Origin of the sequence: Lysinibacillus sp. KCTC 33748 (assembly GCF_002237755.1) — a bacterium.
Classification (GTDB): domain Bacteria; phylum Bacillota; class Bacilli; order Bacillales_A; family Planococcaceae; genus Lysinibacillus.
In genome coordinates this window covers 1-46,090 of sequence record NZ_MWSJ01000033.1, presented here as the reverse complement: position 1 = coordinate 46,090, position 46,090 = coordinate 1, and the positions used below count along the sequence as shown (strand labels likewise).

At 37.1% G+C, this 46,090-nt stretch carries 39 protein-coding genes; 25 read left to right on the top strand and 14 right to left on the bottom strand.

From position 1 onward, the window contains the following. The first annotated feature begins 285 nt into the window (after positions 1 to 285). The 4 genes from B1B04_RS23890 to B1B04_RS23875 all read left to right on the top strand — a co-directional run bounded on the left by B1B04_RS23890 (position 286) and on the right by B1B04_RS23875 (position 5,076). The gene (locus B1B04_RS23890; RefSeq protein WP_079563886.1) at positions 286 to 699 is read left to right on the top strand and encodes a cytidine deaminase; all 414 of its coding nucleotides are present in this window, start codon (positions 286 to 288) and stop codon (positions 697 to 699) included. Continuing rightward, positions 686 to 1,603 (top strand): GTPase Era, encoded by a 918-nt coding sequence (era, locus tag B1B04_RS23885; protein WP_079563883.1) that lies wholly within the window; start codon positions 686 to 688, stop codon positions 1,601 to 1,603. The genes B1B04_RS23890 and era overlap by 14 nt, the downstream gene beginning before the upstream one ends. Before the next feature lie 134 nt (positions 1,604 to 1,737). Then, positions 1,738 to 2,532, top strand: a complete 795-nt coding sequence (gene recO, locus B1B04_RS23880; RefSeq protein ID WP_079563881.1) for a DNA repair protein RecO — start codon at positions 1,738 to 1,740, stop codon at positions 2,530 to 2,532. Positions 2,533 to 3,357: 825 nt separating this feature from the next. Beyond that, complete coding sequence (locus tag B1B04_RS23875; RefSeq protein ID WP_079563890.1) at positions 3,358 to 5,076, top strand: HD-GYP domain-containing protein; 1,719 nt, start codon at positions 3,358 to 3,360, stop codon at positions 5,074 to 5,076. Positions 5,077 to 5,295: 219 nt separating this feature from the next. Here the strand turns inward: B1B04_RS23875 and B1B04_RS23870 are convergent, their stop codons facing one another. Continuing rightward, on the bottom strand, positions 5,296 to 6,681 hold the full coding sequence (locus B1B04_RS23870) for a glycine--tRNA ligase (RefSeq protein WP_079563879.1): 1,386 nt from the start codon (positions 6,679 to 6,681) through the stop codon (positions 5,296 to 5,298). Between the two features lie 456 nt (positions 6,682 to 7,137). Here B1B04_RS23870 and ccpN point away from each other — a divergent pair, with 456 nt between their 5' ends. The 11 genes from ccpN (at position 7,138) to B1B04_RS23815 (ending at position 17,669) form a co-directional block, all read left to right on the top strand. After that, a complete protein-coding gene (gene ccpN, locus B1B04_RS23865) occupies positions 7,138 to 7,770 on the top strand; it encodes a transcriptional regulator CcpN (RefSeq protein ID WP_079563877.1) in 633 nt (210 codons plus the stop codon). 19 nt (positions 7,771 to 7,789) lie between these two features. Further along, positions 7,790 to 8,602: a pyruvate, water dikinase regulatory protein gene (locus B1B04_RS23860; protein WP_079563874.1), complete on the top strand. Its 813-nt coding sequence runs from the start codon at positions 7,790 to 7,792 to the stop codon at positions 8,600 to 8,602. Between the two features lie 207 nt (positions 8,603 to 8,809). Then, positions 8,810 to 10,642 carry a DNA primase gene (gene dnaG / locus B1B04_RS23855; protein ID WP_079563888.1) on the top strand — a complete coding sequence of 611 codons (1,833 nt, stop codon included), beginning with the start codon at positions 8,810 to 8,812 and terminating at the stop codon, positions 10,640 to 10,642. 32 nt (positions 10,643 to 10,674) lie between these two features. Next, positions 10,675 to 11,802: an RNA polymerase sigma factor RpoD gene (gene rpoD, locus B1B04_RS23850; RefSeq protein WP_079563872.1), complete on the top strand. Its 1,128-nt coding sequence runs from the start codon at positions 10,675 to 10,677 to the stop codon at positions 11,800 to 11,802. 250 nt (positions 11,803 to 12,052) lie between these two features. Continuing rightward, entirely contained in the window at positions 12,053 to 12,616 is a 564-nt protein-coding gene (locus B1B04_RS23845) for a hypothetical protein (RefSeq protein ID WP_079563870.1), read from the top strand. 976 nt (positions 12,617 to 13,592) lie between these two features. Further along, on the top strand, positions 13,593 to 13,943 hold the full coding sequence (locus B1B04_RS23840) for a c-type cytochrome (RefSeq protein WP_079563868.1): 351 nt from the start codon (positions 13,593 to 13,595) through the stop codon (positions 13,941 to 13,943). 341 nt (positions 13,944 to 14,284) lie between these two features. Next, on the top strand, positions 14,285 to 14,977 hold the full coding sequence (locus B1B04_RS23835; protein WP_079563866.1) for a tRNA (adenine(22)-N(1))-methyltransferase: 693 nt from the start codon (positions 14,285 to 14,287) through the stop codon (positions 14,975 to 14,977). Position 14,978: 1 nt separating this feature from the next. Then, the gene (locus B1B04_RS23830) at positions 14,979 to 16,100 is read left to right on the top strand and encodes a Nif3-like dinuclear metal center hexameric protein (RefSeq protein ID WP_079563864.1); all 1,122 of its coding nucleotides are present in this window, start codon (positions 14,979 to 14,981) and stop codon (positions 16,098 to 16,100) included. 15 nt (positions 16,101 to 16,115) lie between these two features. Continuing rightward, entirely contained in the window at positions 16,116 to 16,340 is a 225-nt protein-coding gene (locus B1B04_RS23825) for a hypothetical protein (protein ID WP_079563862.1), read from the top strand. A gap of 330 nt (positions 16,341 to 16,670) precedes the next feature. Further along, positions 16,671 to 16,919 carry a DUF2164 domain-containing protein gene (locus tag B1B04_RS23820; RefSeq protein ID WP_079563859.1) on the top strand — a complete coding sequence of 83 codons (249 nt, stop codon included), beginning with the start codon at positions 16,671 to 16,673 and terminating at the stop codon, positions 16,917 to 16,919. 213 nt (positions 16,920 to 17,132) lie between these two features. Then, positions 17,133 to 17,669 carry an NADPH-dependent FMN reductase gene (locus tag B1B04_RS23815; RefSeq protein WP_079563857.1) on the top strand — a complete coding sequence of 179 codons (537 nt, stop codon included), beginning with the start codon at positions 17,133 to 17,135 and terminating at the stop codon, positions 17,667 to 17,669. 144 nt (positions 17,670 to 17,813) lie between these two features. On the opposite strand, the gene B1B04_RS23810 is transcribed toward B1B04_RS23815, so the two are convergent. Beyond that, the gene (locus B1B04_RS23810) at positions 17,814 to 18,005 is read right to left on the bottom strand and encodes a hypothetical protein (RefSeq protein WP_240518381.1); all 192 of its coding nucleotides are present in this window, start codon (positions 18,003 to 18,005) and stop codon (positions 17,814 to 17,816) included. Between the two features lie 144 nt (positions 18,006 to 18,149). Here B1B04_RS23810 and lepB point away from each other — a divergent pair, with 144 nt between their 5' ends. Continuing rightward, a complete protein-coding gene (gene lepB, locus B1B04_RS23805) occupies positions 18,150 to 18,716 on the top strand; it encodes a signal peptidase I (RefSeq protein WP_079563855.1) in 567 nt (188 codons plus the stop codon). A gap of 39 nt (positions 18,717 to 18,755) precedes the next feature. Continuing rightward, positions 18,756 to 19,649 carry a PhzF family phenazine biosynthesis isomerase gene (locus B1B04_RS23800; RefSeq protein WP_079563852.1) on the top strand — a complete coding sequence of 298 codons (894 nt, stop codon included), beginning with the start codon at positions 18,756 to 18,758 and terminating at the stop codon, positions 19,647 to 19,649. A 66-nt stretch (positions 19,650 to 19,715) separates the two neighbouring features. Here B1B04_RS23800 and B1B04_RS23795 read toward each other — a convergent pair whose 3' ends face one another. The 4 genes from B1B04_RS23795 to B1B04_RS23780 all read right to left on the bottom strand — a co-directional run bounded on the left by B1B04_RS23795 (position 19,716) and on the right by B1B04_RS23780 (position 23,649). Continuing rightward, on the bottom strand, positions 19,716 to 19,895 hold the full coding sequence (locus tag B1B04_RS23795; protein ID WP_079563850.1) for a hypothetical protein: 180 nt from the start codon (positions 19,893 to 19,895) through the stop codon (positions 19,716 to 19,718). A 382-nt stretch (positions 19,896 to 20,277) separates the two neighbouring features. Further along, positions 20,278 to 20,817, bottom strand: a complete 540-nt coding sequence (locus tag B1B04_RS23790; protein WP_079563848.1) for a tubby C-terminal domain-like protein — start codon at positions 20,815 to 20,817, stop codon at positions 20,278 to 20,280. A gap of 203 nt (positions 20,818 to 21,020) precedes the next feature. Further along, positions 21,021 to 22,283 carry a dicarboxylate/amino acid:cation symporter gene (locus B1B04_RS23785; protein ID WP_079563845.1) on the bottom strand — a complete coding sequence of 421 codons (1,263 nt, stop codon included), beginning with the start codon at positions 22,281 to 22,283 and terminating at the stop codon, positions 21,021 to 21,023. Between the two features lie 316 nt (positions 22,284 to 22,599). Then, entirely contained in the window at positions 22,600 to 23,649 is a 1,050-nt protein-coding gene (locus tag B1B04_RS23780; protein WP_079563843.1) for a TRAP transporter substrate-binding protein, read from the bottom strand. Positions 23,650 to 23,760: 111 nt separating this feature from the next. Here B1B04_RS23780 and B1B04_RS23775 point away from each other — a divergent pair, with 111 nt between their 5' ends. After that, positions 23,761 to 25,341, top strand: a complete 1,581-nt coding sequence (locus B1B04_RS23775) for an ATP-binding protein (protein WP_427483614.1) — start codon at positions 23,761 to 23,763, stop codon at positions 25,339 to 25,341. 129 nt (positions 25,342 to 25,470) lie between these two features. Further along, positions 25,471 to 26,172: a response regulator gene (locus B1B04_RS23770; protein WP_079563838.1), complete on the top strand. Its 702-nt coding sequence runs from the start codon at positions 25,471 to 25,473 to the stop codon at positions 26,170 to 26,172. A gap of 43 nt (positions 26,173 to 26,215) precedes the next feature. On the opposite strand, the gene B1B04_RS23765 is transcribed toward B1B04_RS23770, so the two are convergent. Beyond that, positions 26,216 to 27,184, bottom strand: a complete 969-nt coding sequence (locus B1B04_RS23765) for a 4-hydroxy-3-methylbut-2-enyl diphosphate reductase (RefSeq protein WP_079563836.1) — start codon at positions 27,182 to 27,184, stop codon at positions 26,216 to 26,218. Between the two features lie 73 nt (positions 27,185 to 27,257). Further along, positions 27,258 to 27,788: a VrrA/YqfQ family protein gene (vrrA, locus tag B1B04_RS23760; protein ID WP_079563834.1), complete on the bottom strand. Its 531-nt coding sequence runs from the start codon at positions 27,786 to 27,788 to the stop codon at positions 27,258 to 27,260. Positions 27,789 to 28,097: 309 nt separating this feature from the next. Between vrrA and B1B04_RS23755 the strand changes: the two genes are divergently transcribed. After that, positions 28,098 to 29,786 (top strand): methyl-accepting chemotaxis protein, encoded by a 1,689-nt coding sequence (locus B1B04_RS23755; RefSeq protein ID WP_079563832.1) that lies wholly within the window; start codon positions 28,098 to 28,100, stop codon positions 29,784 to 29,786. Positions 29,787 to 30,074: 288 nt separating this feature from the next. Here B1B04_RS23755 and B1B04_RS23750 read toward each other — a convergent pair whose 3' ends face one another. The 5 genes from B1B04_RS23750 to B1B04_RS23730 all read right to left on the bottom strand — a co-directional run bounded on the left by B1B04_RS23750 (position 30,075) and on the right by B1B04_RS23730 (position 36,141). Beyond that, positions 30,075 to 30,254, bottom strand: coding sequence for a FeoB-associated Cys-rich membrane protein (locus B1B04_RS23750; RefSeq protein WP_079563830.1), 180 nt, complete (start codon positions 30,252 to 30,254; stop codon positions 30,075 to 30,077). 10 nt (positions 30,255 to 30,264) lie between these two features. After that, positions 30,265 to 32,244, bottom strand: coding sequence for a ferrous iron transport protein B (gene feoB, locus B1B04_RS23745; RefSeq protein ID WP_079563827.1), 1,980 nt, complete (start codon positions 32,242 to 32,244; stop codon positions 30,265 to 30,267). Continuing rightward, the gene (locus B1B04_RS23740) at positions 32,241 to 32,468 is read right to left on the bottom strand and encodes a FeoA family protein (protein ID WP_079563825.1); all 228 of its coding nucleotides are present in this window, start codon (positions 32,466 to 32,468) and stop codon (positions 32,241 to 32,243) included. The genes feoB and B1B04_RS23740 overlap by 4 nt, the downstream gene beginning before the upstream one ends. A gap of 121 nt (positions 32,469 to 32,589) precedes the next feature. Continuing rightward, entirely contained in the window at positions 32,590 to 33,291 is a 702-nt protein-coding gene (locus tag B1B04_RS23735) for a response regulator transcription factor (protein WP_079563822.1), read from the bottom strand. A 132-nt stretch (positions 33,292 to 33,423) separates the two neighbouring features. Next, the gene (locus B1B04_RS23730; protein ID WP_079563819.1) at positions 33,424 to 36,141 is read right to left on the bottom strand and encodes a sensor histidine kinase; all 2,718 of its coding nucleotides are present in this window, start codon (positions 36,139 to 36,141) and stop codon (positions 33,424 to 33,426) included. A gap of 643 nt (positions 36,142 to 36,784) precedes the next feature. Here B1B04_RS23730 and kdpA point away from each other — a divergent pair. The 3 genes from kdpA (at position 36,785) to kdpC (ending at position 41,367) form a co-directional block, all read left to right on the top strand. Next, positions 36,785 to 38,488, top strand: a complete 1,704-nt coding sequence (gene kdpA / locus B1B04_RS23720) for a potassium-transporting ATPase subunit KdpA (protein WP_079563815.1) — start codon at positions 36,785 to 36,787, stop codon at positions 38,486 to 38,488. Positions 38,489 to 38,641: 153 nt separating this feature from the next. Next, positions 38,642 to 40,705, top strand: a complete 2,064-nt coding sequence (gene kdpB / locus B1B04_RS23715; RefSeq protein WP_079563813.1) for a potassium-transporting ATPase subunit KdpB — start codon at positions 38,642 to 38,644, stop codon at positions 40,703 to 40,705. An 11-nt stretch (positions 40,706 to 40,716) separates the two neighbouring features. Further along, positions 40,717 to 41,367, top strand: a complete 651-nt coding sequence (gene kdpC / locus B1B04_RS23710; protein WP_079563811.1) for a K(+)-transporting ATPase subunit C — start codon at positions 40,717 to 40,719, stop codon at positions 41,365 to 41,367. A 251-nt stretch (positions 41,368 to 41,618) separates the two neighbouring features. Here the strand turns inward: kdpC and B1B04_RS23705 are convergent, their stop codons facing one another. Continuing rightward, positions 41,619 to 42,674, bottom strand: coding sequence for a 2,3-butanediol dehydrogenase (locus B1B04_RS23705; RefSeq protein WP_079563809.1), 1,056 nt, complete (start codon positions 42,672 to 42,674; stop codon positions 41,619 to 41,621). A 1,053-nt stretch (positions 42,675 to 43,727) separates the two neighbouring features. Here B1B04_RS23705 and B1B04_RS23700 point away from each other — a divergent pair. Both B1B04_RS23700 and B1B04_RS23695 read left to right on the top strand, forming a co-directional pair. Next, the gene (locus tag B1B04_RS23700; protein WP_079563807.1) at positions 43,728 to 45,029 is read left to right on the top strand and encodes a DEAD/DEAH box helicase; all 1,302 of its coding nucleotides are present in this window, start codon (positions 43,728 to 43,730) and stop codon (positions 45,027 to 45,029) included. Between the two features lie 12 nt (positions 45,030 to 45,041). Further along, positions 45,042 to 45,935 (top strand): deoxyribonuclease IV, encoded by an 894-nt coding sequence (locus B1B04_RS23695; protein ID WP_079563806.1) that lies wholly within the window; start codon positions 45,042 to 45,044, stop codon positions 45,933 to 45,935. Positions 45,936 to 46,090 lie beyond the last annotated feature (155 nt).

Here is a 46,090-nt window from a genome sequence, read left to right as displayed (position 1 = left end):
ACTGTGCGAAAGCGAAGCGACAGCAACAAATGTTTTAACTGTGCGAAAGCGAAGCGACAGCAACAAATGTTTTAACTGTGCGAAAGCGAAGCGACAGCAACAAATGTTTTAACTGTGCGAAAGCGAAGCGACGGCAACAAATGTTTTAACTGTGCGAAAGCGAAGCGACAGCAACAAATATTTTAACTGTGCGAAAGCGTAGCGACAGCAACAAAGCGCCCAGCCGGAACGGAAATCAGCCCACGTTATGGTGATGAGCTATTTTTTATGTAGAGGTGAACATTGATGACAATTGATATGCAAGCATTACTAGAAGAATCAAAAAAAGCGCGTGAAAAGGCTTATGTACCTTACTCAAAATTTAAAGTTGGCGCGGCGATTTTAACGAAAGATGGAGAGGTCATTCACGGCTGCAATATTGAAAATGCGGGTTATAGTATGACAAATTGCGCTGAGCGTACAGCATTTTTCAAAGCTGTGTCAGAAGGTATTTATGATTTTGAGGCGATTGCTATTGTAGCTGATACAGATGGACCATGTGCGCCATGCGGAGCTTGTCGTCAAGTGATGATGGAGTTTTGCAAGCCATCTATGCCTGTATATTTAACAAATTTAAAAGGTGATGTCACGGTAACGTCTGTAGGCGAATTACTACCGTTTGCATTTACAACGGAGGATTTAGAGAATGCTGGAAAATAATAATGGCTATAAGTCAGGTTTTATCTCCATAATCGGTCGACCGAATGTTGGGAAATCAACATTTTTAAACCGTGTTATTGGTCAAAAAATTGCGATTATGAGTGATAAGCCACAAACAACACGAAATAAAGTACAAGGTGTACTGACATCAAATGATAGCCAAATGATTTTTATAGATACACCAGGAATCCACAAGCCGAAACATAAGCTAGGGGATTTTATGCTAAAAGTTTCTAAAAATACATTGCGTGAAGTGGATGTTATTATGTTCATGGTTAATGCAGAGCAGAAACTTGGAAAGGGTGACGAATTCATCCTTGAAATGCTTGCGGGTAATCCAACGCCTGTCTTCCTGGTAATCAATAAAATCGATCAAATTCATCCAGATGAATTAATAGGGATAATTGAAAGCTACAAAGAGCGTTATGACTTTGCGGAAATTGTACCGATTTCAGCATTACAAGGGAATAATGTAGAAGATTTATTAACGACATTAACGAAATATTTACCAGAGGGTCCGCAATATTATCCAGCAGATCAAGTAACGGATCATCCTGAACGTTTCATTATTTCGGAGTTAATTCGTGAAAAAGTGTTGCATTTAACGCGCGAAGAAATACCTCATTCCATCGCTGTTGTGATTGATAAAATTCGCCGTGATGAAGAAAATGAAGATAAAATTCGTGTGGCAGCAACGATTATCGTGGAAAGAGATTCGCAAAAAGGGATCGTCATTGGTAAACGTGGTGCGCTATTAAAAGAAGTAGGGATACGTGCAAGAAAAGATATTGAGATGCTTCTTGGTTCAAAAGTGTATTTAGAGCTTTGGGTAAAGGTTCAAAAGGATTGGCGGAATAAATCAACGCATTTACGTGACTTCGGTTTCCGTGATGATGAATATTAATAGGATCAGTTATTGAGTTAAGGAGCAACTTTACAACATTCTTATTTGTCGCTGTAGTTTTAAATGGAGCTGTCCAATTAATTTATTGGAGAGCTCTATTTTCATGCGAAACAGTGTAGAAAGGAGGGGGATCGATGCTTCATAAATGGGAAGGGATTGTCCTAAAGGTGCGTGCCTATGGAGAATCAAATAAAATTGTAACATTACTAACAAGAGAAGCGGGTAAGGTTGCGACGATGGCTCGAGGAGCGAAGAAGCCTTCTAGTAGACTAGCATCTGTGACACAGCCATTTACGTATGGCATGTTTATGGTGCAGCATCATACTGGTATGGGAACATTGCAGCAAGGTGAGCATCTTAATTCAATGCGCCATATTCGTGAAGATATTATGGCAACAGCATATGCAAGTTTTATAATGGAACTTGTCGAGCGAGTAGTAGAAGAGGGGAAGCCTGAGCCATATGCATTTGATGTTCTCCTACAAGCATTACAAGCCATTGAGGAAGGTTATGACCCGGAGGCCATTACATTGTTCGTAGAATGGAAAATGCTACCCTATACAGGCGTACAGCCTATTTTACATGCTTGTGCTGCTTGTGGTGCCGTAGACGGTGAATTTGCATTTTCTTTTACACAGGGTGGTTTTTTGTGTCATCGCTGTTATCACCATGATCCTTATATCATTCGATTAACACCGACCCAGCTTAAGCTTATTCGGATGTTCTATACTGTACCAATTGACCAGATTGGGAAACTAGACTTGAAAAAGGAAACAAAATATTTTATTAAAAAAATAATTACAACCATTTACGAGGAACAAACAGGAATTCGTTTTAAGACTAAAAAATTTATTGAACAGCTAGAGCGAACGCCTGAATTTCAGTTAAGAACAAGTACAGAACAAGAAAAAACGCCAGAAGACCATTAACATTGATCTTCTGGCATTTTTACGTTTTTAACAAATGTCATCCGGTACTTTTGGTGAAACATAGGAAAAGGTGGTTTTCTAAAGTTCCTCATTCGCATGCTTGATAGTTATTTTGCTAAAATGATATTTATTTTGTAGTTGCATTGATTTTTGTAAATGGCATTAGGACAAAATGATTAATCCTTTATCAATTGTAGAAATATAATTTATGAGAGAAATTCAACTATAACTTATAAATAAAAACTTATACTGTTTAATGTATAGGTCTTTTTGTACCTTTTATTTCAAATTAACAAATAATATAAAATGATTCGTTAGGTATAAAATATTAATTTTAGTAGAGTTTTTAATATAAACATAGTAGAAACTATCCATTCAAATGTCATATACTAGTTGAAAAGACATTTTAATCTATGATATTGTAATTGATATAGATGATGATATTTAACTTCTTACAGTAAATATTCTCTGTAGCGAAAGTTACACATGTGAAAGAAGTTAAAGCCTCCCGCAGGTGTCATGGAATCGGTAAGGAGTTAGCATTGGATGTTAGCCTAAAATTATCTCATCCATGTGATAACAGCTAATGGACCTGCATCGGTAAAAAAGCTATGCTATGGCATTATCGAAATGACCGACATCGTATTGTCCTCATATTGCTGCTGTCGCCTTGCTTTATCACAAAAAAACATTTGCAGGCCTAAATAAAAAGCCAATTCCGGACCAATTATGCTGAGGCGTAATTGACGAACAACGAACAACGCAGTCTTACGGGAGAAGGAGGGAGTCACATATTGCTTAAGCATTGTGTATGTGGCAGAAATTATGCTAAGAAAAGTGACGTTAAGTATTGATGAAGTTGAAGCGAATGATATTTTAGCTGAAGATATTTTTTCGGATTATCGTTTATTAGCTAAAAAAGATCTTGTTTTGACGGAACGAATTATTGCATTACTTAAACTTAGAAAAGTTGACGAATTATCTGTTTATTTACCGACTGATTCAGTCCGAATTGTTCATGATTTGAGTGTTCAGCGTTCAAAGGATTACGAGGATGTATTTGCACCGCTAATGGATAAAAATGATGATGTAGATGAGTATAAAGAAACAGTAAGTCAGCTTTTTATGACTACATTAGAGAATGTTGTGCATGAATTACGCTATGGCCAAATTTTAAAAAGCATCCAAGACACTGCATATGTACGAGGTGTTTTTGAAAAAATTTTAGAAAAGAAACAACGCTATGAATTACTCATGCGATTAAAAGAATGGGATGAATATTCTTTTGTTCATTCATTTGATGTTTTCGTTTTAGGTACAATTTTTGCCCGTAATTTAGGTTTAATGGATATTGAAACGCTAGCAAGAGGCTATTTGTTCCACGATATTGGAAAGGTATGTATTCCGCAAAAAATATTAAATTTAAAACGAAAATTATCGGAAGATGAGTTTGATATAGTCAAAACTCATACGACTAAAGGTTATAAGCTACTCATCGAAAATGGGGAAGAGGATATTGCCTATTTAGCACGTGATCATCATGAACGTTTTGCTGGTAAAGGTTATCCGAATCAGCTTTGTGAGGATGATATGTGTGAGGGAGTTCAAATACTGCAGATTATTGATGTTTATTCAGCGATGACATCAAAGCGAGTATATCATTCGGGATATGCTGCAACAGATGCATTGGCTGTTTTATATCGTGATCGACATTTATATAACGAGAAATTTATGCATAAATTTGTAGAGTGTTTAGGAATTTATCCTGTCAATTCAGTCGTTCAATTATCAGATAATCGAAGTGCTCAAGTAGAACTTGTCTATGATTTATTCCCGACATTGCCTAAAGTTAAGCTATTAGATGAGCAAAAATCTATGATTTTACCTTTGAATTATAGTGTGAAAATTTCGAAAATGATAGATTATCGTACTAACAGCTTTGAAGAAATTTTTAACTTATTTGTAGAACAATTAATTCGCTGTGACGAAAATAGCTTAAGAGTTTACTATAAAAAATTATTAGATCATTTGCATCCTAAAGAAATTGTTTTAAAAATATTTTTACCTGCTTTTCGAATTCTACGTTTATTAACAAGAGAAATCCAAACGGATATGACAAAGTATAGAAATTCTATTGATATTCTAAAAAAGTTATTAGAAGAGCAAATAAATATATTGTATATGGATTACCAGCATGAAAAAACAACTGTAGTAGTTGTGGAAACTGCACTTCGTGAAAATTTCTTTATAAAACTAGTGCAAAGTATTTTATATATTGACAAAATTGTTCCGTTTTTTATTAATCCAGATGATGATCAACGTATTTCGCAATTGATGGAACATTGTAACGTAAATGTAGCTTACTTTATTGAGGATAAACTAACAATCGATAAGAGGGTTCGCCCAATGCGAGAAGGAACATTCCTTTATTATACGCTTGTAGATATCGAGGAAATTCTAATAAGCTTAGTAGGTATGAGTATGAAAAGGTTTTCATTTGAGGAGAAGATGCAAGAGCGCTTGTTTTCATCAATTAAGACCTGATAAAAAATTGAAATGTGATCTATAAACAAATGTAGATTTTCACTCCGAGTAGGCACTTTCTGCAGGCTTGGCCTCTACTTTCCAGAAGGCTTTCAGTGCAAGTTATCTTGCTGGAGTCCGAGGGAAATCACCGGTTCTTCATCAATTGTACGAGTAGTCATTTTTTCGCAGAAAAAGGGAGTCGCTTAAAATGCGACTCCCTTTTTACATCTTACGAATTTAGAATTGAAGATGTTTTTCAATATATGCTTTAACATCTGTAATTGGCATACGAACTTGAGACATTGAGTCGCGGTGACGTACTGTAACTTGACCATCCTCTTTTGAGTCAAAGTCGTAAGTGATACAGAATGGTGTACCAATTTCATCTTGACGACGGTAACGTTTACCGATTGATTGTGACTCGTCAAAGTCAACTGGGAATGATTTACGAAGCTCTGCCCAAACATCAGTAGCCTCATCCGAAAGCTTTTTAGAAAGTGGTAGGACCGCAGCTTTAAATGGCGCTAGAGCAGGGTGGAAGCGTAAAACTGTACGTTTATCGTCGCCTTCAAGCTCTTCCTCGTCATAAGCATCGCAAAGGAATGCTAATGTCACACGGTCTGCACCTAAAGATGGCTCGATGCAATATGGTACATAACGTTCGTTTGATACTGGATCGATGTAAGTGAAATCTTCACCAGAATGCTCCATATGCTGTTTTAAATCGTAATCTGTACGATCCGCTACGCCCCAAAGCTCGCCCCAGCCGAATGGGAATTTGAATTCGATATCAGTTGTTGCATTTGAGTAGTGAGATAATTCGTCTTCTTCATGATCGCGAAGGCGCATAGACTCTTCCTTCATGCCTAAATTTAATAACCAGTTTTTACAAAACTCTTTCCAGTATGCGTGCCATTCAAGATCTTCGCCTGGCTTACAGAAAAATTCAAGCTCCATTTGTTCAAATTCACGTGTACGGAAAGTGAAGTTACCTGGCGTAATTTCGTTACGGAAAGACTTACCGATTTGTGCAATACCGAATGGTGTACGTTTACGCATAGAACGTTGTACATTTTTAAAGTTCACGAAAATACCTTGTGCTGTTTCTGGGCGTAAATAAATTTCGTTAGTAGAAGATTCTGTTACACCTTGGAATGTTTTAAACATTAAATTAAATTGACGAATATCTGTAAAATCAGCTTTACCGCAATCTGGGCAAACTACGTCATATTTAACCATCGTTTCTTTCATTTGATCAAATGTCATACCATCGACAATGATTTCATCGCCTTTAGCTAGCGCAGCATCCTCGATGATTTTGTCAGCACGATGACGAGCTTTACATGCCTTACAATCGATCATTGGATCATTAAAGTTACCAACGTGACCAGAAGCAACCCAAGCTTTTGGATTCATTAAAATTGCAGCATCGATCCCAACGTTGTGCTCTGATTCTTGGACAAATTTTTGCCACCATGCTTTTTTTACATTGTTTTTTAATTCAACACCTAGTGGACCGTAATCCCAAGTGTTTGCTAAGCCTCCGTAGATTTCAGAACCTGGGAAGACAAAGCCGCGATGCTTCGCTAATGATACAATTGTTTCCATTGATTTGTTAGCCATAAAAATAGCCTCCTTTATAGTTTTCAAAGAGTGAACTTTGATTTTGTTTTAGCGTATTTATATAATTAATAAATTCGCTAAATATTTTTAATTTAGATAGGACTAAATTAAAAATAGCACCCGTCTCCGGGCACAATAAATGCCCAGGGACGAGTGCTAAAACCCGCGGTTCCACCCTGATTGTTTTAAACGAATTGTTTAAAACCTCTTTTCAAAAAGTTAGCTCAAGGAGTGCCTTTTCTCTGTTACTGTGTAGACTTTCACCATCTTCTACTCGCTTTAAAATGGAACAGATACTTTTTTCCCGTCATCGCCTATATAACGCAAATCACTCGAAAATACATCGAGAGCAAGCGTATGTGTCAATATTGTAGCATGTAGTTCTTTTCTTCGCAATAATTATTAAAATAGTATATAATAATTGAGCATAAGTATAACACTATTAGATTTGAGGCGGTGAGTCCAATCGAACTCAATAAACGTCAGGAAGACATTTTACAAATTGTGAAAGAAAACGGCCCTATCACAGGCGAACATATTGCAGAACGTCTCAATCTGACAAGAGCAACTTTAAGACCAGATTTAGCAATACTCACAATGGCGGGCTTTTTAGATGCTAGACCTCGTGTTGGCTATTTCTATTCAGGTAAAAAAACATCCGTTACATTGACGGATAGTATTAACAATTTAAAGGTGAAAGATTTTCATTCAGGACCTGTTGTTGTACCAGAAACAATGACTGTTTATGATGCGATTTGCTTCATGTTTTCTGAGGATGTTGGTACACTATTTGTCGTAGATAAGAATGAATTTTTGACAGGGGTACTTTCTCGTAAGGATTTACTACGTACAAGTATTGGCACGCAGGATTTAAACAAAATTCCTGTACATATAATTATGACACGCATGCCAAATATATCGTACTGTGAAAGATCAGATTCTTTAGTCGTCGCAGCGAATAAACTAATTGATCGAGAAGTTGATTCGCTACCAGTAGTTGAGCCACAAGAAGGTGGATTGACGATCGTTGGACGACTAACAAAAACGACGATTACACGAGCTTTCTTATCACTTGCACAAAATGACTAAATAGTTGAAGGAGAGCAGTATGAAAAGACTACGGGTTTTTGTTGTATCTGATTCAGTCGGTGAAACTGGTGACCAAGTAGCGAAAGCGGTTATTAGTCAGTTTCGACCTGGTTTGGAAAACACGATAATTCGTCGTTTTCCTCATATACAATCAGAGGAGCTCATTCGTAAAATTGTATGCCTCGCAGCGAAACAGAAGGCATTTATTGTATATACACTTGTTCGACAGGAGATGCGATCGTTATTATGTGAACTGTGTGAGCAAGAAAATGTATATGCCGTCGATATTTTAGGGCCTGCTTTAAAAACAATGGCAACCTTTGTGGAAGAATTCCCATTAGAGGCTCCAGGAATTGTTCACCAGCTAGATGATGATTATTTTAAAAAAATAGAGGCTATTGAATTTGCAGTAAAATATGATGATGGTAGAGATCCACGTGGTCTTTTACAGGCTGATATCGTGCTAGTTGGTGTTTCCCGTACCTCTAAAACACCGCTATCACAATATTTAGCACATAAACGCTATAAGGTGGCGAACGTACCCTTAGTACCAGAAGTGGAGCCACCTGAAGAACTTTTAAAAATTGATCCGAAAAAATGTTTTGGTTTAATTATTTCTCCTGATAAATTAAACTTCATTCGAAAAGAGAGATTGATGTCTCTAGGATTGAATGATGATGCTATCTATGCGCAGCATAATCGAATATTAGATGAAATCCAGCATTTTGAAAAAATTGTCTCTAAAATTGGTTGTAAAGTTATTGATGTGACAAACAAAGCTGTTGAAGAAACAGCAAACGTTATTATTGAGCATATTTTAAACTGTAAATAAGAAACGAATGATGATAAACCACCTCGGTTATAAGAGGCGGTTTTTTTGAGTCGGGTTTGAAAATAGTATAGATAAAAACTAATTTATGTTTTATAATAATAAAATTGTGGTAAAAATATTTATTAAGAGAAAAATCCTATTTTTTTGTCGAGAAATAAAGGATTTTTAAATCGGATAGCGAATTGTGTTTTAGAACGTAATTTAAAGATGGTGATGGATTTGGCAGGGAAGATTCCTGAAGAAGTGATTGAACAGATTCGCACACAATCGGATATTATTGATGTCATTAGCGAATACATGCAGCTTACAAAGCGTGGGCGCAATTGGTTTGGACTCTGTCCATTTCATGGAGAACAAACGCCATCTTTTTCTGTGTCATCAGACAAACAAATTTTTCATTGCTTCGGTTGTGGTGCGGGTGGTAATGCTGTTACTTTTGTCATGGATATAGAAGGTATTTCTTTTCCTGACGCTGTAGTGAAACTTGGTGAACGTATTGGCATACATTTAGATGTTGGGCCAAGTTTACCAGAAGTAACGAAAAAGGTATCTAAAGCAGAAGAAAGGATGAAAGAAGCACACGCTTTTGCAGCAGATTTTTTTCATCATTTACTGTTAAATACGGAAGATGGTGAAGAACCTTTAAATTATTTGCTAGAAAGAGGATTTACAAGGGAACTTATAGAATCTAATAGCATTGGATGGTCTCTTCCGAGCTTTGATGCATTAACGATATTGCTTGAAAGAAAAGGTTATAACTTACAAGAAATCGCGGAAAGTGGTTTAGTGATTAAGCGTGAAGGGGAAGAACGCTATTTTGATCGTTTTAGAGGGCGTATTATGTTTCCCATCCGTGATGAGAACGGTAAGATTATAGCATTCTCAGGACGAATTCTTACATCGACTGGTGAAGAGGCAAAATATTTAAATAGTCCAGAATCACCGATTTTTCAAAAGAGTGAAGTGCTATATAACCTAGATAAAGCACGAACCTCCATTAGAAAAAATCGTCAAGTAGTATTGATGGAAGGGTTTATGGATGTTTTAGCAGCAACTTCTGTTGGTGTAACGAATGCTGTAGCAACAATGGGTACTTCGCTTACGAATCAGCATATCACAAAGCTAAAACGCTTAGTAGAGCAGGTTACGGTTTGCTATGACGGTGATAATGCAGGTTTTGATGCGGCAAAAAGAGCGGCACAGTTACTTCAAGTGGAACGTATGAAAGTTAATATTGCGGTGTTACCAGATAAGCTAGATCCCGATGAATACATTCGTAGTTTAGGCGGACAGGCATTTAAAGAACAAATTTTGGAAAACCCTCATGCGTATATTGCTTTTATGATGATGCATGCTAGACGAAATAAGAACTTTCAGTTTGAAAATGATACGCTTCAATATATTCAAGAAGTTCTTGAGCAACTGGTAGGTAGATCGTCACCAGTCGAACGAGATTTGTATATAAGACAGCTATCGAATGAGACAAATATCTCGGAAGAAGCGATTTATGCTCAATTCCGAAAGCTAGAGGCAAATCAGGTGCGTTCTACAAAAGTAGAAATGCCAGTTCAGGCGCCTTCGATGCCGGTCACTCAGCAACATAAGCCTATGGACGCAGCGGAACGTGCAGAACGTTTATTACTGGCTCATATGCTTCATAATATAGATGTAGTGGACAGGGTATTACGTAGTGAGCAAAAAGAACCGTTTGTACGAGATGCCTATTTGGCTGTTTTTGTTCGCTTAGTAGGATTTTATGAGGAATTTGGTCATCCTGATTATCAGCGTTTTGTTGAAATATTAGATGACTCTGAATTACGCAAGATAGTAATGGAAGCGGCTTTAACGGAACGGGATCCCGACCATGCAGAGGCAGAGGTCACAGACTCAATACGTCAGCTGCAAAAATATAGAATTGAGCAAGAAATTCAACAAAAGATGCATGAGTCAAAGGAAGCGGAGAAGATGCACGAGTATGCGCGTGCACTTGAAATCGCCCAACAGATTATTCATTTAAGAAAATCGTTATCGGCGATTTAACCCGATTCGGTTGTTTAGAAGGAGGAAGGTTTATGGCGGACAAGTCAGAACGTTCAAAAGAGGTAGAAGTAGAAATTACATTAGATGAAGCAAAAAAGCTACTACAAGAAAAAGCAAAAACAGAAGGTGAAATTTCAATGAAAGAAATTTCAGAGAAACTTGCGCCTTATGAATTGGAGAACGAAGAGATTTTCCACTTTGCTGAGGATCTTGAAAAGGCAAAAGACATTCAAATCATTGGAAAAGAAGAGTTTGAAGAAGAAAGCTTAATGAAAGAAGAAGCAAACGAAGAGACTTTCGATTTAAATGATTTGAGTGTACCACCGGGTGTTAAAATAAATGACCCTGTACGTATGTATTTAAAAGAAATTGGTCGAGTTGATTTACTTTCTGCCGAGCAAGAAATCGCTCTAGCTGAGCGTATTGAGCAAGGTGATGAAGAAGCACGTAAACGTCTAGCGGAAGCAAACTTACGTCTTGTTGTATCGATTGCAAAACGATATGTTGGCCGTGGAATGCTATTCCTTGATTTAATTCAAGAGGGGAATATGGGGCTTATCAAGGCTGTTGAGAAGTTTGACTACCGTAAAGGCTTTAAATTCTCTACTTATGCAACATGGTGGATCCGTCAAGCAATTACACGTGCTATTGCGGACCAAGCACGTACAATTCGTATTCCAGTGCATATGGTCGAAACAATTAATAAATTAATTCGAGTACAACGCCAATTACTACAAGACTTAGGTCGCGAACCATCTCCAGAAGAAATTGGGGAAGAAATGGATTTAACACCTGAAAAAGTACGTGAAATTTTAAAAATTGCGCAAGAACCAGTATCTCTTGAAACACCAATTGGAGAAGAAGATGATTCACATTTAGGAGACTTTATTGAGGATTCTGAAGCCCAATCTCCATCTGACCATGCAGCTTATGAATTGTTAAAAGAGCAATTAGAGGATGTGTTAGATACATTAACTGACCGTGAAGAAAATGTACTTCGCTTACGTTTCGGTCTAGATGATGGTCGCACACGTACGTTAGAAGAGGTAGGAAAAGTATTTGGTGTAACACGTGAACGTATTCGCCAAATTGAGGCTAAGGCACTTAGAAAGCTACGCCACCCTTCTCGTAGCAAACGTTTAAAAGATTTCTTAGAATAAGGTTATACAGACTGGGGCTATCTAATTAGTGACGACTAATTAGATAGCCCTTTTTGTGCTACTATTGAATCAGAAAAATACTCGTATAAACAAAGTCTATCAAAAGAAAATATTGTTTCGAAAATGTTTATATCATGTACTAGAATGTGACAAACTTAATATTTTTGCTACTTTATATAGATGTGTTCGGCAATGTTTTGAGATAAAATTGGAATAACAACCATATAAAGCAATGTTTGGAGCAAAAATTATGACAAATCCTCGAAAAAAAATAATCTTGAATGAGATTTTGTTTTGGAAGCAAAATAAGCTATTACCAGAACATTACTGTGACTTTTTAGCCGCTCTTTATGCAGAGGGGGAAAATTTAGAGGAGTTAGAACCAGTACATCATAAACAAGCTATTTTGCCTTCTGAAAAGAGAAAGCTGCTACTTGTAATTGCAGGTATATGTATTGCGATGATTACTCTGCTAACTTTTTATTTTACAATACCATCTTTCATGATCATTTTAACGATAGTCGTTGGAATAGCTGCTATAGTATTATTTCTGACGGCATTTCGAATGGCACGAAAAAATGATTTATTAGCGCCTGTTTTCCATTTGCTAGCCGCTGTTTTATTGTTCAGTATGTCTATTCGAATTTACACTACATATTTTAACGGAAATAATACCGCGTTGTTTTGCTTGATTGCAGCGAACTGTGGAGTTTGGCTTTGGTCAGGTTTAAAAATGAAGCTACTTTATTTCACGGTCTCAGGTGTCCTAGGGTTACTAGCACTGATCAGCTATTATATCATAAACTTATTATAAGAACCCTTTTTGTAAATTAGTTCGCCAACAAATGACAAGGATCTGTATGCTTTTATATAGCTTACAGATTCTTTTGGTATCAATATGTAATCTCGAAATTTATCCATGTAAATTACTGAAGACTAAAAACAATAGTCTGAGTAACTGATATCAGTAGGTATAGAATATTAATGGTTAATTACCGGAAGTTGTGGCTGATTTTTGTATAAGTTGATTGGAGTGGAGGCTGGGCGACTCCTCGGGGATCAGCAATAGAGGAACGGAGGCTAAAAAAATCACATCCTGTATAACGCCTCCGTGACCAACATCCTGCTGCAGCCGCTACGTTGCACTCACTCTTTCGCGCAAAAGACATCTGTTGGCCCGAGACCCTGCAGCGAGCAGTGCGAGTGAAGCGGCTCATCGGACGCCCCCAGGAAGCTTTGCTCTGTGCGAAAGCGAAGCGTCAGCAAATGTTTTATCTGTGCGAAAGCGAAGCGACAGCAACAAATGTTTTATCTGTGCGAAAGCGTAGCGACAGCAACAAATGTTTTATCTGTGTGAAAGCAAAGCGACAGCAACAACAAAGCGCCCAGCCGGAACGGAAATCAACCATACGTTATGGTGATGAGCCATGATAATAGAACTTATTACTATGGCGTATTCTATTAGCAAATATCAATAAGATATTTTAATTTTCTTGGTATATGAATGCGTAAATAGAGGAAAGATAACAACGTGTAATGAATCTTAGATAAACTTCTTCAAGCCGATTTTGGAAAGGCATAATTGATTGCTAAAAAGATAATAGATAGTCCAAATATTGGCGATTTCAAGACATATTTTATCCAATAGATACAGAAATGTCGAATTTGTTACAAACAAAGGAAAACTTAGCGAATGGTCTTTTCGTTTCATGGTTAATGAAGTACAATATTAGATGTTGACTGATTCTATATTATAATAGAAGTAGATTTACAATGAGGAGGGGAAACATATGAAAAACAATCCAGTCGTTCCTTACATCTTAATTCTTGCATTTGGTGTTGGTCTTATTTTCTTCATGTCTTTAACAGGTGCAGATAACAAAAAAGAAATTGCTACTGAAAAAGAGGGCGGTGGCGAAAAGACAGAAGCTACTGATGACGGTTCAGCTTTAGTACAATCTTGTATTGGCTGTCACGCTGCTGACTTAACTGGTTCTGTAGGTCCAAACTTACATGGATTAGATGAGGCTCATATCGTAGACGTTTTAACTAACGGTATCGAAGGCACACCAATGACACCTGGAATGAAAACTGAAGCGGAAGCAAAAGAAATCGCTAAGTACATTTCAACTCTAAAATAGTTTAACTTCTTTCAGAAGTTAAAGCCTCTGGCAGATGTCACGGAATCGGAAAGGAGTGCTTAGGGGATGTTAGCCTAAATTCATCGCATCCATGCGATAACGGCTAACTGACCTGCATCGTGCAGGCCTAAGCACAAAGCCAATTCCGGACGCAATTCTGCCGAGGCATAATTGATAAAAGTAGCTGCACCGAAAGCGTTTAATCGTAATTGGTGCAGCTACAATTTATTTATCTTCAGTAAAATGGAGTTGCTCAAAATTTTTGAGGCAACTCCATTTGTTTTTTTTCTCGACATCATACATACTAAGAATGGACACTATTGAAGACAGGCGGTAAAAAAATGAATGCACAAAAATTATCAAAACGATTAGAAACAGTAGCAAGCTTTGTTCCCTCAGGCGCAGTTGTAGCTGATATTGGGAGCGATCATGCATATTTACCATGCTACTTAATTCATAAAGGTATTGCTTCTTATGCAGTTGCAGGAGAAGTTGTGAAAGGGCCATTTGAATCAGCAGTAGGACAAGTGCAAAAAGAAGGCTTAACAGAAAAAATTACAGTACGACTTGCGAGTGGTTTAGCGGCAGTGGAAGAAACGGACCATGTTGATACTGTTACTATTGCTGGAATGGGCGGTCCTTTGATTGTCTCCATTTTAGAGAAGCATCCTGAAAAATTAAATGGAGTAACAAGGCTTATTTTGCAGCCAAATATTCATGCTAAAGTGATTCGTGAATGGGCATTAGCACATAATTGGGCAATCCAGGACGAAGAGATTTTAGAGGAAGACGAAAAAATTTATGAAATTCTTGTATTGCAAAGAAGCACAATGACGTTAATGGAACCGGAAATTATATTTGGTCCGAGATTAATGCAACGAAAATCACCAGCATTTATAAAAAAATGGGCTCGTGAAAAAGAAAATTGGCAGCGTGTATTACAGTCTATTGAAGGGGCAGATCAAACACCTGAAATTGAAGAAAAACGTGCAGAGTTAGTGGCTCTACTCAATTTAGTGGAAGGGGTTCTGTGAGATGAAGACAGTAAACGGTCAGGAAATTATTCAATTGTTTGAATCATGGTCGCCTAAAAAGCTAGCCTGTATGGAAAATGACCCTATTGGTCTTGCGATTGGCACTTTAAACAAACCTGTAAGAAAAGTATTAGTCACGTTAGATGTAAATGAAGAAGTAGCCGATGAGGCTATTGCTCAAGGATGCGAACTAATCATTGCACATCATCCACCGATTTTTAGACGACTTTCGAATATTCGTACTGACAATCCAGCTGGGCGTTTATATGAAAAGCTTATTAAAAATGATATTGCTGTTTATGCAGCACATACGAATCTAGATGTGGCTGAAGATGGTGTTAACGATTTACTAGCAGATGCTCTCCAGCTTGAAAACCGTTTTATTCTCGAAGAAACATATGCGGAAAATATGTTGAAGCTGGCTGTTTTTATACCGACTGCAAATGCCACTGATTTACGCGAGGCATTAGCAAAGGCAGGAGCAGGTCGTATTGGCGATTATGAAGCGTGTAGTTATACTACAATGGGGGAAGGGCGCTTCCGTCCACTAGAAGGTGCAAATCCACATGTAGGTGCTATCGGTGAATTACATGTTGAAGAAGAAGTAAAGATAGAAGTAGTATTTCCGGAATCCGTAAAAAATCGTGTGTTAAAGGCAATGTTAAATGCACATCCATATGAAGAACCTGCCTATGATCTCATTCGTCTAGACCAGCAAACAAATGTAATGGGCTTAGGGCGAGTTGGTTTTTTACCACAGGAAATGACTCTTCACGAATTCACACAATTTGTCAAGAAGCAGTTAGACGTACCTGCTGTCCGAGTTGTTGGCGATTTACAGTCGAAAGTGAAAAAAGTTGCGCTTGTCGGAGGCGACGGCAATAAATATATCTATTCTGCGAAACGTGCAGGGGCAGATGTATTTTTAACAGGTGATATGTATTTCCATACTGCCCAGGACGCTCAAGCAATTGGTCTGCAAATCGTAGATCCAGGTCATCATGTGGAGAAGGTGATGATTGCCGGAGTAGCTAAAAAGATGACAAGAATGTGTGAGGATAAAAAATATTCTGTTGAATTTGTACAATCTACTATTCATACAGAACCGTTTTTATTCGTGTAAGAGAGGGGAATATCTGTGGCGAATGAAAGACCTGCTGGCAATAAAGGCGGCAAGTTATGGATCATGATTGGTTTGCTAATTGCTGTGTTTGGGGTAGGCATGACAGTTATGACAAATACGATGAATGCCAAAAAAATTGATGCGATGACCGAGCAATGTGAAAAAGATGGCGGCGAAGCCATCGTCTCAAAAGAAAAGAAGTTTCTATCAACAAACTATTCATTTAAATGTAACCAGTAATATTAAAAAGGCTGAATTATAGTATGTAATATAATTCAGCCTTTTTGTGTTGTTGAAAAACTATTGTGTTAAAGAAATTTAGGTGTCCTATTAAATAAAGTATGATCTTCTACAAAACTAGGGGCTGATTTCCGTTCCGGCTGGGCGCTTTGTTGTGCGAGTAGCCTGGAACGGAAATCACCCTCACTGGAAGTGCCATAACATTCACCAAATTTTTTTGCGTATTTTGTTTTCATCACTATAAAATAAAATTCAGTCTTTTTATGCATGGATTAATTTTAGAGTGTTATGATAGGTGAGTATTCATTGCAATGAGAGGAGCGTTTTGGATTGTTTATTCGATTAACAAAAGAACAACAAGAAACAATAATAGCTGATATTCAACGATTTTTCTACAATAATCGAGATGAGGATATTTCTGAATTTGAAGCAGAAAGAGTATTTGATTTTATAAAGGAAAATATTGCTCCGCATATTTATAATGCAGCTATATCGGATACCAAATATGTTGTAGAAAGACAATATGCTTCAATTGAGGATGAACTTGCAGCATTAGAAAGACCTACTAAATTAAAATAATTTAATTTGAATGAAATAATTGGTATTTTTTATAAATATATGATATTTTTATCTTGGATTAAAGATAATTTAATTCAAAGTAAAAATGGTTTAATTAACTATATGTATATTGAATAAAGAAATGGATTCCTGTACAACATGGCTAAGAGAACCGTTTTTAATGTAAGTGAATGATTCGGTCACAATTTAAGGGATGAATGAAGGAGGAGTCATATGTTGAAAATTGGGGTTATTTTAGGGAGTACTCGTGAAGGGCGTTTAAGCCCACAAGTTGGTGAATGGGTAAAGGCAGTAGCAGAAAAGCGTCGTGATGCGGAATATGAAATAATTGATATCGCTAACTTTAAATTACCATTGCTAGGTGAGCCAGGAGGAGATACTTCTGGAGTAGCTGAGTGGTCGCAAAGTGTTGCTGCATGTGATGGGTTTGTTTTTATCGTTGGGGAATATAATCATTCCATTACCGGTGCACTAAAAAATGCATTAGACTACTTACGCGTGGAATGGAATAATAAGGCCGCAGGTATTGTTTCTTATGGTTCTGTCGGTGGTGCAAGAGCGGCTGAACATTTACGTGGAATTCTTGGTGAATTATTAGTAGCAGATGTTCGCGTGCATCCTGCTCTATCCTTATTTACTGACTTCGAAAACGGCTCGGTCTTTAAACCGAAGGATGTGCAAGCAGATTCAGTAAATCAAATGTTAGATCAGCTTGTTCCTTGGGCAACAGCATTAAAAACGATTCGATAGGGATCTTTAGCAATATGTACAATAAAAAGTACATATTGCTTTTTTATTTGACTCTGTTTAACTTGATTGTTGTTTTTCCAAAATTAAAAGCGTATTCGAGAATTTTCGAATACGCTGGTTTTCGAGTGGCAAATACAAAAAAAATTATAACGTTTCAATCTTTTGAAAAATCTCTTTGTATAGGACATCTAACTCTTTTTCATCTTTTAAATAGAAATACCAAGCATCTTCTCGATTTGCATCGATATCGGATATATAAATTGTCGTATGAGAATCATTATTTAATGCTTCCCAATGAGCTGTTTCATAGGTAAGCCCTTCGTTTGTAAATGGCAAATTACGTTTTCTTGAATCAAAAAAATAATAGGCATTTTAGAATTCAATGATTTTTAGAATTATGGAACTTTTCTGAATGGAATTCGTCTCCATTAATAATGTAATCGGATTGGATTTGAAGGAAAAAGGATTGGAGTGTAAAGTGTGACACAAAAACAAACTAAGAATGAATTTTGGTCATGGTTTAAAGTGATTGGAATGGCAATCATTTTTACAATGAGTGTACGTTATTTTATTCTATCGCCTGTAGTTGTAAAAGGTGCCTCAATGGAGCCGACTTTTGAAACTGGAGATAAAGTTATTGTTAATAAAGTGGGACCACGAATTACCGATTATGACCGCTTCGATGTTATTGTCTTTGAAACAAAGCAAGATAAGCATTATATTAAAAGAATTATCGGTTTACCAGGAGATCGTGTAGCCTACAAAGATGACGTTTTATTTATAAACGGGGAGGCTTTTGATGAGCCCTATTTAACAGAATATAAAGAAGGATTACTTGATAAAGGTGATTTTACATATGATTTCACTCTAGAGGAACAATTAGGGGAAATGACTGTACCAGAGGGTCATTTTTTCGTACTTGGGGATAATCGTCGACAAAGCATAGATAGTCGGAATTTGGATATCGGATTCGTTTCGCAAGATAAAATTTTAGGAACTGCAGGCTTTGTATTGTGGCCGTTTGAAAGGCTTGGTAGTAAACAGTAGTTTGTGCGTAGCTAAGCTTAAATAAAGGAGGAAAAGTATATGAAAATGGTTACCGTAGATCATTATGATGCGTTTAGTGCGATCCCTAATATGGGGAATCCAGCAGGTGTCGTCATTGAGGGAAATCAGTATAGTGAAATGGAAATGCAGGCTATTGCTAAGCAAGTAGGCTTTAACGAAACAGCCTTTGCGCTAAAATCGGATAAAGCAGATTTACGTATACGTTATTTTACACCAGAGCATGAGGTAAATTTATGTGGGCATGCAACGATGGCTACGATATATGCATTAAAAACACAAGGTTTACTAGAAGATAAGTCAAAACTAACTATTGAGACGAAAGCAGGAATTCTTCCAATTGAGATAAAAGAGCAACAAGCAGGACAAATTTATATTACTATGCAACATGTAACACCTCAGTTTGAAGCCTTTAATGGTTCAAAATCTAAACTTGCACAATCAATTGGACTAACAGAGGAAGCGATACATCCTGAATTACCGATAGTCTATGGAAGTACAGGAATTTGGACATTGCTAATACCAATTAAAAATTTAACATACTTTGAAAGAATGACACCGCAATCTGCAGATTTTCCAACTATCCTTGAAGAAATGCCAAAAGCATCCTTGCATCCTTTTTGCTTAGAGGCATTTGATAAGAATGCAAATATGCACGCAAGGCACTTTTCATCACCTTATTCTGGAACAATTGAAGATATAACTACAGGCACTGCTTCTGGTGTAATGGGAGCATATTATGCAAATTATATCGATCAGAAAGCTCAATTGCCAAAAACACTTATTGTAGAACAGGGTCAGGAACTTGGGAAGGATGGGCGTGTGCATGTACATGTAAAAAACGATGAGGGGAAACTGAATATTACGATAACAGGGACTGCGGTATATGTGAAGGAACTAAAAGTGCATATTTAAAAAAGGACCGCTTACAGTATTTTTATTGCTTAAGAAGCGGCCCTTTTTGATATGCCATCCATTCCATTAATGTTTTATTTCTTCAATGACTTTCTCTTTTAAATCTGCATCCATAGAGGAAAGTTTAACGTTATTAGTGAGACGTTCTTTTAATTCTCTATCTGTCATAATACCGCGTTCCTCTAGGATTTGAATAAGTAGATCTAGCGTCATTAAATTTTTGATATCTGCTGCTTTTGTATTCATTGTAAATGCCTCCGAAAGTATAGTATTTCTACTTCTTTAGTGTACTCCTCTTTTTGAGGGATGGCATAAAAAGGTCAAAACAAAGCGAATTTATTTCGTGTCCCGGAATATATTGAATGATTCTAGCAGTAGTGGAAGCCATAAACTGGCTTTTATGAGAAATCAACGACAAGTAGTTGTAAATGCATAGAAGATATTTAATATAATTACTACCATCAAAAAAACTCCTAGCAATAGGAGTTTTATCGTTCATATCTATTTAAACCGAATTTTTATGTATATAAAATGGTGCGAGGCTGGTCGACTCCTAGGAATTTGCGACTGAAACCCCTAGGAAAGTGTCCAATTGGAATGGTAACGAATCACCGTTTTGGTGAGGAGCCTACTTATTACTCATTGAGAATAAAGCCTGATACAGAGTTGCTAGCAAAGCAACAAAGAGCGTATCGTCAGAGTTAAAAAGTTTAAAAGATATCCCAATACGCAAAAGCTCAGTTTCTATAGTACTAGCACTTGCGATTTTTTCATCATTACAATATAAATAGGCGGTTGAAGTAAAATCCTTTTCAAAGCGAAAAGCGAGTCCATCCATTGTAAAGGAGTAGGAGGATTCAAGTAATTGAACCGTCTTCCGTTGTATCGGTAAAATGGATCCATCTGGCATAATAAGCTGATGGCTAACACCCTTTGTTAATGGTGTAAATTGCACTTGAAAAAGCGGTGCTCCTAAAGTAGTACGAGCTTCATAGCGATGTGGCAATGTCTGCTGTGCAGCAACTAACATTACAGCGTTGATTACTTTTCCAACGGATGAACGTTCAACCTTTTGTAGCAAACAAACCGTCTCATTTTGTTCATTCACAATAGGTATATTTGCAAAGCTTTCGAAAGCTTTTGGATAGGTAAGGGTAAATGTAGTCATAAAAAAGCCTCCAATCTACTTATTATACGGGGAAGCTTAACTCCAGGTTTCACCTTCAACAAAAATTTTGATAGACAGTTAGAGAGAGGGATCATAAATGAATGATAAAATGCGTAAGTTTTTTTTTAGATAAAAAAAGTTTAACAATAAAAAAGGCTGACCGATCATGTGAGATTTTCACGTTCGGACAGCCTTTGTTTTTATTATTGAGTTGTGACTTCTCCTGCAAGGGCACGTTTTTCTTGTTCTGAATCGAATTCTTTTTCCATTTTTGACACGACAACAGTTGCTACACCATTACCAATTAAGTTTGTCACGGCGCGAGCCTCAGACATAAAGCGGTCGACCCCGATTAAAAGTGCAATCCCTTCCACTGGAATCATTGGGAATGCTGCTAATGTTGCTGCGAGCGTAATAAAGCCTGAGCCTGTTACACCAGCCGCACCTTTAGATGTTAGCATTAAAATAGCAAGCAATGTAATTTGATGCCAAACATCTAAATCAACTCCATAAGCTTGTGCTATAAAAATAGCCGCCATGGATAAGTAAATGGACGTGCCATCAAGGTTAAAGGAGTACCCTGTTGGAATGACAAGACCAACAACCTGTTTTGAGCAACCATAGTTTTCTAATTTGCGCATCATCGAAGGCAGTGCAGATTCTGATGATGATGTCCCAATAACGATAAAAATTTCATCTTTAATATATTTAATGAACTTAAAAATACTAAACCCGAAGTAACGTGAAATAAGACCAATGATCACGACGATAAAGATAAACATTGTAATATACACGGATAACATTAAAAATCCTAAGTTTCCAAGTGATTTAAGACCAAAATTTCCGATTGTGTAGCTCATTGCACCAAATGCACCAATCGGGGAAACCTTCATGACCATATTAACAATTTTAAAGAATATATCTGCTACTCGTTCGAAAAATGTAATAACCGGTTTAGCTGGTTCACCAATAGCAGCAGCTGCTACGCCAAATAAAACAGCTGAGAATAAAACAGGTAATAACTCTCCATTTGCGAGTGCTCCTACAACATTATCAGGTATAATTTGCATAATGAATGCACCAATACCATGTTCTGTAGCGGCTGCTGCCTCTGTATATTGAGAAACATCTGCACCGTTAGCAGCTGCTGTATTAAATCCTTTACCAGGTTGTACAATATTGACAACGATTAAGCCGATCGCTAGTGCGAAAGTAGAGACAATTTCAAAATAAATTAATGCCTTCCCGCCAATTTTACCAACTTTTTTTACATCGCCCATACTACCAATTCCGATAACGACTGTTAAGAAAATGATAGGAGCTATTAACATCTTAATTAATTTAATAAAAATATCTGCTAATATTTTTAACTTCGCTCCGAACTCTGGAAACGTAGCACCTACAATAATACCTAGCACAATGGCAATCAGTACTTGTACAGTTAAGTTTTTAAAATTTATACGCATAAAGTTCTCCCCTTACACTACTTATGAATATTATGTGAACGCTTTCATGTGGTTATCATAGCTGAAATTTTCCGACAATAGTTTTTATGTCCGTAATGTTTCTATTGTTCATTTTGTTCATTTTTAGTCGGAGGATCAATAAAACTAGTCATAGTAAGAGTTTGGGGCTGTTTTATAGTAGATTTGCAATTTTGGAATCTATTATAATACAAAAGAAAAAATCCCCACGAAGGTGAGAATTTTATCATTAATGAACAAAATTATTAATTTCATAATAACGGGCAGTGAAGAAACCTCACTGTTTAAAAGTTTCACTTTAAGGAGATACAATTTTTTCTATTTCGGATAAAACATCGTTGTTTTGTACATTGTTTCTATAAAAATCATAGACAGGTGCTAGTTTTTCTTTAAAACGTTGTCGTTCCTCATTGCTCATCGTATAAATCTCAAAGTTATCTTGCTGCTCAAGCTTTTGTAAATCTTCTTTGTTCATTTCTACAGCTTGTTCAAATTGCCAGTCTGTTGTTTCCTTCATAGCCTCCATAATCTGCTTTTGGATTTTAGGAGGTAAGGATTTCCAAAACTTATCGTTTATTAAAACAGCGTATCCTAAAATGCCATGCTTAGTTAATGTCATATGCTTTTGCACCTTATAGAAACCTTTAGAATAAATGTTTGACGCTGTGTTTTCCTGAGCATCAATAGTATTCGATTCTAAATCAGTAAAAACCTCGCTAAAGGAAATTGGAGTTGGGGTAGCCCCAACAGCCTCGAATTGCTTTTCAAGCGTTTTACTTGGCATTGTACGGACTCGTAGGCCTTTTAAGTCTTCAAATCTATGAATAGGGTGATTGACAGTAGTTAAATGTTTAAAGCCATTATGCCAAAAACCTAGTCCTTTTATATGAAAAGGTTCAAGCTCATTTAACAATTCTTCACCAATCGAACCTGTAAGAACTTCGTGGACTTCATCATCCGTATTAAAAAGATAAGGTAAATCAAGAACCTGCAAATTTGGTATATAGGATGTCATCTTTGAAAAAGTAGGGATAATCATTTCTACTTCTCCATTTTCTAAAGCCTGAAACTCATTTTCATCATTAAACAAAGAAGAGTTTGGGTAGACGTGTACCTTCACCTCACCATTTGTTTTTTCCTGAACAAGCTCGGCGAATTTACTTGCCGCTTGTCCTTTTGGTGTATTCTCAGCTACTACATGACTTAAATGAATCGTTATTTGTGTATCCAAGCCTTTTTGCTCATGGTCATAGGGAAGAGGCTTGGCGAATAGTAAGCCTTGTTGAACACCAATCGCTATCGTTAATAATAAAACGGTTACTATTGTTCCAATAATAAATTTTTTCATCAATTACACCCAATTTATTCGTATTTTCTGATGTTTTTGTTATTCTAACATATGGAGTAAGCTAAAATATAGTAAGAGGAGGCGTACATCTTGAAATTTCAAAAATTATCGATGAAGAGAAAAATTATGTCTCTGACTTTTTTTATTCTCATGCTCTCCTTTAGTATAGGTGGTACATTTTTGCTAGGGTATGTCATGAATGAACAAAAGGATAAGCTTGGAAATCAGGCTCTGCTTGTCGCAAAAACAGTATCACAGCTTCCTGAGCTAAAAACGTACATTGCAAATAATAATTTTAATGAGGCTACGGAACACATTAATCCTGTAGTGGAAGAAATACGTGATATAAATGGAGCGCAGTATATTGTTGTCCTTGATATGCAAAGGCGCAAGTATTCACATCCAAAAACAGAAGAGATCGGTCGTGTTTCGCAATCAGGTGATCTAAATGCAGCGTTTTCTGAGCATTATTATACATCTATTGCACATGGTGAACATGGAGATATGGTACGAGCATTCGTCCCGATAATGAGTAAAGAAGGAAGACAAATAGGTGTAGTAGTAGTAGGTTATAGTGTTTTAACTATTGCGGAGTTACTACAATCGATTCAAACAGAATTAATCATTACAATCTTATTGTCTCTTTTCTTTAGTGCATGGGGGGCTCATACGTTAGGCCTTCATATGAAAAAGCAAATGTTTGGGTTAGAACCTCATGAAATTGCTAAAATGTATGTAGAAAGAACAGAAACCTTTAACGCAATGCATGAAGGGATTATTGCTATAGATAATGAATTGACAATCACAATATTTAATGAAAAAGCGTGTGAAATATTAGGTGTACATAAACAACCATCAACATTAATAGGGAAGAAAATTTTTGATATATTACCGGATACACGATTACCGGAAATTTTGGAGCTAGATCAACCTATTTTCAATCGTGAGCTCTATATAAATGATCACAGTATTATGAGTAATCGTATTCCTATACAAGTTAATGGAAAAACAGTTGGCGCTGTGGCCATGTTTAAGGATCGTACAGAAGTGAAAAAACTTGCAGAGGAATTAACGGGTGTTAAGGCATTCGTACAAGCATTACGCGTACAAACGCATGAGCATAAAAATAAATTGCACACAATTGCTGGTCTTTTGCAGCTTGGACATCATGAACAAGCACTCACTTACTTAACGCAAGTAAAAGAAGAACACGATGAAATTACAAATTTTTTAAATGAACGGATTAAAAATGAAAATATTTCAGGGCTTCTCCTTAGTAAAATTTCTTATGCGAAAGAGCAGGGAATTCTACTGGAGATTGACAGAGAAAGCCGTTTGACAACATTTCCTAACAATTTAGACCACCATGATTTCGTTATTTTATTTGGTAACTTAATTGAAAATGCTTTTGATGCATTAAAGGATGTACAAATTGAAGAAAAAATGATCCATGTTTCTGTTGATGAGGATGAGGATGTGCTTGCAATTCTAGTAACAGATAATGGTATAGGCATGACAAATGAAATAAAATCACATATTTTTGATAATGGTTATTCGACAAAAGAGAAAAAAGGTCGGGGCATTGGACTTTATTTAATAAAAGAAATTGTACAAAAAGGAAAGGGAGAAATAGAAGTCATAAGTGAGCCGAATAAGGGAACAAGCTTTTTAATAACTTTTTACCATACTTAATAGGCATATTACCAAAGGCTGAGAGTAACAATTGTTTTTTGATTAGAGTAAAGACTGGACGACTACTTATGGTTCATTTGAGAAAATTTACACATATAGAGATAGAACAGAGTGTATGGAGGGCTAACAGTGACACAAACAAAGGTTTTATTAATAGAGGACGATCCGATGGTGCGAGAAGTTAATCGCCAATTTATTGAAAAGATAGCTGGATTTGAAGTAATTGGACAAGCCTCAAATGGAGTAGAGGGGATTGCTCAAATTCGAAAACTTAAACCAGAATTAGTATTTATGGATATTTTCATGCCAGAGCAGGATGGAGTGACAAGCTTACGAAAAATTCGTGAACTTGAATTACCAGTAGATGTAATTACGGTAACCGCTGCTAATGATATGGAAACGGTCAAACAGGTCCTGCATCTTGGCGTCTTTGATTATATTATGAAACCTTTTTCATTTGAACGAGTGCAAGGCACGCTTGAAAATTATTTGCGCTTCAAAAAGCAAATACAAACAGGGCGTGAGCTAACACAGGGGGAGCTCGATCAATTATTCCATTACCATGATGGGCATAATGAGGTGCAGCAAACAAATGTCGTACGCCCGGAAAAAAGTTTACCTAAAGGGTTTAATCGTGCAACACTAGAGAAAGTTGTGCACTATTTGCAATCTGTAGAAGGAGCATCGGCCGAAGAAGTTGCCAGTGGTATAGGTATTGCACGCGTAACAGCAAGACGATACTTAGATTATTTAGAGAAGCAAAAGGAAATTACGATGGATGTACATTATGGTGGCATTGGTCGTCCGGTCAACTATTACTTTAGTAAATAATGAAAAATCCTGATTGTCTGTTTCAACAATCAGGATTCTTCAATTAGTCCGGCATAATTTTATCAACAGGCTTTGGCGTTTTAATTTTAGGTAAAATTTTATCTAATGTAACTGTACGCTTAATGCTATGTGTTGATTCATCATTTTCATCGAATTGATCAAGGAATGAAATAACCTCTTTTACAATTGGTGTTGGCGTTGACGCCCCTGCAGTGACAGCGACGGAATTAATGCCTTTTAACCATTCAATTTTTAGCTCAGAAACGTCTGCAATTCGATAAGATGGCGTACCTGCTATTTCAACAGATACTTGTGTTAAACGATTTGAGTTATTGGATTTTGGATCACCAACAACAATAAGTAATTCTGCTTCCCCGGCTTGCTGAGCAACTGCCTCTTGACGTACCTGGGTTGCTAAACAAATCTCTTTATGCACTTCAATATGTGGGAATTTCTCTTTTAAACTATCCATTAAATGAGCGACATCCCATTGACTCATCGTCGTTTGATTCGTTACTAGTAATTTATCATTCGTTAAATTTAATGCATCAATATCAGTGGATGATTGTACTAAATGCACGTGATCTGGTGCAACGCCAATTGCTCCTTCTGGCTCAGGATGGCCTTTTTTACCGATATAAATAATATCATAGCCATTTGATGATTTTTCACGAATTAAATCGTGTGTAACTGTTACGTCAGGACATGTAGCATCAATGGATACTAAGCCTTTTCGCTTCGCAATTTCACGAATTTCAGGTGAAACACCGTGCGCTGTGAAAATAACAGTGCCAGTTTCAACTTGTTCAATAATTTCTAAACGATTCTCGCCATCTAATGTGATGATGCCATCTTCTTCAAATGCATCCGTGACATGTTTATTATGCACAATCATACCTAAAATGTAGATAGGTCTTGGTAATGTTTTATCTAATGCGGCGTTTCGAGCGATGACCATCGCATCAACAACACCGTAGCAATAGCCACGTGGATTAATTTTTAATACTTGCATGGTTGTGACTCCTTTCAAGCTTACCTATCTACATTATAACGGACAAGAACGGCGAATACAAAGAAACCTTCATCTACATAGGCGGCTGGAAAATACGAGGCTTAGACGGAAGTGGGTTAGCTGGTGTATAGGATGTATTTTCTCGAGACGCTTTTCGACTTTTGCTAGAACCTCCTCCTCCGCTAGCTGCTGCTTCAGCTGCTACTGCTCCAGCCCCTGCGGCAGCTCCAGCAGCAGGAAGACCTTGAAACCCTTTATACAATTTTAAAAGTGATGGAATATTTTTCACCATTGGCATTGCTTGCTGAATGTAAGGCGTATATGTTTTCGCTGAGTTAAATAAGCTATTCGCCTGCTGCAAAAATGAACCTATTTTTGATGGCTCCTGCATAGATGGCATTGGCATTTGTCCTCCAAATGATCCTATTCCACTAGACATTGGAAAGCCACCCGGCATTCGTGCTTGATTTGGAAAGCCTCCGGGCGGGAAAAAGGACTGTGGTGACATCTGTGGAGGCATTTGCATCGGCATTTGCATGGGCATTCTTGGCATTCCCATGCCACCAGGATACATTGGGAACTGATAAGGTGGTCTAAATACCATAACGATCTCCTTTCAATAGTGATTTATCATTGATGACATACCTGATTATAAATATGATATGCAGAAGGGTAAGTTAGCGTTCGACACCCACAAATAAATAACTAAGGCGATTGTAAAAGTATCTCACTATAGCCTGTCAGGATTACTTATTTCATATGTAGTCAATAAGTGGTAAAAAATTCTTGAAAACTACACATTTTTTCACTCTTTCGGTCGATAAGAAAGGTATAATGTATCATTAAGTTTACAAAAAGATGATTTTGAAGTTACTAGATTAAAATAGCAGAGGGTAAAAATAGGGGGTATTCTGTGACAATTAAAGTGAGAAGTATAGTGTCGTTTGGTCTTATCGTCGTATTAGTTTTAGTGATGGGGATTTTTCAGCAACAAAATGCCAAATCCCAACTAGAGCAAGTTCATTTGATAAAAGAAAAAACACTTCAAACGACGTTATTAGCAGATGAAATGAAACTAGCAGTCGTACAGGTTCAGCAGTATTTGACGGATATTAGTGCCACAAGAGCACTTAATAATTTAGATGATGGATTTGAGCAAGCAGATAAATATAGCAAAATTTTTCATGAAAATTTGGAACAAGTGAAAAAAATGCATCCGGAAGAGCAGGAAAAATTAGATGCGATTAAAGTAGCGTTTGATGAGTATTATAGTTCAGGTCAGAAAATGGCCCATAGTTATATTCAAGGAGGGCCTGAGCTAGGGAATAAAATAATGCTGAAATTCGATACGACTTCAATTGAGATTAATGACAAAGTAGATTTGTTGCAACAAAAAAACATTACAGACACGCAAAGTTCATTAGCGCATGTTGAAAAGCTTATTGATAATAATAAGCAGTGGTTCTTATGGATGTTCTGTATTATTGCAATGATTTGTGTAGTAGTTGGGTTACTATTTGTACGTTCCATAATTGTTCCTGTCAATAAGTTAACTTCTGCAGCAAAGGTAATTGCTGAAGGAGACTTATGCCAAAAGGATATCGAAGTTAGAACGAAGGATGAAATTAAAGATTTGGCAGATTCTTTTAATTTGATGAAGTCTAATTTACATTCATTAATACATAGCATGACTGCAAATGTTGAGCATACAACATCAGCAGCTGAAGAGTTAGCAGTAAGTACAGATGAAATTTCAAATTCCTCTCATGATATTGCAAATCTTGTGGAGAAAATGGCAATTAGTGATAACCAAGCAGCTATTACTAGTCGTGAAAGTACGATAACAATGGATGAAACTGCCCAAGGTGTTCAACGTATTGCAGAGGCAACTCAAATGCTTCATTCTAAAGCAGTCGACACGCAATCTATTGCAAATAATGGTGAAAAAACGTTGCATGTCGCAGAAGACCAAATGTCGATTATCCAACAATCTTCTAATACAACAAATGAACGTATTAAGAAGCTAAGCACACAATCAGCTGAAATCGTTAATATTACAAAAGTAATTACTGAGATTACGGAACAAACAAATCTTCTAGCACTAAATGCTGCGATTGAGGCGGCTCGTGCAGGAGAGCATGGTAAAGGCTTCGCTGTAGTGGCAGATGAAGTACGTAAATTAGCAGAGGAATCCAAAGCATCTGCCAATCAAATAGTCGATGTAATAGCGCTTATTCAGCAAGAAACGAGAGAAGTAGAAAAGGCTGTAAGTGTAACTGTATTGAATGTGGATGAGGGTGTCACATTTATTCAGAATGCCCAAAATGCCTTTGAAGGAATTTTAAAATCGATTAGTGATATGACATCTCAGATTGAGGATGTGTCTGCTTCTACACAACAAATTTCTGCAAGTGTTGAAGAAATAGCAGCATCGGTCAATGATATGTCTACTACTTCCAGTAATACTGCACTACAATCTGAAACAATAGCATCGACAATAGAAGAGCAAGCAGCGACTATTCAAGAAATTAACGCTGTTGCAAAGGCATTAAGCGAAGAAGCGGTGTCCGTGAAGGAAGAAATCAATAAATTTAAAGTTTAAGGCTCATTACCAAAACGTGAGTTGTTTTTCGTTCCGCTATGGCTGATCCTCCAAGGAGTCGCCCAGCCGAAACGGAAATCAACTTATATATAGAATATACACTATAAAAATGTCATCACTAACTTTTGATGATGAAACATTTAAAATCGTTGGCTGTAAAGTAATCTTTCTCTAATACGTTTCTTAATACTTAAGCTTTAGAACAAAGAAAGTCCTCTATGTCTAAAAGTGCACAAAAAAGCGAGGTAATCTCCAACGAAATAACAGTTTGGAAATACCTCGCTCTATTTATTTAGTAGTAAAATCTTTCAGTTGAGAAGGAGGGGCACAAACGTTAGAGGAACAACTTTTCTGTAATGAGCATGATGCGCACTTGCCCTTCTTCTGCTTCTTAATGCTCTTATATAAGGTAATACCAGCATAGCCAAATATAATGCTACCGAGTAAGATATTAATTAATAAAGACATTCTATACACCTCACATCAATAAATTCCCAATACCATAAATCATAAGTGCAATTAGATATGCTACAACAAATGGATAGATAGTTGCGAATAATGTCCATTTCACAGACTGTGTTTCTCTTTTTATTGCACCTACTGTGGCTAAACAAGGCATGTACAGTAAAACAAAGGCCAAGAATGTATAAGCACTTAAAGCTGTAAAATGAGTTGTCATTGTAGATGATAAGACACCTTCACTTACGCCATAAATAATCGCCATCGTCGAAACAATCACTTCTTTTGCCAGGAATCCAGCAATTAGGGATGCACCGGCTTGCCATGTTCCAAAGCCAAGTGGGATAAACAACACACCGAAAGCGCCTCCAATAATTGCTAAAAAGCTATCATCCATATTGACATTAGCGCCATGTGGTCCTAAATAAGAAAGAAGCCAAATAATCACGGAACCGGCAAAGATTATAGTACCAGCTTTACGGAAAAATCCTTTTCCTTTTTCCCAGGTAGAACGCCAAAGTGTTTTTAGCTGTGGTACATGATAGGCTGGTAATTCAACAATAAAAACTGAAGTTTCATTTTTTAAGATCGTCATCGATAATAATTTTGTTACAATAAGCGCTACCACTATACCCATTACATATAGGGAGAATACTACTAAGGATTGATGTGCAGTAAAAAATGCTGCACCGAACAAAGCATATACAGGTAACCTTGCTGAACAGCTCATAAACGGAGCAACAAGAATAGTTAATAGTCGTTCTCTTGGCTGTTCAATTGTTCTCGCAGCCATTACACCCGGAACATTACATCCAAAGCTAACAATCATCGGAATAAAGGCCTTGCCGTTTAAGCCGAAAAATTCCATAAGGCGATCCATAACAACAGCAATTCTCGCCATATACCCGGAATCTTCTAATAGTGAAATAAAGAAAAATAGTACAAAGATTTGTGGAATGAACACTAAGACGCCACCAACCCCTGCAATGATCCCATCACATATTAAATTAATAATAAAAGGGGATGCACCAATAGCTTCTAAGCCTTGCGTAACAGTATCTGTTAGCGGGCCGCCTACAAATCCATCCAGATAATCAGATATCGGGGTACCAATCCATGCAAACGTTGCCTGAAACATTAAAAACATAAGTGCTAAGAAAATTGGAATACCTAAAATCGGGTGTGTTAGAATTTTATCAATTTTCTCTGTCCATTGTGTTTCACTTTTCTCTTGTATGATTACCTCGCTGTAAATGTTAGCAATATATAAATCACGCTTTTTAGCAATAGCTTTATTTAATGGTTCACCTATTTGCTTCTCTAAAGCATCACGTACTGCAGCTAGCTGTTCAAAATATTCATTATCTTTCAAATAAGCATCAACAGCTTCATTCCCTAATAAAAATTGAATAGTACACCATCTTTTTTGTTCCTCAGGTATATGCTGTAATAATGCTTCAATTTTTGCGATACCTTCTTCAAGTAGGTCATCATAGGTTAATGTAAAATGTTGTTGGGTACGATCTGAGTCTTGAATCGCGGCATAAATACCTTCAACACCTTTCCCAGTACGAGCACTTATTGGAATAACAGGTACTCCCAAAGAACGCTGTAATTTCTCGACATCAATTGAAATGCCTTTCTTTTTTGCAACGTCTATCATATTTAAACAAACGAAAACAGGTTTTCTAAGTTCTAGTATATCTACAGTTAATTGCATATTTCGTTCGAAATTAGAGGCATCAATAATATTTAAAATTCCATCTACCTGATCTTCAAGTAAAAATGAAGTCACAACACTTTCATCTCTTGAAATCGGGTTAAGCGTATAGACACCAGGTAAATCAATAATTTCCTTTTGTAGTTTTTTTACTTGTCCTACTTTTTTTTCAACGGTTACGCCACTCCAATTGCCAACGTATTCATATGAATTTGTTAACGTATTGAACAGTGATGTTTTACCGATATTGGGGTTTCCTATTAAAGCTAATCTACTCATAATTGTTCGACCTTTATATCCATTAAATCTTTTTTTCTAAGCCCGATTTTCTGTCCTTGACATTCTAAAATACAAGCGCCAGAAAACCATCCTTTTTGGACCATACAAACTTGACAGCCTTCCTTTATACCGAAAGCATTTAATCGTTTACATAAAAGAGTGTCAATTTGCTGAAGATCTTTCACTTTAACTTTTTCACCCAATTGAACCGCATGAAGGTTCATGAGATCTACCTACTTTCTTGTAGTGATAATCATTATCGGAAAAATCTTATCACTTTTTGGCGGGTCTATCAATAATAAGTTTACTATATAAAACAATACTATTTAGCAAAGTTAAAGACTTTTATTCTTCATGACAACGCAGCATTCTGTACCCAACGCGGACATGTGTCTGGATTAACTTCGGGTTAGCTGGATTGTCCTCTATTTTCTTTCGAAGAGTAGCCATAAAAACTCTTAGACTGGGAACGTCCGATTGAAGTGCATTGTGCCAAATTTCCTTTAAAATAAAATTATGTGTTAATACTTTGCCGACATGCTTTGATAAAACAACCAAGAGCTTATACTCAATAGGGGTCAAATGCACTTCTTTACCATTTACAAACACAGTATTTGCCGCGTAGTTTATTTGTAAATGACCATTTACAAAGACAGAGGGTTCGTTTTCTAGCTGATGCTCGAACGACATTCTTCTCAAAGCTACTCGAATTCGGGCTAAAAGCTCTTCAACGCTGAAAGGCTTTGTAACATAATCGTCTGCTCCAGCATCTAAAGCATTGATTTTATCGTGCTCTTCGCCACGTGCACTAACTACGATAATAGGTGTTTGAGTCCAGCTTCTAATTTTCGTTATGAGCTCTACACCGTCTATGTCCGGTAGTCCTAAATCCAATATAAATACGTCTGGGTTCATGGCAAGAGCCTTTTGTAGAGCACTATTACCATCTCGTGCAATGTCGAATTCATACTGCTGAGTAGCTAATGTCATTTTAATTAAATTGCCAATGGCTATATCGTCTTCTACTACTAGAATTCGTTTATTCATCGAATTTCATTACTCCTTTTTCGGCTCTTTCCCATAACATGGATGGGAGTTATTTCTGTTCCTAATGGGCGATTACAAAGGAGGGCTGATCAGAATCCCGCCTATGACGTTGATCCCAAGAAGTCGCCCAATTTAATAAATGTCATCCTTAACTTTTGGTAAAGAGCTTTTTTTCAGTGAAAAATTAAAAATCGTTCCGTTTGGTTTATTATCTGAAACTGTTATTTCGCTCCCATGTAATTTTAAAATAGTTTGACATAGAGCCAAGCCTAAACCCAGGCCTCTTCGACTATCACTACGCTGTACTTTTCCAGTTGTAAATGGCTCAAAAAGGCTTCCTTTTATAGCATCATCAATGCCAGGTCCATCATCAGAAATGCTGAAGTGTACTAAATGTTCAGATTCTTTTACCCGTATAGTAATAACACTACCTGATGGTGTATAGGTCAATGCATTATCAATAATATTAATGAGAACTTGAATAATAAGTCGCGCATCCATTAAAGCAAATACAAATTCAGGTTCAATTTGATAGGTTATTTCATGGGTATTATTTAGACGAACGACATGTGTTAGTGCCTCTTGAATAATTTCTTCTACTAGTTCCATTTGTAACTCTAAAGCAAATTGTCCATCTTCTAACTTAGACACAGCAAGTAAGTTTTCAACCATTTGTACAAGCCATTTGGAATTTTTATAAATATCCTCATATATTCTGCTTTTTTCATCCTCTCGAATTTGGGATGCATTTGATAGTAATATATCTGCATTACCAGAAATAGCAGTTAGCGGTGTTCTTAAATCATGAGAAACTGCACGCAAAAGGTTTGCTCGTATTTGTTCCATCTCAGCTTCTCTAGCTACTTCTTCATTGAGTTTTTGTAAATACCATTTATCAAGTGCGAATGAAAAATCATTGATAATGGCATGCAAAATATTTCGTTCAAATGCAGGTAACGGTGATTGCTTTGACAGTGCAATACCAATCACGCCCTTAACACGCCCGTTTGAAATAACCGGTACGTAGTAGGCATTCACTTCGGGAAATATATCAGTGGACACACCTGCTACATGCTTATTATTGATAACCCAGCTTACTACACCATGTTCATTCGGATTCTCAAAGAAGGAAGCTATTTTATTATTTTCAATACTAGATATGCTCTCAGCTCGGAAAAAAAATGAGTTCTCAATTAAATTATTTTCTATTTCAAAAAATTGTACGGGTCTTTCTACTAACTTAACGATTTGTGACATGCCTTCCGTAATAATTTCTTCTATCGATTTAGCATGTTGAAGCCTGCGATTCGTATCAAGGAGCACTTCCATTCGATAAGATTTACGAACAGCTACAATGGTTTGCTCCTTTATTTTTTTTGTTAAGCTACTTGTAATCACTCCTGAAAGGAACATGATAACAAAGGTCATCGGATAGTCGCGATGATAGGCGTTAAATGAAAAACGTGGTTCTGTAAAAAAGTAATTAAAAAGCAGTACGGCTATGATGGAGCTAATAATGCTCATCATCCATCCTGATGACCAAATGGCAAGAATTAAGACACCTAAAATGTAGATAGTGATGATGTTCGAGTCGCTTACACCAATTCTGTAAAAATATAGCCCAACAACTGAGACGATGCCAAATACTATAGCCATTTTTAATAAGTCAAGCCATTCAAATGACAACTTATTTTTTACAGTAGGGAAGTAGAATTGTTCGTTTTCCTGATCAGGCACTATGTGAATTGCTAAATTCGGTACAAATTCGTTGAGCCGATCACTAATTTTTGTACTTGGTCGCCACCATTTTTTTCTCATACTAGTTCTACCGATGACTAATTTGGTGACACCACTAATTTGTGCATAGTTGGCAAGGGCAGCAGCTACATCATCTTCTTGAACTATTACGACATGGCCGCCAAGCTGTTCAACAAGTTTCAGATGTTGCTGAAGTCGTTCTGAATTTGCGTTATTTTTATTATGCTCCTGTACGTTTTGTACATAAAGAGCGGTGAATTTTCCATGTAATGCCTGTGCAAGTCGAGCGGCAGTTCGAATAACCTTAGCATTAGTGGGAGAGCTACTAATACCAACAAGTAAATGCTCTTCGATTTGTACAGGATTTTTCATAGATTCACTGCTGTTTACCTGCTTATAGTTAATCGTATCTGCAGCTCTTCGTAGTGCAATTTCTCGAAGTGATACTAAATTCTGTTTGCGAAAAAAAGATTGCACTGCTTTTTCAGCTTGTTGTTTTACATAAATTTTACCTTCTTGTAGGCGCTGAATTAACTCATCTGGTTCAATATCGACAATTTTTATTTGTGCAGCTTGATCAATTAAATAATCTGGAATACGCTCCCGTACTTTTATTCCGGTTATTTCCTCTACAATATCGTGTAGACTTTCAATATGTTGAATGTTTACTGTTGTATAGACATGAATGCCCTTTGCAAGTAATTCCTCTACATCTCCAAAACGTTTCTTGTGACGCATCGTTGGAACATTAGTGTGTGCCAATTCATCAATAAGGACAATTTCCGGTTTACGCTTCAGTACTTCATCAATATCTAATTCCTGAAAAGGTTTACCCTTATAAATTATTTTTTTCGTAGGGATTTGTTCAAGTCCCTCAAGTAAAGCTAACGTATCTGGACGAGGATGTGGTTCTACATAGCCAACTACCACATCTTTACCAAGTTTTTGTGCTTGATGTGCTGCATCTAGCATTGCATAAGTTTTACCTACTCCAGCAGCATAACCAAGAAAAATCTTTAACTTCCCTACAAATTGTTCTTCCTGTTGAAGCCTCGCTAAAAACGTCTCTGGAGTTGGACGTGTATTTTCCATCCTCTTTCACCTCATTTGTATTATAGCGCTATCTTCCATTAAGAAAGTATTAAGATTTTCTCTCTTTATAGTTTCTTAATAGAAAAAACGATTTCCTAACACTACATTAATTTGAAAGTCAGTATGATGAGAGCATCCAAAAGAGAGAAGGGGTGTTTTGAATTGATGGACTTTTATATGACTGGCGTACTCATCATAAGCTTTGCGTGTCTTTATGCGTTAACCGCATGGTGCTTTAAGCTAGTCGAAGAGAAGTAAGGGGGAATAACAGGCGTATTGATTAAGAAAATGTAGGTTTAATTATTGGCTGATAAAAGAATGTTATTGTTGATATTTTGCTCATGTAAACCCATTTTAACTGATTGTAGCGTAGGGCTACTCGACTCCCGCGGGAAAGCGAGACCCTGCACGGAGCGAATGTTTTCTGTGCGAAAGCGAAGCGTCAGCGACAAAAAGAGTAGCCCGTAGCGGAAATCAGAGCCTTCTAAATAAGTAGAGTGGGTAAAAATGGTTAATCAACACATTAGGGGGAATAAAAATGTGGATTATTATGGGGATTGTACTTGTGTTCCTTTTCGGTTATCTAGGGTATGCATTACTTTATCCTGAAAACTATTAATAGGCTAGTAGGAGGTATTGCGGTATGTGGCAAATTGCCATCGTATTAATTATTTATTTACCGATCGTTATTTTAACTGGGCACTATCTATTTCGGGTGACAATGCAACAAAAAACATGGCTTGATCCAATAATGGATAGATTTGATGCCGTTATTTATAAATTAAGTGGCATTAAGCAAGTGGATATGACTGGTAAACAGTATGTACTTTCATTAATTTTGTCGAATGCTTTTATGGTTTTTATTGGATATATTCTATTGCGCATTCAAGCTATGCTGTTTTTAAATCCAAATAATATTGACAATATGGAAGCAACACTTTCGTTTAATACCATTATTTCATTTATGACGAATACGAATCTTCAACATTATAGTGGCGAATCAGGACTTAGCTATTTATCACAAATGTTAATCATTATCTTTATGATGTTTACATCTGCAGCTACTGGATATGCCGCTTGTATGGCGTTCTGCCGCCGCCTTGTTGCTAAAACTGATACTATAGGGAATTTCTTTATAGATTTTGTTCGTGTTATTACACGTGTGTTAATGCCTTTATCTATTGTTGTTGCCATTATTTTAGTATCTCAAGGTTCTCCGCAAACCTTAAGTGCGAATCAAACTGTTCAAACAATAGAAGGTAAAGTTCAAGATATTGCACTTGGGCCTGTAGCTTCTCTTGAATCCATTAAGCATATAGGCACTAATGGTGGTGGTTTTAATGGAGCGAATTCAACGACGCCTTTTGAAAATCCAACGGTCATTTCTAATATTGTGGAAATGCTATCTATGATGTTATTACCTGGTGCTTGTGTAGTTGCATTTAGTTTAATGGTCGCACATAGAAAAGAGAAAACGATATTCGGCAAACAAGGTCTATCCATTTTTGTGGCGATGAGTGTGCTGTTTCTAGTCGGATTGGTGACTGTGTATGTGGCTGAGAGAGCGGGTAATCCAATCATTAGTGAGCTCGGAATTTCGCAGGAGCTTGGAAGTATGGAAGGAAAAGAGATGCGCTTTGGGGTAGCTCAATCAGCGTTGTTTACAACAGTGACTACTGCTTTTACAACGGGATCTGTTAACAATATGCATGATACATTAACACCGCTTGGTGGTCTTATCCCAATGTTTAATATGATGCTGAATGTTGTGTTCGGAGGCAAAGGAGTCGGCCTGATGAACATGATGATGTATGTGCTACTGACGATTTTCATCGCCTGTTTAATGATTGGTCGAACACCTCAGTTTTTAGGCAAGAAAATTGAGGAAAAGGAAATGAAATTAATTGCTCTTTGTATCTTAATCCACCCTGCTATTATCCTACTATTTTCAGCACTTGCAGTTACAACAACAGCAGGGGTAGCGGGTATAACGAATCCAGGTGCACATGGTTTATCCCAAGTTTTATATGAATTTGCATCGGCCTCTGCGAACAACGGCTCAGGTTTTGAAGGACTAGCTGACAACTCAACATTTTGGAATGTGACGACAGGACTTGCCATGTTCTTTGGACGGTATTTGACGATCATTATTCAACTAGCCATAGCGTCTTTACTTGCTAAAAAAATGTTTCATAGTGATTCGGTGGGCACATTGAAAACAGATAATACAATTTTTACATTTTTACTTGTTGCTATCGTTTTAATGATTGGTGCTCTTACGTTTTTACCAGCATTAGCACTTGGGCCAATTACAGAGCACTTACAACTTTATCTTCATTCAGCTTAAGACTCCTACCTTTAATGTGGTGAGATGAATTTGAAAGGAATAAATGTGCGTGCACAATTCAAAATCCGGACGCATTGTTTATCTGCAGCGAAAGCAAAGCGTCAGCTACAATTACGCCAAGGCGAAATTGATTTTTAATAAGGAGAGACACTTATGGAAACAGCAAGAAAAAGTTTTATTACGGGCACTATGTTTAAAAGCTCTATGATAGACGCTTTAAAGAAGTTTAGCCCAGCATATATGGTGAAAAATCCTGTTATGTTTGTAGTAGAAATAGGGTTTATGTTCGTACTGTTATTAACACTTTTTCCGAATATATTTGGTAACGAGGTTGGAGAACATGACCGATTGTATAATGCGATTGTCGCTGTCATTCTTTTTGTTACCATTCTATTTGCTAATTTTGCCGAGTCGATTGCAGAAGGACGGGGGAAGGCACAGGTTCAAACTTTAAAAAAGACGAAAACAGTGACACAGGCTCGTGTTTTGCTTAGTGATGGTTCTGAAATACTTAAACAGGCACATGAGTTAAAAAAGGGCGATATCGTTTTAGTTCAAGCAGGAGAGGTTATTCCAAATGACGGGGAAGTCAGAGATGGGATTGCAACAGTAGATGAATCGGCAATAACGGGTGAATCTGCTCCTGTTGTAAAGGAGCGAGGTGGTGATTTTTCATCAGTGACAGGTGGCACGACGGTTACGAGTGATTGGCTGATGATCGAAATTACTTCGATGCCAGGGGAATCGTTTTTAGATAAAATGATTACGCTCATCGAGGGAGCCAGTCGTAAAAAAACGCCAAATGAGGTAGCGCTCAACACACTTTTAGTAAGCTTAACAATTATTTTCTTATTAGTTGTTGTGACACTCTATCCAATGACAACTTATTTAAATGTTCCGATTTCTATCGCAACATTAATAGCCCTGACAGTTTGTTTAATTCCTACAACAATAGGAGGATTATTGTCGGCAATCGGTATTGCAGGAATGGATAGGGTTACACAGTTTAACGTTATTGCGATGTCTGGAAGAGCCGTAGAGGCGTGTGGAGACGTGGATACTTTAATATTAGATAAAACTGGAACGATTACTTATGGCAATCGCATGGCAGCTGAATTTCTCCCAGTAAAAGGGGTGGAAAGTAAAGATTTGATTCAAGTTGCATGGCTTAGTTCTTTAACAGATGATACACCTGAAGGAAAATCAATTTTGTCACTTGCTTGTGAATTAGGAGTGAATACTGACGACGAAGAAAACATTATCAAGTCAAGCGAACATATTCCATTTACCGCACAGACACGCATGAGCGGATTGGATATGAAGGATGGTACAAAAATTCGAAAAGGAGCCTACGATACAATAAAAAAAGAAAGTATGAATGCAGGTCATGGCATTCCTACAAATATGGAACAGCTGATTCAGCAAGTATCTTCTGTTGGTGGAACACCGCTTGTAGTAGCGTTAAACGATAAAATTTTAGGTGTTATTTATTTAAAGGATGTCGTAAAGGCTGGACTCAAGGACCGCTTTGATCAGCTTCGAGCAATGGGTATTAAAACAATCATGTGTACAGGAGATAATCCGCTAACTGCAGCAGCTATCGCAAAGGAAGCTGGAGTAGATAGCTTTATTGCAGAAAGTAAGCCAGAAGATAAAATTCAAGTTATTAAAGATGAGCAAGCACAAGGTAAAGTTGTAGCTATGACTGGTGACGGCACGAATGATGCGCCAGCACTGGCACAGGCGAATGTAGGGCTTGCCATGAATTCAGGAACGAATGCAGCGAAGGAAGCTGCTAATATGGTCGACTTAGATTCAAATCCAACTAAAATTATTGAAGTTGTAGAAATTGGGAAGCAATTGCTGATGACTCGAGGTGCCTTAACAACATTTAGTATTGCAAACGATATCGCAAAATACTTTGCCATTATCCCAGCTATGTTAATGGTTGCTGTACCTGAGATGAGTGCATTAAACATTATGAATCTCAATTCACCTACAAGTGCGATCATTTCTGCTTTAATTTTTAATGCGGTCATTATTCCATTGTTAATACCAATTGCAATGAAAGGCGTCAAGTATAAGCCGATGAGTGCTGCAAAATTATTAAATAAAAATTTACTTGTTTATGGCGTAGGCGGTATTATTGCTCCCTTTATTGGTATTAAGTTGATTGATCTATTAGTTGGGCCACTATTCCATACGTTTGGGTTATAGGAGGAAGCTACATGCGAAAATTTTTTGAGAACTCAAAGCAAGCAATACTCATCACACTAACTATGTTTGTTTTATGTGGTTTTATATACCCATTTGCAGTGACTGCATTAGCCCAAGGGTTATTTCATCATAAAGCAAATGGTAGTTTAATAGAGACGGATGGTGAAGCTGTCGGCTCAGAATTAATCGGTCAAGCTTTTACGGCACCAGAATATTTCTGGGGGCGTGTCTCATCTGTTAACTATAATGTTTATATGAAAGAGGATACGATACCAGACGAAAAGGGGCGGGTGAATTATAGTGGTGTAAGCTCTGGAACGTTTAACTATGCACCATCTAATCCAGAATTGAAAAAACGGATAGAAGCAGATATCGAGAAGTTTTTACTAGCAAACCCATCCGTAAAACGACAAGATATACCTGCTGATTTAATGACCGCTTCAGGTTCAGGATTGGATCCACATATCAGTGTGAAGGCTGCAGAAATACAAGTCGAACGTATTGCCCAAGCAAGTGGGCTTTCGAAGGATGAGATTGAAAAAATTATAGAAGCAAATACAGAAAAACGTTCGTTGGGGATTTTTGGAGAAAGTAAGGTGAACTTCCTTATGGCTAATTTGGATATGATGAAAAAAATGGAGGGAAAAGAGGCTCATCAATAAAAGTTGGGATGGGACTTATGCTAAAACGTATGCCATGAAAAATTGATCTTCATTACGACTGGGCGACTCCTCGGAAGCCCCCAGGAAGCTTTGCTCTGTGCGAAAGCGTAGTGTTAACGTAGCAGCAACAAAGCGCCTAGTCGGAACGGAAATCAACCCTACGTTATGAGAATGAACAATATAGGGGAAACAAATTTTAACAAATCAAAAACAGGTAGAGAAACTATTTTCTCTACCTGTTTCACTATATATTAAGCTTGTGAATTTACAAGAATTTTAATATGGTTTCGCTCTTTCATTAGTACTTCAAAGCCTTCTGTTACGACTTCCTCAAGATCAATTCGTTTTGTCACAAGTTTTTCAGCAGGGAAGTAGCCTTGTTTCATTAATTCCATAACTGCTGGGAAAATATCGCGATAAGCAATAATACCTTTTACAGAACGCTCTGATAGTACGATATTATTAGGTAGAATAGAAGCGTCTGTTTCCCAAATAGAAACGATAATTGTTTCACCTTCAAATGTTGTTGAATCAATCGCTTGCTGCAATACAACAGGAACACCTGTAACTTCAAATGCAACATCTACGCCACCATTTGTTAATTCATGTAGACGAGCTACTGCATCCTCATCTTTAGGGTTAATAACAGCTGTAGCGCCAAGCTCTAATGCTTTAGCAGCACGCTCTGCTGAAAGTTCTACCGCATAAATTTCCGCTGCTCCAGCTGCTCGCAATGCCTCGATAACTAGAAGACCGATTGGCCCAGTACCAAAGACAGCTGCTGTATCACCAGCTTTTAGTTTACTTTGACGAACTGCATGTAATGCTACTGCCGCTGGTTCAACAAGTGCACCTTGTTCATAGGAAAGACCCTCGGGCATTTTGTGTACCATTTTTTCATCTACCATTGTATATTCAGAGAAACCTCCGCCACCGCCAGAAAGACCGTGGAATCCTAAATGCTTACAAATATTATATTTTCCTTTTTTACAAGCGGCACATTCGCCACATGCAAGAATAGGTTCTACAACGACAGGATCTCCAACTTGTACCTTTGAAACACCTTCGCCAATTTCTACTACTTCACCAGAAAACTCATGGCCCATAACAATTGGCGCAATATCTTTACTTACATAGTGAGGTTGTTCCACTGGAATGAATATTGGGCCAGCTGCATATTCATGTAAATCACTACCACAAATCCCTGTCCAATGTACTTTAATTTTTACTTTTCCAGGTGCGATTACTGGTTCTTCAATGTTTTCTACACGGATGTCTTTTGCTTTATACCATCTTGCTGCTTTCATGATAAGTCAACCTCCTCTAGTATCTTACATCTTTATCGTAACATATGGTAATTCTGTAAGGCATTAGTTAACAATGAATTGACATAAAAAATACTTATTCATAGCTCCTTCTAACAGCATTAGGTGGGTTCAGCTTGTCGACAAAATAATAAATATAAAATAAGTGTCTTATGTGTTGATTAACCATTTTTATACATTTGAATTAATTCGAGTAACCCTACGCTACAATCAGTTAAAATTGGGAATATATTAGCGAAATAGAAACAAAAAACCCTTTTATCGGAACAATTTTAAGATTTATCGGAACCTTTTCGAGATATATCGGAACAATTCTAAGATTTGTCGCCCTAATTTTCAAACTTATCGCCCAACTTTAATTCACCTCAAAAATACACCTATTTTTAAAAAGCACACCTGATAAAGTGTCTCAAAAAACAAAGGTTAATTTTTACTCCAAGTGGCTGATTTCCGTAAGAGTCGCCGCCCTCAGCGAAAAATCAACGGTTCTTCATCATTAGTACGAGTACCAAACTGAATCAAAATAGTATTAAAATTAACATACTAAAAATATCTAGACTAAATTATTATGGTAGCTCACCATAGAGAAAATCTCCTCAAAAAATAGGAATATCAAGGTCTTACAATTAAATTACCTTACAGCTTTATGCAATTAGGAGTAGCGTTTGTTTACAGGTCTGAGTGCAATTTTTATTGCATATTCACAGTATTTCGAGTAACTTTGATAAGGGCTTTGCTACAGCCATGATAAAAATTAAAAATTATGTTCATGCTTTAGATAATAGGACGTTAATATACCTCATGCGTGTTGATTAGGAAAATATAGATTTATTATTGACTGATAAAATTTTTTTTGTTGATATTTTGCTTATGTAGTCCATTGTAGTTGGGCTACTCGACTCAGTGGGAAGACAAGTAGCCCAGCGGTTATCAGAGCCTTTCAATTAGGGTGGATAAAACGCTTAATTAACACACCTGAATATACCTAAAAGTTGAATCATGATACAATGTGAAAGATGTTAGGAGGAACGAATTATGTCAAAATATACTGATTATAATTTTCAGCCATTTTTGCAGGACGCAATTGCAGAACTTGGCTTTACAGAACCAACGCCGATTCAAAAGGAAATCATTCCGCTATTATTAAAAGGAAAAAGTGCAATCGGACAAGCGCATACAGGAACAGGAAAAACACATAGTTTTTTAATTCCAATAGTGCAACGAATTAATGCTGATAAGCAGGAAGTACAAGCTGTTATTACGTCACCTACACGTGAGCTTGCACAACAAATTTTTGATGCGTTAAATCAATTAATAGAAGGAACAACAATTCAAGCGAAATTATTTATTGGAGGTACGGACAAACAACGCTCCATTGATAAGTTAAAAACACAACCACAAATTGTTGTCGGAACGCCAGGACGTATTCGTGATCTCGTTTCAGCGCAAGCGTTATTTGTGCATACGGCGCCAATTTTAGTTGTCGATGAGGCAGATTTAGCCTTCGATATGGGCTTTATAGAGGAAATCGATGGTTTTGCTTCCCAAATGCCAGAAAACCTTGAAATGTTTGTATTCTCAGCAACAATTCCAGAAAAGCTTCAGCCTTTCTTAAAAAAATATATGGAAGCACCTGTTCATATCCATATGAACGATAAACGTCCGGTCGCAGAAGGAATTGACTTTGTGCTTGTACCAGTGCGTTCGAAATCACGTAACAAACGTTTGTTGGAAGTTATTGAAGGGATCAATCCATTTTTAGCTGTCATTTTCACTAACACACGTAAAACTGCAGAGCATGTTGCAGGCTACTTAAATGAAAACGGGATTCGCTGTGGTCAAATACATGGTGATTTAAGTCCGCGTGATCGTAAGAAGATGATGAAGCAAATTCGAGATTTGGATTATCAATATATCGTTGCAACAGATCTTGCAGCGCGTGGTATCGATATTCAAGGGATTTCACATGTCATTAACTACGAAATTCCAGAGGACTTAGAATTCTTTGTTCATCGTGTGGGACGTACAGCCCGTGCAGGTAATAAAGGAACTGCTATCACATTATTTGAGCCATCAGATGAAGATGCAGTAGTACGTGTTGAGAAAATGGGTATTCCATTTGTTCAAAAAGACGTGAAAAATGGCGAATGGTCTGAATTAAAAGAGCGTCATGCACGTAAAAATCGTGTGAAGCATGAAAATGAAATCGATGCAAAAGCTAAATCATTAGTACGTAAGCCGAAAAAAGTAAAACCAGGCTATAAACGTAATATGAAATGGGAAATGGACAAAATTAAAAAGCGTGAACGTCGCTTAAAAGCTCGCGGTAAAAAATAAGGAGGCTTTCAAATGCTACTTGGATCACATGTTTCAATGAGTGGAAAAGAAATGCTGCTCGGGTCAAGTAAAGAGGCTCTTTCGTATGGGGCAAATACCTTTATGATTTATACAGGAGCACCTCAAAACACTCGTCGTAAGCCAATTGCTGACCTTAATATTATGAACGGTTTACTACACATGAAAGAGCATGGCATGACAAATATTGTTGTTCATGCTCCATACATTATTAATATTGCAAACACAGAAAAACCTGAAACTTTCCGTCTAGGTGTAGATTTTTTACAAACTGAAATCGAACGAACAGCGGCGTTGGAAGCAACACAAATTGTGTTGCATCCGGGTGCCCATGTTGGCGCGGGAGCAGACGCAGGGATTGCCAAAATTATTGAAGGTTTAAATGAAGTACTGTCACAGGATTACCCGGTACAAATCGCATTAGAAACAATGGCGGGAAAAGGAACTGAATGTGGTCGTTCTTTCGAAGAGCTTGCGAAAATTATAGATGGTGTAACACATAATGAACGTCTTTCAGTATGCTTTGATACGTGCCATACGCATGATGCTGGTTATAATATTGTAGAAGATTTTGATGGCGTCTTAAATGAGTTTGATAAATTAATAGGTGTTGACCGTATCAAAGTCCTGCATATCAACGATTCTAAAAATGTTCGCGGTGCAGGAAAAGACCGTCACGAAAATATTGGCTTCGGTCATATTGGCTTTGATGCATTAAAGTATGTTGTCCATCATCCGCAATTAATGGAGGTTCCTAAAATCCTAGAAACACCATTTGTCGCATTAAATAGTGATGCCAAATCAAAATCGGCTCCTTATAAACATGAAATTGAAATGCTTCGTAATGGAGAGTATAAACCAGAGTTAATCGACGCTCTAAGAGGATAGAATAAATAAGCCCGAAATCAGCTGCATGAATACTGATTTCAGGCTTATTTTATTTTTATTGGTTCTATAATATTTTTTGGGGTATTCGCACAATTCCACGCATAAAAAAAGCACAGATTCACCGATTTATATATACTTGAATTGTCGAGAAACAA

Excerpts from the sequence above, each read along its gene's own strand:
- B1B04_RS23705 (WP_079563809.1), bottom strand. The coding sequence starts at position 42,674 with ATGAAAGCAGCAAGATGGTATAAAGCAAAAGACATCCGTGTAGAAAAC.
- B1B04_RS23870 (WP_079563879.1), bottom strand. The coding sequence starts at position 6,681 with ATGGCTAACAAATCAATGGAAACAATTGTATCATTAGCGAAGCATCGC.
- recO (WP_079563881.1), top strand. The coding sequence starts at position 1,738 with ATGCTTCATAAATGGGAAGGGATTGTCCTAAAGGTGCGTGCCTATGGA.
- vrrA (WP_079563834.1), bottom strand. The coding sequence starts at position 27,788 with ATGGTATTTAGACCACCTTATCAGTTCCCAATGTATCCTGGTGGCATG.
- rpoD (WP_079563872.1), top strand. The coding sequence starts at position 10,675 with ATGGCGGACAAGTCAGAACGTTCAAAAGAGGTAGAAGTAGAAATTACA.
- B1B04_RS23800 (WP_079563852.1), top strand. The coding sequence starts at position 18,756 with ATGAAAATGGTTACCGTAGATCATTATGATGCGTTTAGTGCGATCCCT.
- B1B04_RS23795 (WP_079563850.1), bottom strand. The coding sequence starts at position 19,895 with ATGAATACAAAAGCAGCAGATATCAAAAATTTAATGACGCTAGATCTA.
- B1B04_RS23840 (WP_079563868.1), top strand. The coding sequence starts at position 13,593 with ATGAAAAACAATCCAGTCGTTCCTTACATCTTAATTCTTGCATTTGGT.
- B1B04_RS23735 (WP_079563822.1), bottom strand. The coding sequence starts at position 33,291 with ATGAATAAACGAATTCTAGTAGTAGAAGACGATATAGCCATTGGCAAT.
- era (WP_079563883.1), top strand. The coding sequence starts at position 686 with ATGCTGGAAAATAATAATGGCTATAAGTCAGGTTTTATCTCCATAATC.
- B1B04_RS23740 (WP_079563825.1), bottom strand. The coding sequence starts at position 32,468 with ATGAACCTTCATGCGGTTCAATTGGGTGAAAAAGTTAAAGTGAAAGAT.
- B1B04_RS23845 (WP_079563870.1), top strand. The coding sequence starts at position 12,053 with ATGACAAATCCTCGAAAAAAAATAATCTTGAATGAGATTTTGTTTTGG.
- B1B04_RS23860 (WP_079563874.1), top strand. The coding sequence starts at position 7,790 with ATGAAAAGACTACGGGTTTTTGTTGTATCTGATTCAGTCGGTGAAACT.
- B1B04_RS23890 (WP_079563886.1), top strand. The coding sequence starts at position 286 with ATGACAATTGATATGCAAGCATTACTAGAAGAATCAAAAAAAGCGCGT.
- B1B04_RS23785 (WP_079563845.1), bottom strand. The coding sequence starts at position 22,283 with ATGCGTATAAATTTTAAAAACTTAACTGTACAAGTACTGATTGCCATT.
- B1B04_RS23775 (WP_427483614.1), top strand. The coding sequence starts at position 23,761 with ATGAAGAGAAAAATTATGTCTCTGACTTTTTTTATTCTCATGCTCTCC.
- dnaG (WP_079563888.1), top strand. The coding sequence starts at position 8,810 with ATGGTGATGGATTTGGCAGGGAAGATTCCTGAAGAAGTGATTGAACAG.
- kdpC (WP_079563811.1), top strand. The coding sequence starts at position 40,717 with ATGCGAAAATTTTTTGAGAACTCAAAGCAAGCAATACTCATCACACTA.
- kdpA (WP_079563815.1), top strand. The coding sequence starts at position 36,785 with ATGTGGCAAATTGCCATCGTATTAATTATTTATTTACCGATCGTTATT.
- B1B04_RS23730 (WP_079563819.1), bottom strand. The coding sequence starts at position 36,141 with ATGGAAAATACACGTCCAACTCCAGAGACGTTTTTAGCGAGGCTTCAA.
- B1B04_RS23830 (WP_079563864.1), top strand. The coding sequence starts at position 14,979 with ATGAAGACAGTAAACGGTCAGGAAATTATTCAATTGTTTGAATCATGG.
- B1B04_RS23765 (WP_079563836.1), bottom strand. The coding sequence starts at position 27,184 with ATGCAAGTATTAAAAATTAATCCACGTGGCTATTGCTACGGTGTTGTT.
- B1B04_RS23695 (WP_079563806.1), top strand. The coding sequence starts at position 45,042 with ATGCTACTTGGATCACATGTTTCAATGAGTGGAAAAGAAATGCTGCTC.
- B1B04_RS23790 (WP_079563848.1), bottom strand. The coding sequence starts at position 20,817 with ATGACTACATTTACCCTTACCTATCCAAAAGCTTTCGAAAGCTTTGCA.
- feoB (WP_079563827.1), bottom strand. The coding sequence starts at position 32,244 with ATGAGTAGATTAGCTTTAATAGGAAACCCCAATATCGGTAAAACATCA.
- B1B04_RS23750 (WP_079563830.1), bottom strand. The coding sequence starts at position 30,254 with ATGTCTTTATTAATTAATATCTTACTCGGTAGCATTATATTTGGCTAT.
- kdpB (WP_079563813.1), top strand. The coding sequence starts at position 38,642 with ATGGAAACAGCAAGAAAAAGTTTTATTACGGGCACTATGTTTAAAAGC.
- B1B04_RS23780 (WP_079563843.1), bottom strand. The coding sequence starts at position 23,649 with ATGAAAAAATTTATTATTGGAACAATAGTAACCGTTTTATTATTAACG.
- B1B04_RS23875 (WP_079563890.1), top strand. The coding sequence starts at position 3,358 with ATGCTAAGAAAAGTGACGTTAAGTATTGATGAAGTTGAAGCGAATGAT.
- B1B04_RS23815 (WP_079563857.1), top strand. The coding sequence starts at position 17,133 with ATGTTGAAAATTGGGGTTATTTTAGGGAGTACTCGTGAAGGGCGTTTA.
- B1B04_RS23835 (WP_079563866.1), top strand. The coding sequence starts at position 14,285 with ATGAATGCACAAAAATTATCAAAACGATTAGAAACAGTAGCAAGCTTT.
- B1B04_RS23700 (WP_079563807.1), top strand. The coding sequence starts at position 43,728 with ATGTCAAAATATACTGATTATAATTTTCAGCCATTTTTGCAGGACGCA.